Raw genomic sequence first — 42,048 nt, forward strand, 5'->3', positions numbered from 1 at the left:
AACTTCTTCGCTTCTTCCCAAAAAACATCCATTTCTGCCAAAGTCATATCGGCTAATGGTTTTCCTAATTCGGTGGCTTTGCTTTCTAAATATTGGAAACGTTTGATGAATTTCTTATTCGTGCGTTCTAAAGCGTCTTCTGGGTTTACTTTTAAGAATCGGGCATAATTTATCATGGAGAACAAAACATCGCCAAATTCGGCTTCTATTTTGTCTTGATTGCCGGTTTGTACCTCAACTTGGAGTTCGTTTAGTTCTTCTTGTACTTTGTCCCAAACTTGGTGCGGTTCTTCCCAATCAAATCCAACGCCTTTTACCTTATCTTGAATGCGACTTGCTTTTACTAATGCTGGTAAACTTTTAGGCACCCCTTCTAATACTGATTTTTTACCTTCTTTCAATTTTAGTTTTTCCCAATTTTGCTTTACTTCTTCTTCGTCAGCCACCACCACATCGCCATAAATATGTGGATGACGATCGATTAATTTATCACAAATGGAATTCGCTACATCAGCGATATCAAAATCATTGGTTTCGCTACCAATTTTGGCATAAAAAACAATATGTAATAACAAATCGCCCAACTCTTTTTTGATTTCCTGCAAATCGTTATCTAAAATGGCGTCGCCTAATTCATAGGTTTCTTCAATCGTCAAATGACGTAGACTTTCAAGCGTTTGCTTTTTATCCCACGGACATTTTTCGCGCAAATCGTCCATGATATCTAAAAGTCGGTTGAAAGCTTGTAATTGTTGCTGGCGTGTGTTCATGATTTTGTTTTTTGTTTCAAGTTTCAGGTTTCAAGTTTGAAATTGTTCTTGAATTTGATTTTGCACTTGTTTATGTAAAAATAAAAAATCCCACGTGGAAAACGCAGGATTTTAAAGTATAATTTTCCCAATACTTATTCAGCAGCTGGAGTTTCTTCTTCTTGTTTGATTTCTTTAGATAACGCTTCTACTGAAACGAAACCTTTAGGTTGTAACAAATTGTACCAGTTTAAGATTTTTTTGATGTCAGAAGTATATACTCTGTCTTCGTCAAATTCTGGTAAAATTTCTCTGAAGTAGGCTTTTAATTTCGCATCGTCTTCTTTGTGAGACATTGCCATACCGTCGTTTTCTTTAGTAGCGATTGCTTTGAAAACTTCTGATAAACGCACTTCTTCTGAATAGGTATAAACAGCAATTTCAGACAACAAACTTACGTTTGCTCTCATTCCTACCGTTATCTTTTTTCCATCTAATAAAGATTCAGCAACAAATCCTGTACGAGTTTGAATTTTTAATTCGAATAACCCTGGTTTCCCAGAAATAGCTAATATTTTTTGAATGCTCATTTTTCTTACTTATTAAGGTTGGCAAATATATTATTTTAAAGTAAAAAGTGAAACGTAAAAAGTAAAAAGTTTAGTTAAAAAAGCTATTTACTTTTCACTAATAACAAATTACTATTAACGTCCTTTTTTATTTACAAATTTCATTTTATAATCGGGTCTTGCTTTACCATCCATAATGTTTTGCAATTTCTTCCCAATTAACTTCTTTTTCAAAATTGATAAATGATCTGTAAAAAGAATTCCTTCGATGTGATCATACTCATGTTGGATAACACGCGCGATTAAACCATCATATACTTCGGTCTTCTTATTGAAATCTTCATCAAAATATTCAATCGTAATTGTATCATGGCGAAAAACATCTTCACGTACATCTGGAATACTCAAACAACCTTCATTGAATCCCCAAATATCACCTTCTTCTTTGATGATTCTTGCGTTGATGAATGTCTTTTTGAAATCTTTCATTAAAGCCGCTTCTTCTTTAGAAACGTCATCACTATCGCTAAAAGGTTCGGTATCTACAATAAACAAACGAATAGGTAACCCAACTTGTGGAGCCGCCAAACCAACGCCATGTGCATGATACATCGTTTCATACATATTAGCAATCGTTTCTTTTAGATTCGGATATTCAGGAGTAATGTCCTCTCCTACTTTACGTAAAACTGGTTCTCCGTATCCGTATATTGGTAAAATCATAATTTATTTTTTTGTTTCAAGTTTTAAGTTTCAGGTTTAAACTTCCATCTTCCATCACCCAGCAATAAAATGCAAAAGTACTATTTTTTATAATGTAAATAATCTTGAAGCATAATTGTTGCGGCAATTTCGTCTACCAAAGCTTTATTTTGACGTTGTTTCTTTTTCAAACCGCTATCAATCATGGTTTGGAACGCCATTTTGGAAGTAAATCGTTCGTCAACTCTATCCAGTGGTATTTCTGGAAAAGCTGTTTGAAATTTGGCCACAAAAGCATTAATGATTTCAGCACTTTGCGAAGGCGTTCCATCCATTTGTTTAGGTTCACCAACAATGACACGTTCTACTTTTTCTTTCGAAAAATAATCTTTTAAAAAAGCTATTGCAGTTTCAGATGGAATAGTGGTTAGCCCAAAAGCTATCATCTGCATTTCATCAGTAACAGCAATACCTGTTCGTTTGATTCCGTAATCTATGGCTAAAATTCGCATTGTTGATTATTTTGAACAAATATACGCTCAATTACTTAATTATTTCAAATTCGGCTAAAGTTGCCATTTTGGCTCTGTTTAATTTTAGGGTTTTTCCATCGAAATTATAGTTATCTACCATTTCTAATACTTTGGCAAATTCTTGTTCGGTTAGCATATCTTCACATGCCATCATAGTTGAAATTACTTTTGAAAATTTCACTCTACTAACATCTACTTTTAATTCATAGCTTCCCGCCATATTATTACAACCTGCAAAAGCTGAAAACCTTCCTTCAGGATTAAAATTAATGCCGAATTCCTTTTTATTGTCTTTATTCTTTTCGATGATTTTTCCGTTTAACTTCACCAAACGCCATTTTGAATTTTTCAAATCTACCAATGCAACTTCTTTAATTTTAACTTCTTTCTTAGGATTTGAAACTGAAACTTCCGAAATTTCAACTTTTGACAATTGATATTTTGATGCCAAATCACCTTCAATACGCTTTCCATCAGCATCTAAATGAAATAATACATTCTCACCTACAAAATATTGATTAGGTACTGCTGAATTCAAAAGTGTAATCGTATTTCCAGCTTCATTCCATGTGTAAGTTCCAGTTTCTTTGAAAACTTCTTTCGATTTTCCTTTATAAACTGTTTCCTTTACATACGAATCTTCTGATAATAAAATTGTAGTTTCAATAGCTTCACAATTGGCACAAGGTAAACTTCCTTTGTATGTCCCAATGTAATCCAAACTTATTTTTGCATTGTGATGATCAATTTGAACTGTTGTTGAATCCATTGAAATTGTTTCTTCTTGTTTTTCCGAATCATTTTTACATGATGTTAATGTTAATGCAATTATCGCTAAACTTAAAAGACTTTTTTTCATGATAATACTATATTTTGTGATAATATAAATTTACGACTTATTTCTTATATCAAAAAGAATTCCAAAATTCATAAAATGTTATCTTTGCAACACAAATTTTGAAAATCATGACCAATTTACAAGCAACAATAGAACAAGCTTGGGAAAACCGCGCTTTGTTACAAGAAGAAACTACACAAAAAGCAATTAGAGAAGTTATCGAATTATTAGATAGCGGAAAACTTCGTGTGGCTGAACCAACAGCTACTGGATGGCAAGTAAACGAATGGGTTAAAAAAGCTGTTGTAATGTATTTCCCAATTCAAAAAATGGAAACTTGGGAAGCTGGCATTTTTGAATATCACGACAAAATGGAATTGAAACGCAATTATGCTGAAAAAGGAATTCGTGTAGTTCCAAATGCAGTGGCAAGATATGGTGCTTATATTTCGAGTGGTGTAATTTTAATGCCAAGTTATGTAAACATTGGTGCTTATGTTGATGAAGGTACAATGGTTGACACTTGGGCGACTGTTGGAAGTTGTGCGCAAATTGGTAAGCATGTTCATCTTTCTGGAGGCGTTGGAATTGGTGGTGTTTTAGAACCTTTACAAGCCGCTCCAGTAATTATTGAAGATGGTGCTTTCATTGGTTCAAGATGTATTGTGGTAGAAGGTGTTCACGTAGGAAAAGAAGCGGTTTTAGGTGCGAATGTGTGTTTGACAGGTTCGACTAAAATTATTGATGTTACAGGCGATGAACCAGTAGAATACAAAGGTGTTGTTCCAGCGCGTTCGGTTGTAATTCCAGGAAGCTATACTAAGAAATTCCCAGCAGGAGATTATCAAGTACCTTGTGCGATTATCATTGGACAAAGAAAACCTTCAACCGATTTGAAGACTTCGTTGAATGATGCGTTGAGAGAATATAATGTAGCGGTATAAGTCAAAGTACGAAGTTAGAAGTATAAAGTACAAAATTAAGTTCCAATTCATAACAAAATCGTTGTGGATTGGAATTTTTATTTTCTCACAAAAGTAAATTAAAGATAAATAAATTGTAAATTTTATATGAATAGTTAAATTTGCTGAAAATTACCTTTTTATGTCAACCTATTTTAGCAGTGTAAAACTATTTTTCAAACGCTTTTTTATTGTTCTTTTTGGTTATCAAATTTGTCGTTTGTTATTTTATTTTTTCAATCGAAATGCTTTTGAAAACATTACTGCTAAAGGTTTTTTGGGCGGAATCCATTTTGATTTATCAGCAATTGCTTACATCAATTTAGTTTTTGCTCTTTTTCACTTTGTTCCAGGTAATTTTAAATACAAACCCAACTATCAAAAGTTCCTGAAAATTGGTTTTTTCATTATAAATTTCGTTTTCATCTTAACCAATTTCGTTGATTTCGAATACTACAAATTCACTGGTAGAAGAAGTACTTTTGGCATGATTACCGCAAGCGGAATGGAAAATGAAATTGGCGGATTAATCTTTTCTTTTTTAATTGAGTTTTGGTATTTACCAATTCTTGCATTGGTTTTAGGAATACTATTTTGGAAAGTAATTCCGAATTTAAAACCTGCAAGCGAACAAAGTTCCAACTGGTCGCAAATCGCAAAACAATCTGGAATATTTATACTTTTAATGGGATTTGTTTTTTTACTTGGTCGTGGTGGAATTCAAAAGAAACCATTAAAAATTGTTGATGCAGTAAACTACGGTTCAATTAATCAATCGGCTTTAGTATTAAACACACCTTTTTGTATCATCAAAACCATTGGTAAAAAAGAAACATTAGAATCGCCAAAATATTTTTCAGAAGCGGAATTAAATCAAATTTTCAATCCAATTACAGAAATTACTTCAACTGAAAATCCGAACAAAAAAAACGTTGTGATTATTATTTTAGAAAGTTTCGGAAGAGAAAATATTCAGCGCGGACAAACGCCATTTTTAGATGGATTAATCGAAAAATCGTTATTCTTTGAAAATGGTTTTGCTAATGGAAAACTTTCTATTGACGCTGTTCCTTCTACACTTTCAAGTATTCCGAGTTTGATGAATCATTCGCTAATTACGTCAAGCTATTCAATTAATGAAGTGTATGGTTTGCCAAAAATCTTAAAAGATAACGGCTATCAAACTGCATTTTTTCACGGAGCTTTCAACGGAAGCCAAAATTTTGACCAATATTGTAAAGTAGCTGGTTTTGATAATTATTTTGGGAAGAATGAATATGTAGGTCCAGAAGCCTTTGACGGAAGATGGGGTATTTTTGATGAAGAATTTATGCAATATTTTTCAGGGAAGATGAACGAATTCAAACAACCATTTTTCAGTACGATTTTTACAATTTCGTCACATAATCCATACATTATTCCAGAGAAATACAAAGGAAAATTTCCAAAAGGAACTACTAAAATTCATGAAAGTATTGCTTATTCTGATTATGCTTTGAAACGCTTTTTTGAAACGGCTTCACAACAAGAATGGTACAAAAATACTTTGTTTGTAATCACGGCAGATCATACTTCATCGGAACCAACAGAAAAAAAATATAAAACGAATGTTGGTAAATTTAGAGTACCTATTTTATTTTTCGATCCTTCAAATCCTTCTATCATTGGAAAAAATCAGAAGAATTTACAACAAATCGATATTATGCCTTCGATAATTGATTATTTGAATATCGATAGTAAAATGATTACCTATGGTAAATCGTATCAATCTGAAAAAGATTTTGTGGTGTATTATTTAGACAACATTTACCATTATATTTCGGGCGATTATTACTTGGCTTTCGACGGAAAAAAATCCTTAGGTTTGTACAATTTCAAAAAAGATGAATTGCTAAAATCCAATTTAATCAAGACCGAAAAAGCAAAAACAACCGAAATGGAAACGTTTATAAAAGCCTATATTCAATCGTTTAACGAGCGAATGATTGGAAATAAATTAACCCTTCAATAATTTTTCTTGTCGTTGTAATTTAAGCAATTTTGCATATTTCATGTGTGAGAAAAACCCTTGGATTAAAGCAATTGTGATACCGTCAATTCCATTAAAAATTCCTTTTTTGAAGAAATAACATCTTATAAAAGCGGTTAAACCATTAATTACAGGTTTCATTGCTCCTACTCTTTTTCCTTGATCAAAAAGTTGTTGGGCATGCCAAGTAGAATATTGGTTTTTCTTTGCTATAATTTGCTCAAAAGATTCCCAACCATAGTGTAAAATATGAACGGCAACTTTTTTCTCGTTAGTAGTTTCAATTTTTTGATGCACTTTAGCTTCTGAAGGTTTTGCTGTTTGCTTATTGAAAAAACGGACTTTATGATCGGGATACCAACCTGAAAAATCGATTAATTCATCGGCTAAAAAGTTCTTCACTCGGAACGAAAAAGCATCGTAGTTTCCTTCTAAATATTTCTCTTTTAGTATGAATTCTTTGGCATCAACATCCAAAAATTCATCTGCATCTAAATTTAAAATCCAATCGTTTTTGCAAAATGGTAATCCATGGGTGCGCTGAGGCCCATCGCCTAGAAATTTTTGAGAAATTACTTTTGCTCCTTTTTCTTCGGCAATTTTCACTGTATTATCAGAACTTAAAGAATCTACAATGATAACTTCATCGCACACTTCAAATAAAGCATCGATGCATTTCCCAATATTTTTTTCTTCATTAAAAGTAATGACTAAGCCGCTAATTGCCATAAAAATTGAATTTTCACAAAAGTAATCAAATTATTTTGTTGGCAAAGTTTCAAAATCAGTGTATTTTAGCCAAATAATTTATCCAAAATGAAAATTTTAGTCATACAACAAAAGCGAATTGGAGACGTACTAACCTCAACTATTTTATCCAATAATTTGAAGCAAAAATATCCAAATGCACAAGTAGATTACATGTGTTATGCCAATTGTGTTGATGTACTAAAAAACAATCCAAACATTGACAACATTATTGTGTTGGAAGAAAAAGTACGAAAAAATTATCTTTCTCTTTTTCAATTTATTTTCAAAATTAGAAGTTCCAAATATGATGTAGTGATTGATGCTTACAGTAAATTGGAAACCAATTTAATCACCTTGTTTTCTGGTGCTAAATATAAAATTTCATATAAGAAAGGCTATTCTAATATATTCTACAATTACAATATTGAACGACTAAAAAACGGAACAAAATCAGATATAGGATTGGCAATTATTAATCGTTTACGTTTACTAAAACCGCTTATTAAGGAAGAGATTACCGATTATAAACCTAAGATTTTTTTAACGGATTCGGAAATTAATCAAGCAAAGGAAATGCTATCAAAATTTCCTTTAAAAACCGAAAAACCAACTTTTATGATTGGGATTTTAGGTAGCGAATGGTACAAAACCTATCCATTTGAAAAAATGGCGGAATTGTTAGATTTTACTGTTCAAACCACTGATGCGAATTTGCTTTTCAATTATATTCCGAAACAAAAAGAAGACGCTCAAAAAATCTTTGATTTGTGTCAACCAGAAACACAACAACGCATTTATTTTGATTTGTATGCTAATGATTTGCGCTCGTTTTTAGGTTTATTGTCGCAATGTGATGCTTTAATTGGTAACGAAGGCGGAAGTGTAAACATGGCAAAAGCGTTATTTGTTCCAACATTTTCATTGTTTTCACCAAGTGTAGATAAAGAAACGTGGCAAATTTTTGAGGATGAGAAAAACATCTCCATTCATTTAAAAGATTTGAAACCCGAAATTTATGCTGAATTTGACGAAAAATACATTAAAGAACATACTTTCAAATATTTTGAAGAATATCCTATTGCATTAATTAAGGAGAAATTAAAGGATTTCTTTGAGGTTATTCGCTAAGATATTTTGACAATCCATTTTCAATAAAAGTCACATTGTGTTTTTTGTTGAAATTGCGAATAGCATTGTTTTTCTCCCAAGTTTCCGGAGTAGCGTAACCTCTTTTATGATCTAAATGCAAACAAACGGCACTGTAACGGATTTGCTTGGATAAAATACCGAAGTTGAACAAACGTTCGCCAACTTCTCTATCCAAACCACCGTATTGCATTTCTTCATTAAAACCATTTATGGCAATTAAATCTTTCTTAAAACAAGAAGTATTATGTCCGTTGAAGGTACGTTTTGTTGGTGTTAACCAGTTCATAAAAGTAGCAAAAAGTGAAATTTTGGTCAACTTTGATAATTTAAAAGTCTTAGAAACCCCATTTTTTATCAACCAAGAAATAGAAAAACAATCTTGCATTAGGATGTTTTCTAATGTAATTCTAATAGAAGTTTCCATAGGTAATTTAAAATAACCTCCAGAAAGAAAATAGCCTTCTTCTTGATATTTCAAATGTTGGGCAACAAAATCTTTTCGTGGAATACAATCTCCATCAGTAAAAAGTAAGTAATCGGAATTTGTTTTTAAAATGGCTTTATTTAAGATTTTACATTTCTGAAAACCATTATCTTCTTGCCATACATGAACAATTGGAAACTTAAATTTATCTCTAAAAGAGTCAATTACTGCTTTTGTTTTTTCGGCAGAACCATCATCGGCAATGACAACCTCAAAGTCTGGCTCGGTTTGGACACTGTATCCAACAAGCACTTTTTGAAGCCATTCTTCTGAATTGTAAGTGGTGATAATTACCGATAATTGCATGTAATGAATTAAAAGTGAAAAATACTACTTTTTCCAGAACTTTAATTTCTTTTTGATTCTTTTTTTTCGGTGAAAGCGATATTGGAAATCAGCCGTTAATTTCCACATGGTTTCAAAAATAGCAGTTTCATTTCCGTTTGAAAGTTTTGCATATTCATTACTCATCACTTCAATCATGTCTTTTTTATGCGTGATTTTCGATAAATTCTTCATTCTAGTTTGAAAATCAATAGCTTCATGAAATTTCATTCGGTTCAAATCCACTAGAAAAAACGAATAACCACCGTCGATATTTTTTCGAATCAAGGTGTTTCCTGGTGAATGATCTAAGAATTCAATACCTTTTTCATGCATTTCGAAGGTAAATTGGGTGAACTTTCGAATGATGAAATCTCTATTTTCAAAAGCTTCATTCTGAACAATTTCTCTAAACTCGAAAACATTTTCTAAATGTTCACATACGTAATAACTTTCTTTTAATCCTATAAAATCATGCTTTTCAAAAAAAGCAACTGGTTGTGGCGTTCCAATTTGCATTTCCATCAATTTCGAAGCAAACTCAAACGAACGACGCGCTTTTGATTTTCTGAAATAGCGATAGGCTATTTTATTAATGAGATTTGGTTTTTTAAAAGATTTAATGCTTAAAGTTATATCTTCTAAATCAAAAAGTTTAATAGTATTTCTTTGACCTTTAACAAATACTCTTCCTTGTGAATTAAAATGAGTAATTGCATCAAAAACTAATTTTTTATGAGATTGAAATTTGCTATTAATTATAAATTTATTCATCAATTAGTTGGTAAAAAAATATTCTTTATATTTTGGATTAGTAGCGTTTTCTTGTAGATATTTAGGTAAGGTTTCTAAATTATCCAACATTTTAAATTGCATATCACGTCCAAACAAATCAACACCTGAAGTTATAAATTTTTCTATTTGATCTTGACTTTTAAAATTGTCATTATTGTATTCAGTATGAGAGAAAGCTTCTAATTTTTCAATTATTTTTTTGACACCTCCTAGGTAAGTAAAATGCCATCCAGCATTTGGAATAATTTTGAAAACTTCACCTCTACGCTTTGTTCTCATAATTATTTTCCTAATTCGGTTTGGTTTTTGTTTCAATAATTTAAAGGGTAAAACAGCTGTACAATGCCAAATGCCATCTTTTGCTTCTTCCATTGTCATCGAACTACCTCCATCATAAATAAGTTGATTGTTCAAAAAATACATGTACATATCCATTTTCAAACCATAAATTTGATCAATTCCTTTTTCAATCAAATTTTTTAAAACTTTTGGATTTGGTATTTCGTCAACATCTGATATAAGTACAATATCATCTGGTTTACAGTCTAGCAATCCTTTAACAACAGAGTTTCTTTGAAAAAACTCTAACTTCCAAGGAGTAAACGGATTAATTATTGGAATAAAAAGAGGATATTTATCTAACTTAATATGAATAATTTTTGGTAAAAATTCAGAAAATCGATTTTTGTTTTCTTCAAAATAATATGGTTTGTGATTGTTTTGAAACGTTTTATTGGCTTCAACTATAACAAATTTATCTACAACATCATTTAATTCATTTAATCTTATTTCTAACAAATCAAGTTCATTAAAAAAAATGAAACAATCATATACCATAATCTTTTTTTTTACAAATATAAATATTTATATTAATTTGCGCTATATTTAAAAATCATGAATAAAAGACCGTCTTCAAGTTTAGTTACTCCAACATATAACTGGCCACAAGCTCTAGAACTATTACTTTTGAGTGTAAAAAGGCAAACAATCTTACCAGATGAAGTTATTGTTGCTGATGATGGCTCAAAACCCGAAACCACTGAACTAATAAAGCAATTTCAAAAAGACTTTCCAGTTCCTTTAATTCATGTTTGGCATGAAGATAATGGAAATCAAAAACCAAAAATAATGAACAAGGCCATTGCAAAGGCTAAGTATGATTATATTATTGAAATTGATGGTGACATTATTATGCATCCTAATTTTGTTGAAGATCATCTAAAATATGCAGCTAAAGGTATTTATCTTTTTGGTTCAAGAGTAAATATTCAGAAGAACATTTTAGACACTATTTTTAGTAAAAAAATTACTTTTTTTCATTTCTTTTCAAAAGGCATTAAAAAACGTGGAAGAACACTACGAATCCCATTTTTTATGAATTTTGCGAAGCTCCATGAAAAACGTTCTTCAAAATTAAGAGGTTGTAATATGTCTTTTTGGAAAGAAGATTTTATAAAAATAAATGGATTTAATGAAGCTTTAGTGGGTTGGGGAATAGATGATTCTGAGATGATTCAAAGACTACATAACATTGGAATTCAAGGTAAGAGACTAAAAAATGTTGCCATAGCTTATCATATTTATCATAAAGAGCAAGATAAAAGCCATATTGAGATAAATCATATCATTGAAAAAGAGACTACGGAAAAGAAAATTACTTTTATAGAAAAAGGTATCAATCAATATTTATAATGAATACAATAGCTGTTATATTAATTAACTACAACTCTGCAAAATATACAATTGATTGTATCAAAAGCATATGGGATAAAACCTCTTCTGATCTTGATTATGAAATAATTGTAGTTGATAATAAATCAGAAATGGATGATTTAAAGTTAATAGATTCTTTTATTAATGAAGAAAAAAAGAGCAATCTTAAACTAATTAAAAGTCAAATAAACACTGGTTTTGGAGGTGGAAACATGATAGGGGCTCAAGTCGCAAACGCAAAATATTTAGCATTTATAAATAATGATTCTATCTTTATAAATGATTGCTTGTCTCTTTTGTATAATGCAATGGAAGCCAATGAAAATTATGGTGTTTGTGGTCCAAAAGCTTACAAAGAAGATGGCTCAATTTTACCAACATTAGATCATTACGCATCACTTTCAAAAGAATTCTTAGGAAGGTCTTTACTTGAAAAAATAAATCCTGAAAAATATCCAAATCGAAAAAAAAATTACATTAACCATCAAAAAGGTCAGTTTGTTTCTGGAAGCTTTATGATGCTTAGAGCAATAGATTTTTGGAATGTAGGAGGTTTTGATACCAATATATTTTTATATCATGAAGAAACGGATTTATGTAAAAGAATCAATAGCTTAAATAAATATTCATATTTAATCCCTGAAGCAGAATTTATACATTATCATGGAGCTAGCACTCCAAAATCAATAGCCATAAAAACCGAATTAAAACTTTCTCAACTTTATGTAATTAGAAAGCATTATGGATATTTTAAATTCAAGTTTTTATTAACATTTTTCCAATTAAAATATTTCTTTTCCTCTATTTTTAAACCAAAATATTGGTCATTATTTTTCGTTCTTATTAAAGGAGCACATTTATCAGATTCATTAAAGCAAAAACAAACAACAAAATAAAAACCAAATAATGAAAAAATATGATTACTTAATAGTAGGTTCTGGACTTTTTGGTTCTGTTTTTGCACATGAAGCTACAAAAAGAGGGAAAAAATGTCTAGTAATTGATAAAAGAAACCATATCGGTGGGAATGTTTTTTGTGAAAACATAGAAGGAATAAATGTTCATAAATATGGAGCACATATTTTTCATACAAATGATAAAAATATTTGGGATTATGTAAATCAATTTGCAGAATTTAATAATTACATTAACTCTCCATTATCATTCTCTAAAGGAAAATTATACAATCTTCCTTTTAATATGAATACATTTTATCAGCTATGGAATTTATCAAAACCTGAGGATGTAAAAAGAAAAATAGAGCAACAAATTAGAGAACATGGATTTGAAAATCCTAAAAACCTTGAAGAGCAAGCACTATCTCTTGTAGGTAAAGATATTTATGAAACCCTAATAAAAGAATACACCGAAAAACAATGGGGAAGAAAGGCTTCTGAATTACCAGCATTCATTATAAAAAGATTACCTGTACGATTTACTTTTGACAACAATTATTTTAATGACAAATACCAAGGCATTCCAATTGGCGGCTATAATAAAATAATTAACGGTTTATTAAAAAACATAGAAACTCAAGTGGAAACAGATTTTTTTGAAAACAGAAACTATTTCGAATCTATAGCTGATAAAATTATTTTCACTGGAAAAATAGATGCTTTTTTTGATTATCGTTTTGGAAAACTAGAATATCGTTCTCTTAAATTTGAAACGGAAACAATAAATTCGGATAACTTTCAAGGAAATGCTGTAGTTAATTACAATGATTCTGATGTACCTTATACTCGAATTATTGAACACAAACACTTTGAATTTGGTAAACAAGAGAAAACAGTCATTACTAAAGAATATCCAGAAAATTGGACTGAAGAAAAAGAGCCTTATTACCCTGTAAATGACGATAAAAATAACACGATATATCAAGAATATAAAAAGCTATCAGAAAAAATTCCAAATGTCATTTTTGGGGGTAGATTAGCAGAATATAAATATTACGATATGCATCAAATAATCGCTTCTGCATTAACTTCTGTAAAAAAAGAATTCCATGAAAGGTAAAATATTTATAGTTACACACAAAGCATTACCACTTATTAATAATGAACTTTATACTCCAATTCAAGTGGGTTATGGTGACACAATTTCAAATGTATTAAGAGATAATACAGGTGAGCAAATCTCCATAAAAAACGAAAATTTTTGTGAACTAACTGCTTCATATTGGATTAATAAAAACGTAAAAGATTGTCAATATGTTGGCATTTGCCATTACAGAAGATTTTTTAATTTTTATCCATCCTTATTCAATTTTTTCCCTTCAAGGCAAAAAAAGATAAGCTCTGAAGATTTCAAAAAAACGAAAACTTTTAGAGCTTCAGCAGAAAAAACAGATGAAAAAATTGCATCAATACTTAGAAATTATGATTGTATTATGCTAAGAGGTTACGATGTTAAAGAAGGGCTTTCGGCCTCATATTATAACCCACAAGGACACAGAAAATCGGATTGGAACACAACACTTGATATCATTAAAGAACTTTATCCTGAATACACAAATAGTATTAAAAAGTATCTAGATGAAGCCGGAAAGTTTCATATGGGTAATATGATGATTACCACAAAAGAAAAATGGGATAACTATCACGAATGGTTGTTTTCAATATTATTCGAATTAGAAAAAAGAATTGAAATTCCTACAGATGCCGTTCAAAAAAGAGTTTTTGGTTATATTTCTGAAAGAATAATTAACCTATATGTATATCACAATAATTTTAAAATTAAAGAATTTGGAGGGTATAAAATAACCGATATCTAAAAATTTATCACTCTATATATTCCAATACTAAAATGGACATCAACACAGAAGTACACAACGCTTTCGAAGTAATTAAAAATGGTGGCATTATCTTGTATCCAACTGATACCGTTTGGGGAATTGGTTGCGATGCTACTAATGAAGAAGCCGTAAAAAAAATTTATGCTTTGAAACAACGCGAAGAAACCAAAAGCATGATTGTTTTAATGAATGGCGAACGCATGATGTACAACGTATTCAAAGAAATTCCTGATGTAGCTTGGCAAATTTTGGATTTATCTGAAAAACCAACGACTTTAATTTTAGATAATCCTAGAAATGTTGCTAAAAATATTGTTGCAGATGATAATACATTAGGTGTAAGAATTGTAACTGAACCCTTCTGCTTTAAACTAATGGAACGTATGAAAAAACCCTTAGTTTCTACATCTGCCAATATTTCTGGAGAACCCACTCCAAAAACTTTCAAAGAAATTAGTCCCGAAATTATAAAAGGTGTCGACTATGTAGTAAATTTGCACCACGATAAAGTTTGCAAAAATCCTTCTACGATTATTAAATTAGGTTTAGATAGCCAAGTAAAAGTGATTCGCAAGTAAAATGTGCCAATATTTCGATTTGTCAATTAGCCAATGATGTTGTTTGATAATTAATTGGCACATTGACGAATTGTCAAATTGACGAATTAGGAAAATGAATTACAAACAACATTTAGAACATAACATATTCAAAATCATTTCACAAGCAGCCCAAGAACTTAACTTGGAATGCTATGTGATTGGTGGTTTTGTTCGCGATATTTTACTCAATAGAGACCACAAAAAAGACATCGATATCGTTGCTGTAGGTAGCGGAATTGAACTAGCTTTGAAAGTTTCCGAATTGATTCCATTTCATCCAAAAGTCCAAGTTTTTAAAAATTATGGAACCGCGATGTTGCGCTACGATGACATTGATGTGGAGTTTGTTGGAGCTAGAAAAGAATCGTATACACACGATAGTCGAAATCCTTTGGTTGAAAATGGTACGTTAAAAGACGATCAAGAGCGAAGAGATTTCACTATAAATGCTTTGGCTTTTTCCCTAAATTCTGAAAATTTTGGTGATTTAGTTGACCCTTTTAATGGTGTGGAAGATTTAAAAAACAAAATCATCAAAACACCTTTAAATCCCGATATTACCTATTCAGATGATCCGTTGCGAATGATGCGTGCGATTCGTTTTGCTTCGCAATTGAATTTCGAAATAGAATCAGAATCTTTAGAAGCAATTTCGAAAAATAAAGATAGAATCAATATTATTTCAGGCGAACGAATTGTTGATGAATTGCACAAAATTTTAGCTTCAGATAAACCTTCTATAGGATTTTTACATTTATATCAAACCGGCTTATTAGATATTATTTTACCAGAATTAACAGCTTTAAATAATGTCGAAGAAGTTGAAGGTCATACGCATAAAAACAATTTTTATCACACTTTAGAAGTGGTGGATAATATTTGTCCCAATACCGATGACGTTTGGTTGCGATGGGCTGCATTATTACACGATATTGGTAAAGCACCAACTAAAAGATTCAACAAAAAACAAGGTTGGACGTTTCACGGACATGAATTTTTGGGTGGAAAAATGGTCAAAAAAATATTTGAACGTTTACACATGCCATTGAATCACAAGATGAAATTCGTGCAAAAAATGGTAACCATGAGTTCGCGACCTATTGTTATTGCTGAAGATATTGTTACAGATAGTGCCGTTCGTCGTTTGGTTTTTGATGCAGGTGAAGATATCGATAGTTTGATGACCTTGTGTAAAGCGGATATTACGACTAAAAATCCAAAGAAATTCCAGAAATACCATAAGAATTTTGACATTGTAAAAGAAAAAATTGTGGAAGTGGAAGAAAAAGACCGAGTTCGTGTTTTCCAACCTCCTATTTCAGGTGAAGAAATTATGGAATTATTTGGTTTAAAACCTTGTAGAGAAATTGGAGTTTTAAAAGAAGCTGTCAAAGAAGCAATTTTAGAAGGCGAAATTCCGAATGAATACGAAGCCGCAAAAGATTTCGTCTTGAACAAAGCTTCAAAAATGGGATTGAAAAAAGTATAAAAATTATAATCTGTTAAAGCACTTTTCAAATGCGCATTATGTAAATTTGAAGTGCTTTTTGAATATCACAAAAAAATGAAAACAAACAAATCAGTTATTTACTGGCTACTTTCAGGATGTGTTTTGCTTTTTATCATGGTAACCGTGGGCGGAATTACCCGTTTAACCAACTCTGGTTTATCCATGACCGATTGGCATTTGATTAATGACACTTTTCCACCAATGAGCGAAGAAAAATGGGTGGAAGCCTTTGAAGAATACAAGAAATTTCCAGAATATCAAAAAGTAAATCAATACAAAGATTTTCAATTAGACGATTACAAATTCATTTTCTTTTGGGAATGGTTTCACCGTTTTATTGGCCGTATTATTGGTGTCGTTTTCATTATTCCATTCGTTTATTTTCTAATCAAAAAACAATTAGATAACGAGACCATTAAAAAGTGTTTCATCCTTTTAGGAATGGGTGCTTTTCAAGGATTTTTAGGTTGGTTCATGGTAGCCAGCGGTTTAAAAGATATGCCCGATGTGAGTCACTTTAGATTAGCGATTCACTTAACTTTTGCTTTTATTACGTTTGCTTATACCCTTTGGGTTGCCTTAGATTTAATTTATCCAGAACGAAAATTACCCGTTTTAGAATTACGAAAAATTGCTCGTATAGCTTTAGTAGTTTTAATCATCCAAATTATTTATGGCGGATTTGTGGCAGGTTTAAATGCTGGATTAATTCACAATCATTGGCCTTTAATGAGTGATGGACAATTCTTCCATGAAAGTATTCAATTAGAACAATCAAATTTATTGTTATCATTTACAGAAGGAAAAAGTGGTGTACAATTCATTCACCGAACTTTTGCTTATGTTGTGGTTGGAATGATTGTTTTCTTATTTATAAAAAGTAGAAAAATTACATTAGACAAAACACAAGATAATGGTATAAAAACACTTTTAGTTTTTGTGTTTATTCAATTTATTTTAGGAGTTTTCACCTTATTATTCTACGTTCCGCTATGGTTAGGATTAGCACATCAAATTATGGCATTCTTTTTATTAACAGCGATGACGTTTACGTTACATAGATTTAGTAAGTAATGAAACGAACGATTCTTCTATTTTTTATTCTTTTCTGTTTAAATACATTGAAAGCTCAACATAGAGAAATTATTATTTTCTTTAATGATTCTACTTCTTTGGAAGGTTTTGGAGAAGTACGAAAAAACAAAATCTATTTCAAATTAGAACAAAATGATAAACTTTCCGAATGGGATTATTTATCTGTAAGAGCAATTCATTTTGTAGGTTATGGTTTTATTGAGAAATATGAATATGTAAAATAAGACAAATACAATAAACCTAAAATAATGGAACTTTTAGAGGAAGGAAATGTTAACTTATATGCTTTTTCTGAAATTGTAACTAAAATTTATCTTCCAGATATAAATTTTCCTAATAACCCAAACGCATTTCCTGCACCTGTTTACAAAACTGGATTCCAAGTAGAATATTTTATTAAAAGACCAAACGAAGATGTTGCAACTGATATAGTTTTTAGTTTTAAAAGAAGAGCTATCCGATATTTTTCAGATTGTCCAGAATTAATAGAAAAAATAAACAATAAGACTTTCACATCGGCAAATATTCCAGAAATAGTAACTTTTTACAATGATTATTGTAATGATGAGCTTTTAAGAGATTAAAAAAGGCGAAACAAATGTTTCGCCTTTTTTATTACTTTTTAACCTTAATAGTACAACCAATTGCTTTAGTTGTATTTGGAGTTGGTTCTTCACCTTTTTCCAAAGCTGCAATAGCGTTTTCTAAATATTTTTCTTTCACCTGAGAAGCATCTTCAACATTATCATCGATTGCACCAATGTATTTCACTACTAAATTTTTGTCTAATAAAAATACGTGTGGTGTTTTTGTTGCTCCATATTGCGGATAAATTTTCTGACCTTCATCAAACAAATAAGGGAACGTAAACTTCTTCTCTTTGGCTCTTTTTTGCATCAATTCAAAACTATCTTCTGGTTGCGCTGCAGGATCATTTGGGTTAATTGCTAACAGAACATAACCTTTTGATTTGTATTTCTTAGCTAAATCGATAATTCGATCTTCATATTTTACAGCAAACGGACAATGATTACAGGTAAACACTACGATAAATCCTTTAGCATCTTTGTAATCTGCCATACTATACATTTTATTGTCAACCGATTTTAATTTGAAATCAGTAGCCTTATCTCCTACTTTATATCCTGTAGGATTCGTAAAGCTCATTAAGACGCCCATTAATAAGGCAAAAAATCCAATTCTCTTCATAGTATTAATTTAATTTGGTTAGTGATTCATTTACAAACTGATTTAATTCTTCAAACGAAGCAAATTCTTGTTCTACAAAAATGCCTTTATTTCCATTGATTATCCAAGTAGCAGGAATAGAACCTGACCAATTTCCATCGACTTTTGAAATCCAATTGTTGAATTTTTTATCCGCCATGTAAGTTGTTACAAAAGTGTAATTCTTCTTTTTCAAAAACGGTTTCAATTTACTTTCGACTTGTTTTTCGAAATCTAAACTTACCGTTACGACTTTTACATTTGGATTTTCTTGATGTAATTTTTGAAAATACGGCAATTCCTTTACACAAGGAGCACACCAAGTGGCCCAAAAATTAATCACCAAAGGTTTCTCGGAATTATTTTGAATGTAACTATTCAATTCGTCAAAGTTTTGAAACGTAATTAAGTTTTGAGCTTTTGCAGAAAAACTCAAAAAGAAAAGGAAAAGCGCTATTAAACGGAAATATCTCATCTACTTTTTTATCAAAAATAGTGAGATATTCATTTTGTTTGTTGTTAATTAACAATTCTTTATCAACCGATCCACTCTTTAAAATCGCCAACACGTTCTCTTGCTACAATAACCTCATCTTCTTTGTACGTTGGGAGAATAATTTTTAATCTTGAATTGGAATATACTTGAATTTCCTTTACTGCTTTCAATGGAATAATAAATTTTCGGCTTATGCGATAAAAGTCTTTTGGATTGATTTCGGTTTCCACAACTTCTAAAGTAGAATCAATTAGATAATCTCTATTGTCTAAAGTATGAATATAAGTTCCTTTGTTTTCGCTGTAAAAACATTCGACTTCATCAATAGAAATAACTTTTAACTGTTGCCCAATTTTCACTGAAAAACGCTTTTTGTATTCCTTTTCCACTGGGTTGACTAACATACGCTTAATCGCTTCAAAATCTAAACTTGAAATTGTACCGAAGTTTCGGGATTGAAATTGAGTTTTGAATTTTGTAATCGCAATTGAAAGTTCTTCCTCATCTATTGGTTTCAATAAATAATCAATACTATTTAACTTGAAAGCTCGTAATGCGTATTCATCATAAGCGGTTGTGAAAATCACGGCACTTTTGATGTCAATTTGTTCAAATATCTCAAACGACAAACCATCAGACAATTGAATGTCTAAAAAAATCAAATCAGGATGTGGATTATTTTGAAACCATGAAATAGCTTCTTCCACTGAATGCAACATCGTATTTACTTGCAAACCTAATTTCTCCACCTTGCGTTGTAACAATCGTGCGGCTGGTTTTTCGTCTTCGATAATTATTATATTCATTGTTTTTTTTCAGGTTTTAAATTTCTGGTTCTTTTGTTGTCTGTTAACTGTTATTGAAAACTGCGACTAATCATTCCCATTTATTCGCTTTTTCTTTCTCCATAAATTCTTTAATCTTACGTTCTTCCCAGTTTTGTCCCATGAGGAAATCAGGTAAAAATACTGACAATCCGTGTGCTAACAATCCTAATCCCCAAAAGAAAGCGGTGAAGAAATTATGTGCTTGAAAATAACTTTCGCCTTCTTTTAAATTTTGAATATTAATAATCACAATCATTATATTGATAACCACATAAACGACTGCGTGCGTATAAAACCCTTTTATTTTCTTTACTCTTTTAACCGCTTGATAATATCTTGCTTCTTCGGCATTGGATGGAACAAAATTTTTAAACGCTTCTTTATCCATACCACTATGAATTCTATCTTGTAAACTCATGATTGCTTATTTTTAAAATTTAATTATTCCCATTTGTTGTTTTTCTCTTGACCTTTTTTCAAAATTTCCTGGATTTTACGCTCTTCCCAAGAACTTCCGTAACCAAAAACTCGGAAAGCGTGAAAAACTAATCCCATTCCCCAACCTAACATCGGAAACCAAAACCATTGAAATCCGGAAAAAGTTCTAAAATTGATAAACACTAAAACCGGAATTACGATGCAATAAGAAATTAAACTTCCGTAAAACTCTTTTATTTCTTTGACTCTTCTTGAAGCTCTGTCATAAGCCGTTTGTTCGTTATAATTATATGTTGTTTCCATAACACTTATTTGTTTGGTTAAAATCGGTAGTAATACCTTGAATTCTTTTTCGTTTTCTTCTACCAATACTTTTCTATTGGTTAATATGCCGTAGCGATTGACAATATTTTGTAATCCTACACCTTTTCGGTCAGATAACACTTCTTTCTTTTGAAGATTGTTAGACACAACTAACTGATTATTTTCAATACTAATTTTGATGTGTAGTGGTTTTGCTTCGCTAACTACGTTATGCTTAATACAATTTTCCAACAATAATTGTAATGATAGTGGAACCACTTTTGCTTCTTCGTTATCGAAACCTTCTGGCATTTCAAATGTAATGCTATTTTCAAATCGCATTTTTAGTAAATTCATGTAGGTTTTGGCAAATTGTAATTCTTCTGCCACGGAAACCAATTCTTTATCTTTTTGCTCCAAAACATAACGATAAATCTTGGATAGCGAAGTTGTAAATTTTTGAGCACTTTCTGGATTTTCTTCAATTAAAGAACTTAACACATTCAAACTATTAAAAAGAAAATGTGGATCGATTTGATTTTTTAAACTTTCAAACTGTGCCGAAGCCGTTCCTGCAATAATTTTTTGCTCTTTTAGTTTATTTTCCTGATAGGCTTTGTAAAAATAAAAAGCATGAATTGCTAATGTTATAACAAATGTTATGACAATTGAAATTATGTAATTAGAAGGTTTTTCATTTGCTAAAAACGCTTGAATAGTTTGTCCTTCGATAAGTACGTCTTCAACAATTCTGAGTAAAAAGATTACTAATACTGAAACAATAAAAGAAAGAACAAAACCTGTAATTATTCTATTTCTTGAAAATCTATCTGCTTGATAAACATCATCTAACTTTACAAAAACAACTGCATTCGCATAATAAAGTGCATAACCGTAAAGCATGGTATAGAAAAACTGCCAAGCTAGTCCTTGATTTAATGCAACAGAACCTCCCGAAAGTACTCTTATAATGAGTAAGACTATAAACACTATTAACATTATAAAAGTAGCTCTCGGAAATTGTTTTATTAGTTTATCAATCATAATTGATTTTATTTACATTTTTTTAATTCATCATTTGCTCTATCTAATCCCCAACTTGGATGAAAAGCCGATTCAGGTTTAAAAGTAGCAAAAAGTTCGATAGATTTTTCAATTTGAACACACATAGGTTGTGTATCTTGACCAAAATATTGTGCCATACCTTTTTCAAATGAGGCTTTTTGAAACACCACTCTCGGATTTTCGGGAGCAATTTTGTATGCTTTATTTAAAATATAAAGTACATCTCCTGACAATCTTTGCCCATTTGTCATAGGATCATAAACAATCCAAGCAGTGTGAATCATAGCTTGTAGCACTAAAACTTCTGGATGATCTTTAGCTAATTCGTTACAAACATCTTGCGCTTTTTGAGCTGTTTTTAATAAAGATTCCATTTTCGTTTTGTCTTTTTCACCAAATGCTTGCGTTGTAGTAATGAAAGCAACGTAGTAATTTGGTAACCAATTTGTTTTTTCAACTAAAGCTATTCGCTCTAATTGAGCAACCGCATCTTTGGAATTTCCATCTTTCCAAGTTTGTAGGGCTTTACCCATTCCTTGTTCAAATTGTGTTTGTGCTGTTACAATTGAAGCGACAAACATTGCGATGATAGTGATTAATTTTGTACTCATAATTTTTATAGTTTTAATTGGTTTTTCAAAGAGCTTCACCAAGATTTTTTAATTTTTATTGCGTTGATTAGAAATTCTCAGAGACGCTTTGCTTTTTTTGATTAATGCTCTTTTTTTGACTTTAACTTTGATCTTGTTTTTGTTCTTGCGCTTGAACTATCTTATTTTGATGATTCAAATTTCCGTTAGTTTTTCTTCTTTTAAAATTGATAGTTACCGAACTGTTGATTTTTAATGATGAATTGTAGTGTAGTGAATAATTTTTTATTTCTAGCGTCAGCAAACACCCATTATTCAACCTACAAATTATTTAAATTGTTTGTTTTCTTATTGTCACTAATTGTCCAAAAGAATCCCACAAATATGAAACGACTAGCAGGTTGTGTTATAGCTTGACGTTGAAATTGTCCAGAAACATCTGGTGAATTAGCATATTGGTATCCAAACACATTTTCGGTTCCTAACAAATTAGTAACAGATAAAAAAAGTATCTTTTGTTGAGAAACTAAATAAGCCCAACTCAAACTTAAATTATTGAATGATTTTGTTCTTTCAGACATAAACTCTGCAACATTTGGGTTGTCATAAGGTCTACCTGAATTAAAAGAATAAGTGGCACTAATTTGAGATCTCCATTTACTTAAAAAATACTTAGTTACTATGGAAAAATTATGATTTGCCACAAATGAAGGCGTTACTTGTGATTCATAATTTCTAAAATTGCGTTTAGAATCAATAAACGAATAAGAAATCCAATATTCTAATTTTTTAATAGTGTTACTATCTCTCCAAAACAAATCCAATCCTTTGGCATAACCAAATCCATTGTTATTATAATTACTATCAAAATTAGCTTGTGTTCCATCGTATTTTACTAAATTTTTATAATCTTTAAAATAAGCTTCCGCACGAAACATTCTTCCGTCTTTATTATACATGTAATTTAAAATATAATGTGAAGTGGTTTCGTAATCTAAATTGGAATTAAATTTCAAATAATCTTGACGTGCTGTCTGATTGAAATTCCCATAAGCTAATGAAAACTGGCTATTTTCAGCTACTTTATAAGCAAAAGAAATTCTTGGCTCAACTGTAAATTCATCAACAATAGAAGCATTTGAAGAACGTAATCCAAGATTAAAAGCTATTTTTCTTGATAATAAGATTTCAGCTTCAGAGAAGAATGCAATAGTATTATTTTGATATCCATAACCAAAAACATTAAAATTCTCATCAAAATTTGTATGGAATAAATCGGCACCAATACTCAATTTAAATCGGTTTGAAAATGAATTTCTTAATTTAAATTTAGTATGTAATGTTCGTTCATTGTTTGCAACTTTATCAGCTGAAATTCCAATTTTATTTTGCGCATAACCATAACTAAATCCGGTTTGAAGCTGTAAATTATCATTCAAAAATCCTCTATATGAAGTGTTGAAATAGAAGTTGTTATTTTGCAAATCAAAACGAATTTTATCCTCAAAATTGATGTCTTTCTGATTCAAATCAAATGTAGAATAATCAAAAGCACCATAAACTTTTAAAATTCCACTTTTAAATTTATAACGAAAAATACTTTCACCTGAAAGCGACTGAAATGGTTTATTCCAATCTAAGTTTTGAGGAACAATTTTTTGATAAGGTGCTAAATTGATGTAACTCGTATTAAATGTAAAAGAACTTTTTTCCCATTTATTAGTTTTACCTAATCCGACACCCACTGTCATAATCGAAATATCTGTTTGATTTTGAGTAGGTTCATCAATAGTATTTAGTAATAAAACACTCGATAGAGCATCGCCAAATTCAGCACTATAACCACCTGTTGAAAATGTAATGCCACTAAACAAAAAAGGTGAAAATCTTCCTCTTGTTGGTACATTATTAGCACTTGCTCCATATGGTTGTCCTGCACGAATCCCGTCAACATAGGTTTGAGTTTCGTCCGCTTCTCCCCCACGAACAAACAATCTACCGCTTTCTCCCACAGTTTGGGTTCCAGGCAAAGTTTCTAATGCTGCAATAATATTTCCCGCCGAACCAGCTGTGGTTACAATATCCATTGCCTTTAGCGCTGTTGCTTTACTATTATCGCCAGCTTTAAAAGTTCCTGCGGTTACTTCCACAACATTTAATGTGTTCAAACTCTCTTTAATTGTAAAAACTTTTGATTGAAATTTATCAACAACAAAATCATAAATTAAAGTTTCATAAGATAAAAAACTTATTTGTAATTTCTGATTTCCCGAAACTGTTGTCGTAAAACTAAAATTCCCCATTTCATCTGTAGTAGTTCCATCATATGTGCCAATAATAAAAACATTAGCGCCTAAAACTGGAAGTCCTTGTTCATCAACAATTTGCCCTTTGATTTCAGTTTGTGCAAAAGAAATTAGAGAAGTTAGTCCGATTAAAAATGTTAGAATTGTTTTCATTTTATTTTATTTTGATGAAACAAAATTGTAACAGAAAACATTCCTATAAAATTGAAACTAACTGAACTGTCATTTTTTGAGGATGAATTGTACCTTATCTATTTTTAATTACTTTTACCAAAATTAGTTACATGGCATACCAATATATTTTAGACGGAATTTATAATGAAGTCATCCAAATTGAAAACACTGGAAAAGTAGCAGATTACATTCCGGAATTGGCTAAAATTGATGCTAATAAATTCGGAATTGCTTTGGTTGACAAACATCAAAACGTATTTACAAAAGGCGATGCTTTGGAGAAATTTTCAATTCAAAGTATTTCAAAAGTAATTACGACTTCACTTATCTTTTCTAAAATTGGAAACGAGTTATGGGAACGCGTTGGTTATGAACCATCAGGAAATTCGTTTAATTCACTAGTGCAATTGGAAAATGAAAATGGCATTCCAAGAAATCCATTCATCAATGCTGGCGCTTTAGTTATTGCCGATTTAATGTTAGACCATTTTGAAAATCCAAAAGCATTTCTTCTTGATTTCGTGAGAGAACTGACCGAAAATCCAAACATCAATTACAACGAAAATGTTGCACAATCCGAAAAAGCTTTTGGATATAGAAATGCTGCATTGGTCAACTTTATCAAATCCTTTGGCAACATCAAAAACGAACCTGAAGCGGTTTTAGATTTTTATTATCATCAATGCTCCATTGAAATGACCTGCGTTGATTTAGCGAAGTGTTTTCAAGTATTTGCAAATAATGGTATAATTCCAAAAAGCGATAAAAAATTCCTATCCACCAGCAAATGCAAACGCATGAACGCCTTAATGCAAATGTGTGGATTTTACGACCAAGCGGGCGAATTTACGTTTAAAGTTGGGCTTCCTGGAAAAAGTGGTGTTGGTGGTGGCGTGGTTGCGGTTTTCCCAAATCATTATACCGTAGCCGTTTGGAGTCCGAGATTAAACAAAAAAGGAAATTCGTTTTATGGCTTAGAAACGTTAGAGCGATTGACGACTGAAACTTCATTATCCATATTTTAAACTAAAAAAAATGAACAAAGTAATTTTACTCCTTTTAATCTTACCAATTACATTAATTGGGCAAAATTTTAAAAACCAATTTCAATCTAAATTCAATAATGAAGATTATAATGCGAAAGAAGTCAAAGAAATTCTTGAAAAATGGGAAAAAAGCAATAAAAATGATGTGGAGTATTTCATAGCCGCCTTTAATTTTTATTTCAGAGAATCACAACAAGAATTACTTCAATTGTCAAAAGAAGAGCCTACAAAAAATCAAGACGCATTGGTTTTAACTGATTCTTTAGGAAACAAATCAGGATACCTACATTCTTATGTCTCCAAAAATGATTCTTTATTTGCCATTTCACAAAATATTATCGATAAAGCTATTGCACTATATCCGAATCGACTAGATTTACGTTTTGGTAAGATTCACACCTTAGGTGAATTTGAAAAATTTGATTTATTCAGTAACCAAATACTAAATACAATTGATCACTCAAATAAAATCAAGCACAAATGGTTGTGGTCAAATGATAAGACTTTAGATGACCCTGAAAATTTCTTTATTGATGCTATTCAAGGGTATCAAAACAAACTTTTCCAAGCCGAATCTGATGAAAATTTAAAAAAAGTAGCCAAAAAAATGTATGATACTTTCCCTAACGATTTATATGTAATTTCAAGTTACGGCGTAACATTTTTAATTGAAAATAAAAATAAAGAAGCATTAGAACTTTATTTAAAAGCAGAAAAAATAAATCCAGATGATAGCATTGTACTGAGTAATATCGGATTGATTTACGAACGTCTTTCTGATAAAAAAAATGCTGTAAAATATTATCAAAAAATTGAAAAGGTTGGTGATGAACAATCTAAGGAAATGGCTAGAAAAAAAATCAACGACCTAAAATAAAATATTATCAACAAATCGCAAAAGCAAAAAAGTTTCTCGTAAATAATAATTACTTTTGCTGTTCTTAAAATTTCAAAGATTATGATTTACAAATTCCGAGTTATTCTCGATGCTGAAGAAGATATTTTTAGAGATATTGCCATTGAAAGCGACAACACCTTAGAAGATTTACACAATGCTATCGTAAACGCTTTTGGCTTTGATGGAACAGAAACAGGTTCGTTCTTTACTTGTGAAGACGACTGGACTTGGAACGAAGAAGATGAAATCCCAATGTTTGACACTGGCGAAGTTCCGGGGGAAATGAAAACAATGGCCGATTTTAAAATTGAAGATTTAATGCACAAAGACAATACTAAAATGGTCTATGTGTATGATTTCTTTAGCATGTGGACATTCTTCGTGGAATTAGCAGCAATTGAAGAAGAAAAAGAAGCAGGCGAAACATATCCCGCTTTATTATTTTCTCATGGCGAATTACCAGCTGAAGCAGGTCAAAGCGGATTAAGAGGCGATTTATCAGATGATGATATTTACGGTGACTTTGAAGATGATTTCGATGATGATGATTTCGACATGTTTGATGGCGACGACAGCTTCGAAGACATGGGATTTGAAGAGAACTGGAATTAATTAGCCAATGTGCTAATGTGGCAATGTGCCAATAATCTAATGTGCCAATATGCCAATACAACAATGAGCCTATTACACTAGATTAATTTCTAATTCTCTAATCACTAAATTGACACATTGACTAATTCACTAATTGACACATTAAAAAAATGATCAACTTATTTAACGCACATATCGAAAACCTATCGATTCATAGAGTAGGAAACAAAAGTAGAAACGAAGCTATTTTCTTATCTGAAAATCCATACGGATTGAATGATGAAATCATGCCTTTGTTAAAGGAATTTTTCTTCAAACCTTTTAGAGAAAAAGAGGAAAACTACTTTCAGTTTGCTCATGAAGTAGATTTAGAATATAACGAAATGTACAATTTTGCTACCGAAGTTTTCAATAACCCAAGCGAAATTCATAACGTTTCAAAAAAAATCACGAAACACCTTTTCGAGCAATCAAATCATCCGCATATTAAAAACGGAGAAGTGTATGTAGCTTATTTTACGCATGTTTCTATTGATAATAATGTAGTAGATGCCATCGGAGTTTTCAAAAGTGAAGTACAAACCGATTTCTTACAATTTGAAGAAAACGGAAACAACTTAGAAATGATTTTACAACAAGGAATCAACTTGAATAAGTTGGACAAAGGTTGTATCATTTTCAACTACAAAAAAGAAGAAGGTTACAAAATTTTAACCGTAGATAGCAACCGTTACGATGCGCGTTATTGGTTAGAACATTTCTTATCAGTTGATGCGTTTCAAGATGAAAACTTCATGACAAAGAAATACTTAAAATTCTGTCAAGAGTTTGCTAAAGAAGTAGTTTTACCAGCCGAAGACAAGCAACAAGAAGTATTGTTCATGAACCGTGCTATCAATCACTTTGCAAAAAATGATGAGTTTGAAGAAACGGCTTTCCTAAACGAAGTAATGCAAAATCCAGAATTCATTCCAGAATTCAAAAATTATAAAGTAGACAAAGGTGCAAAATACAGCATTGAAGATGTTTCAAGTTTTCCTATTGCAAATGCTGCTGTTACTGATGTGCGTCGTACCTTAAAAAACACGATTCAATTGGACACCAACATCCAAATCAAATTGGATTTCATCAATCCAGAAAGTGCGGAGAAATTCGTTGAAAAAGGTTGGGACGAAGAAAAACAAATGTATTATTACTTAGTTTACTTTAACAAAGAGCAGAAATCGTAAGGTATTTTTATTTAAAAGCTAAGTATAAATTATAAACCAAACTTCAAAATCTAAAAAATGGATAACGAATTAAGAAAAAATGTTCGTTTACGATGGTTCGAAAGTCTTTTTGAGTTATCTCATTATGAGTTTCAGAAAAAAGTTTGGATTGATGCTGGAATTGAAAATCACGTAAGTGATTATTCAGAAGCAATTTGCAAATATTTTGATGATTTAGATTTATGCAATGGATTATTAAAATTCCGAGACGAAGGGTTTATTACAGAAATTGAAGCTGAAATTTTTATCGATTTTCACAATAAATTAGAAGAATTTGTTGATGATCCAGAAAAAAACAATTTCAGTGATATTATGATTTTACAAGATTCAAAATGGATAAACTTGACAAATTTAGCAAAAGATAAATGGCTTAAACTAAAAGAAAATTTGATTCAAGAAGAAGAGATTAATTACATTTCTAAATTAGAAAATAAATTCAAACAATTCCTCTAAAAACTACATAAGTTATTTTAGATAACACTATTCAATAAAAAGCCTCAATTACAGCAATGTACTTGAGGTTTTTTTTGAAAGAACTTTAACAAAATATTTTGTTTAACTTTTTTGATTTTAAATTAAACATTATCTATCTTTGATAAAATTTAAAAAGTCATGGCAAAGAAGAAAGAGATTACTAATCAAGATATTTTAGGTTTCTACATTGATTATTTTTTAGAAAATAACAAAGCGCCACATTCAGTATATAAATTTGCGAAGCAGTACAACTTTGAAGAAGCTGTATTTTATGCGAATTTTTCATCTTTTGAACAAATTGAAAAAACATTCTTCACTTCATTATTTCAGCAAACAATGAGTTTGTTAGAAAAAAGCGAAGATTTCGAATCGTATGATGCTAGAACTAAATTATTAAGTTTTTATTTCACCTATTTTGAAATGCTAACAGCAAACAGAAGTTTTTCGGTAGCGCTTTTGAAAGAAGACAAAAACAAATTGAAAAGTTTGTCAAAATTGAGCGAATTAAGAAAAAGTTTCAAACAATTTTACGACAACTTAGACATTGAAAAAATCGATTTAAAACAAGAAAAGTTAATCGAAATTCAAGATAAAACCATGAGCGAAATGGCTTGGTTACAATTCTTATTCACTTTAAAATTTTGGATAGAAGACACTTCGCTATCTTTTGAAAAAACCGATATTTTCATTGAAAAATCAGTCAATACCAGTTTTGATTTGATGGATACTACTCCATTCAAAAGCCTAATCGATTTTGGAAAATTTATGTGGCACGAAAGAGGCTCATTTAAAATGTAAGCGAAAACCATATGAAATCGCAACAAATTAATATTTGCGAAAGCAAATTCCAAAAAAAAGCGATTCCATTTTTTACCGCTGAAAAATAAAATAAAAAAAATGAAAACAATCGATAGTATCCCAACATCAAAAATCCAACGCGCTTCCAAGCTAATTCAAACCGGAGCCAAAGTCGGTGTGAATTATCTCAAATATTACGGAGATAAAATCACCAAATCCGAAGAAGAAGCAAAAGAATCACTCAACAAAAACAACGCTGCCGACATTTACGACAGTTTAAAGCAACTGAAAGGAAGTGCTTTGAAAGTCGCACAAATGTTGAGTATGGATAAAAATATATTACCAAGAGCTTACGTGGAAAAATTCTCATTGGCGCAGTTTTCTGTTCCGCCCTTGTCTGCTCCTTTGGTGAACAAAACCTTTAAAAATTATTTTGGTAAACAACCAAATGAAATATACGATACCTTCAATGCCACTTCTATAAATGCGGCTAGCATTGGTCAAGTACACCAAGCTACCAAGGATGGGAAAAAACTTGCTGTGAAAATTCAATATCCAGGAGTGGCAGAAAGTATTAGTTCGGATTTGGCTTTAGTTAAACCAATTGCCATCAAAATGTTCAACATTAAAGGAAAAGATTCGGATAAATATTTTAAGGAAGTTGAAGATAAATTGATTGAAGAAACCAATTATATCAACGAAGTAAAACAAAGCATGGAAATGGCCGAAGCTTGCCAAAACATTCCAAATTTAATTTTCCCAAAGTACTATCCAGAATGGTCTTCGGAGAAAATCATTACGATGGATTGGATGACGGGCGAACATTTATCAGAATTCACCGCTCACAATACCGATGTTGAGAAATCGAATATTTTAGGTCAAACGCTTTGGGATTTCTATATGTTTCAAATGCACAATTTGAGAAAAGTCCATGCTGATCCACATCCAGGAAACTTCTTAATTACTAAAGACACGAAATTAGTAGCTTTAGATTTTGGTTGTATCAAAGAAGTTCCAAATGATTTTTATGTACCGTATTTCGAATTAGCGAAAAAAGAAAACTTGAACAATCCAGAATTCTTCCAATCGAAATTATACGAATTAGAAATTTTAAGAAAAGAAGACACAAAAGAAGAAATTGAATTCTTCACCGAAATGTTTCATGAATTATTAAGTTTGTTTGCACGACCTTTCCATGTTGAAGAATTTGATTTTTCAGACGAAGAATTTTTCGGTCAAATTGCCGATTTAGGAGAACGCTATTCCAAAAACACCGAATTACGCAACATGAACGGAAATCGCGGTTCAAAGCATTTCATTTACATCAACAGAACTTTCTTTGGCTTGTACAATTTAATGCATGATTTAAAAGCTACAAATGTGAAAATCAACAACTTTATTCAATATTAATTTTGCCCCAAAAAAATACCTTTAAATCCCTAGTCGAGCCATAAGATTAGGGATTTTTTATTGACATTCACTCCAATACGTAACAAAAGTAAAATTCGTTCGTCTTATCTTTAAATCAAAAAACGAACAAACTTGGAAACCATTTTAAAAATATCGAATCTCAATAAGATTTTCAATAAACACTTGCATGCCGTTAAAAATGTTTCTTTCGAAATCAAGAAAGGAAATGTTTACGGAATTTTGGGTCCAAACGGCTCAGGAAAATCAACTACTTTAGGAATTGTATTAAACGTTGTCAATAAAACTTCGGGTGATTTTGAATGGTTTGGAGGAAAAGTCGCTACGCATGACGCTTTGAAAAAAGTAGGCGCCATCATCGAAAGACCCAACTTTTATCCATACATGACAGCCAAAGAAAATTTGGAATTAGTATGTAAAATCAAAGGAACATCATTTTCAAAAGTGGATGAAAAATTAGAATTAGTTGGACTTTTAGAACGTAAAAACGACAAATTCAGAACCTATTCGTTAGGAATGAAACAACGTTTAGCCATAGCTTCTGCCCTATTAAACGACCCAGAAATATTAATCTTAGACGAACCTACAAACGGTTTAGACCCTCAAGGAATTCGTCAAATTAGAGATATTATCAAAGTAATTGCATCACAAGGAACGACCATTTTATTGGCTTCGCATTTGTTAGACGAAGTGGAAAAAGTTTGTAGTCATGTGGTAGTTTTAAGAAAAGGCGAAATGTTGTATCAAGGAACCGTTCACAACATGATAGAGAACAATAGCTTCTTCGAACTTAAATCAAACGACATTGTGCGATTAAAAACCGTTTTAGACCAACAAACTTTTGTAGAAAACACGGTTGAAGAAGACGGAAAACTATTAGTGCATTTAAAACAAGACATTGCCGCTCAAGATTTGAATTCGTATTTGTTTGAGCAAAACATTGTTTTAGAACACCTAGTAAAAAGAAAAAACAGCCTAGAAGAACAATTCCTTGAATTAACAAAAAACTAACCATCCGATGAAAAGATTACTTTCTATAGAATTTCAAAAAATTTGGAAAAACAAAGCCAGTCGTATTTTAGTATTAACCTACTTTATATTGCTAAGTTTTATTGCTTTAATTGCTTCAATTAAATTCAGCATTGGTACTTTCGAAATCAGAATTGCCGATCAAGGAATTTTCAATTTCCCCTATATTTGGCATTTCAACACTTATGTTGCGGCTTTTTTTAAAATATTTTTAGCCATTGTTATTGTTTCCATGATGGCAAATGAATACACTTACGGTACGCTAAAACAAAACCTAATTGACGGATTAAGCAAAAAAGAATTTATACTTTCAAAATTTTTAGTTGTTGCCAGTTTTGCCGTAGCTTCAACAATCTTCGTGTTTATAATGTCATTAATTTTAGGTTACTCCTTCTCTTCTTACAATGAACTATCAATCGTTTTTACAGATTTAGAATATTTATTAGCTTTTTTTATCAAACTTTTTGCGTTTTTCTCTTTCTGTTTGTTCTTAGGAATTCTTGTGAAACGAAGTGCTTTTGCTTTAGGATTTTTGTTTGTTTGGTTTGTAGGTGAAAACATTTTTTATTGGTTAGTTAAATTTGTAATCTTAGGAGGTGATGACAAACACAAAAACTTCGGAGATACTATTATTCAGTACTTCCCAATAGAAGCAATGAGTAATTTAATCAAAGAACCCATTACACGATTAAGTGCTATTAAAACTATTGAAAATGCTGTTGGAGGAGCTCAAACAGTTAAAGATTACAGCATTCATTTTTCACAAGTAAGTATTGTTTTAATTTGGACTTTTATATTTATTTTAACATCCTATTACATCCTTAAAAAGCGCGATTTGTAGTATCTTTGCCGATGCTATGAGTAGATTTAAATACACTATTTTCGCTTTATTATTTGGGCTTGGAATTCAATTTGGAAATGCTCAAAATATTTCGGTAAGTGAAAATTTCACCCCACAAGAATTAGTTGAAGATATTTTAATTAATAGCCCCTGTGCTCGTGTATTTAATGTTAGTGTATCAGGAGGTAATTTTGCATCTGGTGAAAAAAGCTATGGCTATTTTGATGCTACAGGGACTACATTCCCTTTTCAAAACGGGATCATTCTTTCTACAGGAAAAATCAACAATGCACCAGGACCTAACAGTTATTTATCTGATGATGGAGGTGGTATGGGCTGGAATGGCGATTCCGATTTGAATCAGGCATTAGGACTTAGTAATACTTATAACGCTACCGTTTTAGAATTTGATTTTATCCCACTAGACAACAATATTAGTTTTGATTATATTTTTTCGTCAGAGCAATATTTATCAAATCCAATGTCAAATCAATGTAGTTACACCGACGGATTTGCTTTTCTACTGAGAAGAAATGGAGATACGAATTACCAAAACTTAGCAGTAGTTCCAAATACAAATATTCCTGTAAAAGTAAATACTGTTAGAGGTTCAGGAACTATTTGTCCACCAGCTAATGAGGCTTACTTTGATGCTTTCAACGGAACAAATCATCCTACAAATTTTAATGGACAAACAAAAGTTTTAACGGCTACATCAAACGTTATTCCCGGAGAAACCTATCATATTAAACTGGTAATTGCAGATGAAGGAAATTACCGTTATGATTCTGCTATTTTTCTTGGTGGAGGAAGTTTTAATTTTGGAATCAATATTGGTAATGATCGATTAATTGCTAACGGAAATCATTTATGCAACGGAGAATCATTACTTGTCAATGCCACACAAACAGGTGCAATTGGATATAAATGGTATAAAAATGATGTTGAGATTACAGGAGCTACAAATGCTACTTACAATGTTACTTCAGCAGGAGATTATAAAGTTGAAATTGATTTTGGACTTTCATGCAAACCCGAAGGAACTATCAAAATTGAATATGCAGAAGCATTGATAATCAATCAAAATTCATTTACAGAATGTGATGCTGATAACAATCAAGATGGGAAAACAGTTTTTAACTTAGATGCTATTAAAAATCAATTGTTTACAAATTTACCATCCAACTATAATGTTTCTTTTTTTGAAACGCAAACGAGCACCACTGCTTTACCTTCAAATTACACTAATACAACAGCATATAGTCAACCCATTTATGCTAGAATCACAAATGTTCAAAGATGTTATACTGACTTTCCAGTTTATTTAACAGTAACTACTTTCAATGAAATCTTAGTAGATGAAACAGTTGGTCTTTGTGAAAGTTCCAATTTAATTTTAGATGCTGGAAGCGGTTTTTCTTCTTACGAATGGAATACAAATCCACCACAATTTACCCAACAAATTATGGTAAATTCCGGCGGAACTTACACTGTAACTTTAACAAATGCTTCTAATTGTTCTAAAACAAAAACCTTTACCGTTGAACCTTCAGGAATTGCAACCATTGACAATATTATCATTAATGATTTTCAAGAAAACAATTCGGCTGTAATTCAAATTTCAGCTTTAAGTTTAGGTGATTACGAATATTCATTAGACGGAATCAACTATCAAAACTCAAATACATTTACTAATTTACCAGAAGGAGAATACATTGTTTATGTACAAGACAAAAAAGGTTGTGGAATTATTTTCGAAACCTTTTACATCTTAGATTATCCGAAATATTTTACTCCAAATGGCGATGGATACAACGATACTTGGTTCATTAAAAATCTTAGTAAACGTAATCTTGAAAATAGCATCATTACCATTTTTGACCGTTACGGAAAATTGTTAAAGCAATTCAAAGCGAATGCAGATACTTGGAATGGAACTTTCAATGGTGAAATTCTTCCCTCTTCTGATTATTGGTTTACAATCGAATTAACTAACGGAAAAACTATTAAAGGGCATTTTGCACTAAAACGTTAGGCATAATAATTGCAGAATAGCTTACAAAATAATATATTCGCACTATGATGCAAATACACGAAATTGAAGCTATAAAATCGCTTTTAGCTACGCCAAAAAAAATCACAATTATCCCGCATAGAAATCCAGATGGAGATGCTATGGGATCAACATTGGCTTTATATCACACGTTAATACAATTACAACACGATGTTGTGGTAATGGCACCAAATGAATTTCCAGACTTTTTAGCATGGCTACCCGAAAGTGAAAAAATTTTAATTTTTGAAAGAAGTTTTGATACTTGTAAAACTATTTTAGAAAAATCGGAATTGATTTTTACTTTAGATTTTAATGCCCTTCACAGAACGGGCGACCAAATGGAAAATGTATTAAAAACATTAACAGTCCCAAGTGTAATGATAGACCATCATCAAGCACCAGATGATTATGCTACTTATACTTTTTCAGATACTGCTTATGGTTCTACTTGCGAGATGGTATATGATTTTATCTATCAATTAGGATACGAAAACTTAATCAATACAACCGTTGCTACTTGTTTATATACTGGAATTGTTACTGATTCAGGAAGCTTTCGTTTTCCAAAAACAACTAGCAAAACTCATAAATGTGTGGCCGATTTAATTGATCGAGGCATTAATAATAGTGAAATTCACAATTTACTTTTTGATAATTCTTCTTACAACCGTTTATTGTTGTTAGGAAAAGCACTACAAAACTTAAAAATGCTTCCTGAATACAAAACAACATACATTACGTTAACGCAAGATGAATTAAATGAATTTGGACATCAAAAAGGGGATACAGAAGGGATTGTAAATTATGGTTTAAGTATCAAAGGAATTGATTTTACAGCCATTTTTATTGAAAACAAAGAAGAAGGAATTATCAAAATTTCCTTCCGTTCTCAAGGTGATTTTGATGTAAATCAATTTGCAAGAAATCATTTCAATGGCGGTGGACACATTAATGCTGCTGGAGGAAAATCTTTTTCAAATTTAGACGAAACGATACAACAATTTATTGCTATTTTAGCAAAAGAAAAAAAATAATCATGAAAATCAAAAGCCTATTCCTATTTGGAGTTATATTGTTTTTTGGAAGTTGCTCGCAACAGCAACAAGCAAGAGAACCTATAACCCATTCATCTGGAACTTTCATAAAAGAATCTATCGAACGTAATAAAGTTTTAATTGCAGATGAAGAAGATTTAATCGCTGAAATCATTAAAAACGATTCCCTTAAAACTTATATTGCTTCTAATAAAGGATATTGGTATAAATATGAAACCAAAGTAGATGAAACTACTCCAACACCTAAAAGAGGTGATATTGCTTTTTTTGATTACGAAATAAAAAATTTAAAAAACAGAATTATCTACACAATGGCGGAAACAAAACCACAAACCTATTATGTAGACAAAGAAAATATCATGATGGGATTACGTGACGGAATCAAGCTTATGAAAAAAGGAGAAACCGTTACGTTTTTATTTCCTTCTCATATGGCTTATGGTTATCATGGCGATGATAAAAAAATTGGAACAAATGAACCTTTAATTTGCACCGTAAGTTTAAACGATATTAAAGTAGATACACAAGCTAAAAATTAAACAAAAATGAAGATTACCTCAATTTTACTTCTAAGTATTGCAACATTTTTTGCTTCATGCTCAAAATCATATGATAACCTAAAAGAAGGTTTGTATGCTGACATTGAAACTGCAAAAGGAAACATGATTGTAAAGTTAGAATTTGAAAAAGCACCAAATACTGTAGCTAACTTTGTAACTTTAGCAGAAGGGAAAAACCCTTTTGTTAGCGAAGAATTCAAAGGAAAACCATTTTATGATGGATTAAAATTTCACCGCGTAATTGCTGATTTCATGATTCAAGGTGGTGACCCAAATGGAGATGGTTCTGGTGGACCAGGTTATAAATTTAAAGATGAGTTTCATCCTGATTTAAAACATTCAAAAGCCGGAATTTTATCTATGGCTAATGCCGGACCTAGTACTAATGGAAGTCAATTCTTTATAACTCATAAAGAAACTCCTTGGCTAGATAATATGCATACGGTTTTTGGAGAAGTTGTAGAAGGATTAGAAGTAATTAATACTATTGAAACTGATGATATTATTGAAAAAATTACCATTATTAGAATTGGTGATGCAGCAAAAAAATTCGATGCCTTAAAAATATTCAAAGACTATTATTCTACTGTGGCAAAAGAAATAAAAGAAGCAGAAGAAAAAACACAAAAAATCATCGAGAATAAAGTAAAAGAGATTACAACCCTAAAAGCTACTGGAACAAAAACTAAATCGGGTTTAATTTATCAATATATTAAAAAAGGAAATGGTAAAAAACCAACCTCTGGAACTCAAGTTATTATTCATTATGCAGGTTATTTAGAAAATGGCCAACTTTTTGATACAAGTTATGAAGAAGTAGCTAAACTATACGGAAAATTTGATCAAAACAGAGCTAATCAAAACGGATATGCTGGATATCCTGCAACAATTGGAAGCTTACCTTTTATCCCAGGATTCAATGAAGGTATTGAAATGATGAACTACGGAGATAAAGTAATGTTATACATTCCATCAAATTTAGCTTACGGACAGCAAGGTGCTGGAAATGCAATTCCGCCTAATGCTAATATTGTTTTTGAAGTAGAATTATTAGAAATTAAATAAAATTATAGATGAAGAATATTTTTAAAATTGTAGCCATCACATTATTCGCTTCTACATTTATGTTTGCTCAAGCGAAAAAACAAGAAGGCATATTTGCCGAATTCAACACTTCAAAAGGCAAAATCGTTACTATATTGGAATACAAAAAAACTCCAGTAACTGTAGCTAATTTTATTTCGCTTGCTGAAGGGAAAAATCCAAAAGCAGATCAAAAATTTAAAGGTAAACCATATTATAACGGTTTAAAATTTCACCGAGTAATAGCTGATTTTATGATTCAAGGTGGATGTCCTGATGGAACTGGCGCTAGTGGTCCTGGTTATAAATTTGATGATGAAATTGTAGCCGATTTAAAGCATTCTGGAAAAGGAATTTTATCAATGGCTAATGCAGGACCAGCTACAAATGGAAGTCAATTTTTTATTACTCATAAAGCAACTCCATGGTTAGATGGAAAACATACTGTTTTTGGGCATGTAGTTAGCGGACAAGAAGTAGTGGATAAAATTGCACAAGACGATGTGATTACCACTGTAAAAATTATTAGAGTGGGTAAAGAAGCTAATAATTTTAATGCTGAAAAAATCTTTTCTGATTACTTTGCTAAAAAAGAAGTGGCCGACAAATTAGCTGCTGAAAAACAAAGAGAAGCAAAAGAAAAAGCTTTAAAAGAATTTGCAAATGGAACTACAACTCCAAGTGGGCTAAAATATATCGTTTTACAAGAAGGTACTGGAAATAAACCTCTTGCTACAAGTAACGTAAAAGTACATTACACTGGAATGTTTTTAGATGGAAAAATATTTGATAGTAGTGTTCAAAGAGGTGAAACAATTGATTTTGGCTTGAATCAAGTTATTAAAGGTTGGACAGAAGGAGTTCAATTAATGTCCGAAGGTTCAAAATATAAATTCTACATCCCTTCAAACTTAGCTTATGGTGAAAGAGGTGCTGGCGGAGTAATTCCACCAAATGCCGATTTAATTTTTGAAGTTGAATTGATAAAAATAAATCAACAATAAAATAAAAAGCCGCTAATTTTTAAGTTAGCGGCTTTTTTATTTTATTAAAATTTCCAATCAAAATCATCTTCTTTTTCTTTGAAAACAGCTCCAAGTTCTATCTTGACAATTTCGTTATAATCTACGTGAAAAAACAACCAATTTTCCTCGTTGAAATAACTCACTATTCCTTCAATGGTATCACTTTCAAAAGATTTAACTTTATTTTTTTCTAACATAGAATAAACCTCACTCCAATTTTTACCAATTAAAGCAGTATTAAACAACTTAACAATTGGATTAGATGTTGTCATATAACCTAACCTAAAATCTTCTTCTTTATAGAATGTTAAACGAAGTTTTCTTGAGTTATACATTAAAACAACATTTTCGTCTTCGTCTTTATAACTTGAATCGGGTTTACCCAAAATTTTAATTACATCTTGCTCTTTCATTCCAAAAAGCAAATTGTCGATTCCGTATTTTAATTTTATTTCCATTCTTTATAATGCTAAAAAATCCCGACTTTCATCGGGATTTAAAATTTATGCGATTTTAAAACGTTTTCTATCGTTTTCATTCAAATAAATTTTACGCAAACGTAACGATTTTGGTGTTACCTCAACATACTCATCTTTTTGAATGTATTCTAATGCTTCTTCTAATGAGAATTTAATAGCAGGAACAATTCTTGTTTTGTCATCCGCACCAGCAGAACGGAAATTCGTTAACTGCTTCGTTTTCGTGATATTGATTACCATATCATCTCCACGAGAATTCTCTCCAACCACTTGACCTTCGTATACATCTTCATTTGGATCAACAAAGAATCTACCTCTATCTTGTAATTTATTAATTGAATAAGGAATGGCTTTACCATTTTCCATAGAAATTAACGAACCATTGATACGACCCGCAATTTCACCTTTGTATGGTTGATACTCAATAAAACGGTGCGACATAATAGCTTCACCAGCCGTAGCGGTTAATAATTGATTTCTCAATCCAATAATTCCACGAGAAGGAATATTAAATTTGATAATCATACGATCACCTTTTGGCTCCATTGATAACATTTCACCTTTACGAACTGTAACAAACTCAACAGCTCTTCCTGAAAGATTTTCAGGCAAATCGATAGTTAATTCTTCAATTGGTTCACATTTAACACCATCAATTTCTTTAATAATAACTTGTGGTTGACCAATTTGTAACTCGTATCCTTCTCTTCTCATGGTTTCAATTAAAACCGATAAGTGGAGAACTCCACGACCAAAAACCATAAATTTATCAGCCGAATTTGTTTCTTGAACACGAAGTGCTAAATTTTTCTCTAATTCTTTTTCCAAACGTTCTTTTACGTGACGTGAAGTTACAAATTTACCTTCTTTACCGAAGAAAGGTGAATCGTTAATCGTAAACAACATACTCATTGTTGGCTCGTCAATAGCAATAGTTTCTAATGCTTCTGGATTTTCAAAATCAGCAACAGTGTCCCCAATTTCAAAACCTTCTAAACCAACTAAAGCACAAATATCTCCCGCTACAACTTCCTCTACTTTTTTACGTCCAAGACCTTCGAAAGTATGTAATTCTTTAATTTTTGATTTGATGATTTTTCCATCACGTTTTACTAAGGAAACATTCATTCCTTCACGTAAAACTCCTCTTTGTAAACGTCCGATTGCAATACGACCCGTAAATGAAGAGAAATCTAGAGATGTAATCAACATTTGAGGCGTTCCTTCAGAGACTTTAGGAGCTGGAATATTTTCTAAAACCATATCTAATAATGGCTCAATATTTTCAGTTTGATTTTTCCAATCGTCAGACATCCAGTTATTTTTAGCCGAACCATAAACGGTTGGGAAATCTAACTGCCATTCTTCAGCACCCAATTCAAACATTAAGTCAAAAACTTTTTCATGAACCTCTTCTGGAGTACAGTTTTCTTTATCTACTTTATTAATAACCACACATGGTTTTAATCCTAAGTCAATTGCTTTTTGTAATACGAAACGCGTTTGAGGCATTGGTCCTTCAAAAGCATCTACTAAAAGACAAACACCATCTGCCATATTAAGTACACGCTCTACTTCACCACCAAAATCGGCGTGACCTGGAGTGTCAATAATATTGATTTTTGTTCCTTTATAAGTTACAGAAACATTCTTAGAAGTAATAGTAATTCCTCTTTCACGCTCTAAGTCATTATTATCTAAGATCAAATCTCCAGTATTTTCGTTTTCACGAAATAACTGACAGTGGTACATAATTTTATCAACCAAAGTAGTTTTACCGTGGTCAACGTGTGCAATAATTGCGATGTTTCTAATAGAAGTCATTTACTTGTTTTTTTGAAGGTGCAAAGGTAATGTTTATTTTTAGAAAAATACTATAGTAATCAATACTTTAGTAGAAATAACATAATAATAACGTATAAAAAAAGCCCTCGAATTGAGAGCTTTAGTATATTTTACTAACATTAGATTACAAAGAAGCTACGTGCTTAGTTAATTTTGATTTTAAGTTAGAAGCTTTATTATCATGAATGATATTTTTCTTAGCTAATTTATCAATCATAGAAATAACAGTTGATAATTTTGCAGTAGCTTCAGCTTTGTCAGTAGCTAAACGAATAGCTTTAATAGCGTTACGAGTAGTTTTGTGTTGGTATCTATTTAATACTCTTTTTTTCTCGTTACTTCTAATTCTCTTTAAAGCAGATTTATGATTTGCCATTTTGTTCTTTTTTTAATTGTAATAATTGTTATAAACTATTAGTTAAAAAAGAAAAACCTCCCACATTCGCCAAGGCAAACACTTTGGTTTTAACTAATAAAATAAAGAATGAGACACTACCCTTTATTTTATAAAACTATTTCACAACTAATTTTGTAGCCCGTAGGGGAATCGA

The 42,048-nt window shown here is 31.2% G+C and carries 45 protein-coding genes (1 of these 45 cut by a window edge); 26 read left to right on the top strand and 19 right to left on the bottom strand.

The genetic code is table 11. The features are described 5' to 3' along the window. The 5 genes from mazG to V7P59_RS02090 all read right to left on the bottom strand — a co-directional run. Window positions 1–770 carry the 5' portion of a nucleoside triphosphate pyrophosphohydrolase gene (gene mazG / locus V7P59_RS02070; protein ID WP_333808198.1) on the bottom strand. Its footprint begins 4 nt before the window's first position, so the window shows 770 of its 774 coding nt (coding positions 1–770); the start codon lies at window positions 768–770; its stop codon lies off the left edge, out of view. 134 nt (window positions 771–904) lie between these two features. Next, window positions 905–1,339, bottom strand: a complete 435-nt coding sequence (locus V7P59_RS02075; RefSeq protein WP_333808200.1) for a DUF5606 family protein — start codon at window positions 1,337–1,339, stop codon at window positions 905–907. A gap of 114 nt (window positions 1,340–1,453) precedes the next feature. Then, window positions 1,454–2,041 (bottom strand): peptide deformylase, encoded by a 588-nt coding sequence (gene def, locus V7P59_RS02080; protein WP_333808202.1) that lies wholly within the window; start codon window positions 2,039–2,041, stop codon window positions 1,454–1,456. Between the two features lie 80 nt (window positions 2,042–2,121). After that, complete coding sequence (gene ruvX / locus V7P59_RS02085) at window positions 2,122–2,532, bottom strand: Holliday junction resolvase RuvX (protein WP_333808204.1); 411 nt, start codon at window positions 2,530–2,532, stop codon at window positions 2,122–2,124. Window positions 2,533–2,563: 31 nt separating this feature from the next. Then, window positions 2,564–3,412 (bottom strand): META domain-containing protein, encoded by an 849-nt coding sequence (locus V7P59_RS02090; protein ID WP_333808206.1) that lies wholly within the window; start codon window positions 3,410–3,412, stop codon window positions 2,564–2,566. A 107-nt stretch (window positions 3,413–3,519) separates the two neighbouring features. Here V7P59_RS02090 and V7P59_RS02095 point away from each other — a divergent pair, with 107 nt between their 5' ends. Both V7P59_RS02095 and V7P59_RS02100 read left to right on the top strand, forming a co-directional pair. Beyond that, window positions 3,520–4,335 carry a 2,3,4,5-tetrahydropyridine-2,6-dicarboxylate N-succinyltransferase gene (locus tag V7P59_RS02095; protein ID WP_333808208.1) on the top strand — a complete coding sequence of 272 codons (816 nt, stop codon included), beginning with the start codon at window positions 3,520–3,522 and terminating at the stop codon, window positions 4,333–4,335. 160 nt (window positions 4,336–4,495) lie between these two features. Next, window positions 4,496–6,364 (top strand): LTA synthase family protein, encoded by a 1,869-nt coding sequence (locus tag V7P59_RS02100; RefSeq protein ID WP_333808209.1) that lies wholly within the window; start codon window positions 4,496–4,498, stop codon window positions 6,362–6,364. Here the strand turns inward: V7P59_RS02100 and V7P59_RS02105 are convergent. Then, window positions 6,350–7,111 (bottom strand): glycosyltransferase family 2 protein, encoded by a 762-nt coding sequence (locus V7P59_RS02105; RefSeq protein ID WP_333808211.1) that lies wholly within the window; start codon window positions 7,109–7,111, stop codon window positions 6,350–6,352. The two genes, V7P59_RS02100 and V7P59_RS02105, sit on opposite strands and share 15 nt — an antisense overlap. A gap of 87 nt (window positions 7,112–7,198) precedes the next feature. Here V7P59_RS02105 and V7P59_RS02110 point away from each other — a divergent pair, with 87 nt between their 5' ends. Continuing rightward, a complete protein-coding gene (locus tag V7P59_RS02110; RefSeq protein WP_333808213.1) occupies window positions 7,199–8,260 on the top strand; it encodes a glycosyltransferase family 9 protein in 1,062 nt (353 codons plus the stop codon). Here the strand turns inward: V7P59_RS02110 and V7P59_RS02115 are convergent. From V7P59_RS02115 to V7P59_RS02125, 3 genes are read right to left on the bottom strand one after another with little or no spacing between them, the layout of a single operon-like run. Continuing rightward, entirely contained in the window at window positions 8,250–9,071 is an 822-nt protein-coding gene (locus V7P59_RS02115) for a glycosyltransferase family 2 protein (protein WP_333808215.1), read from the bottom strand. The two genes, V7P59_RS02110 and V7P59_RS02115, sit on opposite strands and share 11 nt — an antisense overlap. A gap of 24 nt (window positions 9,072–9,095) precedes the next feature. Next, window positions 9,096–9,863, bottom strand: a complete 768-nt coding sequence (locus V7P59_RS02120; protein WP_333808217.1) for a lipopolysaccharide kinase InaA family protein — start codon at window positions 9,861–9,863, stop codon at window positions 9,096–9,098. A 3-nt stretch (window positions 9,864–9,866) separates the two neighbouring features. Next, window positions 9,867–10,721 (bottom strand): hypothetical protein, encoded by an 855-nt coding sequence (locus tag V7P59_RS02125; protein WP_333808219.1) that lies wholly within the window; start codon window positions 10,719–10,721, stop codon window positions 9,867–9,869. Window positions 10,722–10,778: 57 nt separating this feature from the next. On the opposite strand from V7P59_RS02125, the gene V7P59_RS02130 reads away from it, so the two are divergent. From V7P59_RS02130 to V7P59_RS02170, 9 genes are all read left to right on the top strand, one after another. Further along, window positions 10,779–11,576 (top strand): glycosyltransferase family 2 protein, encoded by a 798-nt coding sequence (locus V7P59_RS02130; protein ID WP_333808221.1) that lies wholly within the window; start codon window positions 10,779–10,781, stop codon window positions 11,574–11,576. Next, entirely contained in the window at window positions 11,576–12,493 is a 918-nt protein-coding gene (locus tag V7P59_RS02135) for a glycosyltransferase family 2 protein (protein WP_333808222.1), read from the top strand. Before V7P59_RS02130 ends, V7P59_RS02135 begins: the two co-directional genes overlap by 1 nt. A gap of 10 nt (window positions 12,494–12,503) precedes the next feature. Beyond that, entirely contained in the window at window positions 12,504–13,613 is a 1,110-nt protein-coding gene (glf, locus tag V7P59_RS02140; protein WP_333808223.1) for a UDP-galactopyranose mutase, read from the top strand. Beyond that, complete coding sequence (locus tag V7P59_RS02145) at window positions 13,603–14,370, top strand: DUF4422 domain-containing protein (RefSeq protein ID WP_333808225.1); 768 nt, start codon at window positions 13,603–13,605, stop codon at window positions 14,368–14,370. Before glf ends, V7P59_RS02145 begins: the two co-directional genes overlap by 11 nt. 32 nt (window positions 14,371–14,402) lie before the next feature. Beyond that, complete coding sequence (locus V7P59_RS02150) at window positions 14,403–14,969, top strand: L-threonylcarbamoyladenylate synthase (protein WP_333808227.1); 567 nt, start codon at window positions 14,403–14,405, stop codon at window positions 14,967–14,969. 94 nt (window positions 14,970–15,063) lie between these two features. Then, complete coding sequence (locus V7P59_RS02155) at window positions 15,064–16,479, top strand: CCA tRNA nucleotidyltransferase (protein ID WP_333808229.1); 1,416 nt, start codon at window positions 15,064–15,066, stop codon at window positions 16,477–16,479. A gap of 75 nt (window positions 16,480–16,554) precedes the next feature. Further along, window positions 16,555–17,574: a COX15/CtaA family protein gene (locus V7P59_RS02160; protein WP_333808231.1), complete on the top strand. Its 1,020-nt coding sequence runs from the start codon at window positions 16,555–16,557 to the stop codon at window positions 17,572–17,574. 47 nt (window positions 17,575–17,621) lie between these two features. Continuing rightward, the gene (locus V7P59_RS02165; protein WP_333808233.1) at window positions 17,622–17,819 is read left to right on the top strand and encodes a hypothetical protein; all 198 of its coding nucleotides are present in this window, start codon (window positions 17,622–17,624) and stop codon (window positions 17,817–17,819) included. Between the two features lie 24 nt (window positions 17,820–17,843). Then, window positions 17,844–18,179 (top strand): hypothetical protein, encoded by a 336-nt coding sequence (locus V7P59_RS02170; RefSeq protein ID WP_333808235.1) that lies wholly within the window; start codon window positions 17,844–17,846, stop codon window positions 18,177–18,179. Between the two features lie 31 nt (window positions 18,180–18,210). On the opposite strand, the gene V7P59_RS02175 is transcribed toward V7P59_RS02170, so the two are convergent. The 7 genes from V7P59_RS02175 to V7P59_RS02205 all read right to left on the bottom strand — a co-directional run bounded on the left by V7P59_RS02175 (window position 18,211) and on the right by V7P59_RS02205 (window position 25,000). Next, complete coding sequence (locus V7P59_RS02175; protein WP_333808236.1) at window positions 18,211–18,804, bottom strand: thioredoxin family protein; 594 nt, start codon at window positions 18,802–18,804, stop codon at window positions 18,211–18,213. Window positions 18,805–18,808: 4 nt separating this feature from the next. Next, on the bottom strand, window positions 18,809–19,297 hold the full coding sequence (locus tag V7P59_RS02180) for a TlpA family protein disulfide reductase (protein ID WP_333808238.1): 489 nt from the start codon (window positions 19,295–19,297) through the stop codon (window positions 18,809–18,811). A 62-nt stretch (window positions 19,298–19,359) separates the two neighbouring features. Next, window positions 19,360–20,124 (bottom strand): LytR/AlgR family response regulator transcription factor, encoded by a 765-nt coding sequence (locus V7P59_RS02185; protein WP_333808241.1) that lies wholly within the window; start codon window positions 20,122–20,124, stop codon window positions 19,360–19,362. Window positions 20,125–20,194: 70 nt separating this feature from the next. Beyond that, window positions 20,195–20,563, bottom strand: a complete 369-nt coding sequence (locus V7P59_RS02190) for a 2TM domain-containing protein (protein ID WP_333808243.1) — start codon at window positions 20,561–20,563, stop codon at window positions 20,195–20,197. 23 nt (window positions 20,564–20,586) lie between these two features. Next, on the bottom strand, window positions 20,587–21,930 hold the full coding sequence (locus tag V7P59_RS02195; RefSeq protein ID WP_333808245.1) for a 2TM domain-containing protein: 1,344 nt from the start codon (window positions 21,928–21,930) through the stop codon (window positions 20,587–20,589). A gap of 8 nt (window positions 21,931–21,938) precedes the next feature. Next, entirely contained in the window at window positions 21,939–22,562 is a 624-nt protein-coding gene (locus tag V7P59_RS02200) for a hypothetical protein (RefSeq protein WP_333808247.1), read from the bottom strand. Between the two features lie 299 nt (window positions 22,563–22,861). Further along, on the bottom strand, window positions 22,862–25,000 hold the full coding sequence (locus tag V7P59_RS02205) for a TonB-dependent receptor (protein WP_333808249.1): 2,139 nt from the start codon (window positions 24,998–25,000) through the stop codon (window positions 22,862–22,864). Window positions 25,001–25,131: 131 nt separating this feature from the next. Here V7P59_RS02205 and V7P59_RS02210 point away from each other — a divergent pair, with 131 nt between their 5' ends. The 14 genes from V7P59_RS02210 to V7P59_RS02275 all read left to right on the top strand — a co-directional run bounded on the left by V7P59_RS02210 (window position 25,132) and on the right by V7P59_RS02275 (window position 39,152). Beyond that, window positions 25,132–26,046, top strand: a complete 915-nt coding sequence (locus tag V7P59_RS02210) for a glutaminase (protein ID WP_333808251.1) — start codon at window positions 25,132–25,134, stop codon at window positions 26,044–26,046. Between the two features lie 10 nt (window positions 26,047–26,056). Further along, the gene (locus tag V7P59_RS02215; protein ID WP_333808253.1) at window positions 26,057–26,944 is read left to right on the top strand and encodes a tetratricopeptide repeat protein; all 888 of its coding nucleotides are present in this window, start codon (window positions 26,057–26,059) and stop codon (window positions 26,942–26,944) included. Between the two features lie 81 nt (window positions 26,945–27,025). Next, window positions 27,026–27,577 (top strand): IS1096 element passenger TnpR family protein, encoded by a 552-nt coding sequence (locus tag V7P59_RS02220; protein WP_333808254.1) that lies wholly within the window; start codon window positions 27,026–27,028, stop codon window positions 27,575–27,577. 149 nt (window positions 27,578–27,726) lie between these two features. Further along, window positions 27,727–28,785, top strand: coding sequence for a nucleoid-associated protein (locus tag V7P59_RS02225; protein ID WP_291110598.1), 1,059 nt, complete (start codon window positions 27,727–27,729; stop codon window positions 28,783–28,785). Window positions 28,786–28,842: 57 nt separating this feature from the next. Further along, window positions 28,843–29,277, top strand: a complete 435-nt coding sequence (locus V7P59_RS02230) for a hypothetical protein (RefSeq protein ID WP_333808257.1) — start codon at window positions 28,843–28,845, stop codon at window positions 29,275–29,277. Between the two features lie 159 nt (window positions 29,278–29,436). After that, a complete protein-coding gene (locus tag V7P59_RS02235; protein WP_333808259.1) occupies window positions 29,437–30,096 on the top strand; it encodes a TetR family transcriptional regulator C-terminal domain-containing protein in 660 nt (219 codons plus the stop codon). A 99-nt stretch (window positions 30,097–30,195) separates the two neighbouring features. Then, the gene (locus V7P59_RS02240) at window positions 30,196–31,506 is read left to right on the top strand and encodes an ABC1 kinase family protein (RefSeq protein ID WP_333808261.1); all 1,311 of its coding nucleotides are present in this window, start codon (window positions 30,196–30,198) and stop codon (window positions 31,504–31,506) included. Window positions 31,507–31,638: 132 nt separating this feature from the next. Then, window positions 31,639–32,535 carry an ABC transporter ATP-binding protein gene (locus tag V7P59_RS02245; protein ID WP_333808262.1) on the top strand — a complete coding sequence of 299 codons (897 nt, stop codon included), beginning with the start codon at window positions 31,639–31,641 and terminating at the stop codon, window positions 32,533–32,535. Window positions 32,536–32,542: 7 nt separating this feature from the next. After that, on the top strand, window positions 32,543–33,394 hold the full coding sequence (locus V7P59_RS02250; RefSeq protein ID WP_333808264.1) for an ABC transporter permease: 852 nt from the start codon (window positions 32,543–32,545) through the stop codon (window positions 33,392–33,394). Window positions 33,395–33,410: 16 nt separating this feature from the next. Beyond that, window positions 33,411–35,429, top strand: a complete 2,019-nt coding sequence (locus V7P59_RS02255) for a choice-of-anchor L domain-containing protein (RefSeq protein ID WP_333808266.1) — start codon at window positions 33,411–33,413, stop codon at window positions 35,427–35,429. Window positions 35,430–35,473: 44 nt separating this feature from the next. Further along, complete coding sequence (locus tag V7P59_RS02260) at window positions 35,474–36,484, top strand: DHH family phosphoesterase (protein ID WP_333808268.1); 1,011 nt, start codon at window positions 35,474–35,476, stop codon at window positions 36,482–36,484. A gap of 2 nt (window positions 36,485–36,486) precedes the next feature. Then, a complete protein-coding gene (gene gldI, locus V7P59_RS02265) occupies window positions 36,487–37,044 on the top strand; it encodes a gliding motility-associated peptidyl-prolyl isomerase GldI (protein ID WP_333808270.1) in 558 nt (185 codons plus the stop codon). A gap of 6 nt (window positions 37,045–37,050) precedes the next feature. Next, window positions 37,051–38,130 carry a peptidylprolyl isomerase gene (locus V7P59_RS02270; protein WP_333808272.1) on the top strand — a complete coding sequence of 360 codons (1,080 nt, stop codon included), beginning with the start codon at window positions 37,051–37,053 and terminating at the stop codon, window positions 38,128–38,130. An 8-nt stretch (window positions 38,131–38,138) separates the two neighbouring features. Further along, window positions 38,139–39,152, top strand: a complete 1,014-nt coding sequence (locus tag V7P59_RS02275; protein ID WP_442902409.1) for a peptidylprolyl isomerase — start codon at window positions 38,139–38,141, stop codon at window positions 39,150–39,152. A gap of 44 nt (window positions 39,153–39,196) precedes the next feature. Here the strand turns inward: V7P59_RS02275 and V7P59_RS02280 are convergent, their stop codons facing one another. The 3 genes from V7P59_RS02280 to rpsT all read right to left on the bottom strand — a co-directional run bounded on the left by V7P59_RS02280 (window position 39,197) and on the right by rpsT (window position 41,873). Then, window positions 39,197–39,631, bottom strand: a complete 435-nt coding sequence (locus V7P59_RS02280; protein ID WP_333808274.1) for a hypothetical protein — start codon at window positions 39,629–39,631, stop codon at window positions 39,197–39,199. A 45-nt stretch (window positions 39,632–39,676) separates the two neighbouring features. After that, window positions 39,677–41,476: a translational GTPase TypA gene (typA, locus tag V7P59_RS02285; protein ID WP_333808276.1), complete on the bottom strand. Its 1,800-nt coding sequence runs from the start codon at window positions 41,474–41,476 to the stop codon at window positions 39,677–39,679. Window positions 41,477–41,621: 145 nt separating this feature from the next. Continuing rightward, window positions 41,622–41,873 (bottom strand): 30S ribosomal protein S20, encoded by a 252-nt coding sequence (gene rpsT / locus V7P59_RS02290; RefSeq protein WP_333808278.1) that lies wholly within the window; start codon window positions 41,871–41,873, stop codon window positions 41,622–41,624. Window positions 41,874–42,048: the final 175 nt, after the last annotated feature.

The sequence above is a fragment of the Flavobacterium sp. genome, assembly GCF_036782315.1.
Taxonomy (GTDB): domain Bacteria; phylum Bacteroidota; class Bacteroidia; order Flavobacteriales; family Flavobacteriaceae; genus Flavobacterium.

What these genes read in the sequence shown, in the direction of transcription:
- V7P59_RS02075 (WP_333808200.1), bottom strand. Translation starts at nt 1,339, where the DNA reads ATGAGCATTCAAAAAATATTAGCTATTTCTGGGAAACCAGGGTTATTC.
- def (WP_333808202.1), bottom strand. Translation starts at nt 2,041, where the DNA reads ATGATTTTACCAATATACGGATACGGAGAACCAGTTTTACGTAAAGTA.
- ruvX (WP_333808204.1), bottom strand. Translation starts at nt 2,532, where the DNA reads ATGCGAATTTTAGCCATAGATTACGGAATCAAACGAACAGGTATTGCT.
- V7P59_RS02090 (WP_333808206.1), bottom strand. Translation starts at nt 3,412, where the DNA reads ATGAAAAAAAGTCTTTTAAGTTTAGCGATAATTGCATTAACATTAACA.
- V7P59_RS02095 (WP_333808208.1), top strand. Translation starts at nt 3,520, where the DNA reads ATGACCAATTTACAAGCAACAATAGAACAAGCTTGGGAAAACCGCGCT.
- V7P59_RS02100 (WP_333808209.1), top strand. Translation starts at nt 4,496, where the DNA reads ATGTCAACCTATTTTAGCAGTGTAAAACTATTTTTCAAACGCTTTTTT.
- V7P59_RS02105 (WP_333808211.1), bottom strand. Translation starts at nt 7,111, where the DNA reads ATGGCAATTAGCGGCTTAGTCATTACTTTTAATGAAGAAAAAAATATT.
- V7P59_RS02110 (WP_333808213.1), top strand. Translation starts at nt 7,199, where the DNA reads ATGAAAATTTTAGTCATACAACAAAAGCGAATTGGAGACGTACTAACC.
- V7P59_RS02115 (WP_333808215.1), bottom strand. Translation starts at nt 9,071, where the DNA reads ATGCAATTATCGGTAATTATCACCACTTACAATTCAGAAGAATGGCTT.
- V7P59_RS02120 (WP_333808217.1), bottom strand. Translation starts at nt 9,863, where the DNA reads ATGAATAAATTTATAATTAATAGCAAATTTCAATCTCATAAAAAATTA.
- V7P59_RS02125 (WP_333808219.1), bottom strand. Translation starts at nt 10,721, where the DNA reads ATGGTATATGATTGTTTCATTTTTTTTAATGAACTTGATTTGTTAGAA.
- V7P59_RS02130 (WP_333808221.1), top strand. Translation starts at nt 10,779, where the DNA reads ATGAATAAAAGACCGTCTTCAAGTTTAGTTACTCCAACATATAACTGG.
- V7P59_RS02135 (WP_333808222.1), top strand. Translation starts at nt 11,576, where the DNA reads ATGAATACAATAGCTGTTATATTAATTAACTACAACTCTGCAAAATAT.
- glf (WP_333808223.1), top strand. Translation starts at nt 12,504, where the DNA reads ATGAAAAAATATGATTACTTAATAGTAGGTTCTGGACTTTTTGGTTCT.
- V7P59_RS02145 (WP_333808225.1), top strand. Translation starts at nt 13,603, where the DNA reads ATGAAAGGTAAAATATTTATAGTTACACACAAAGCATTACCACTTATT.
- V7P59_RS02150 (WP_333808227.1), top strand. Translation starts at nt 14,403, where the DNA reads ATGGACATCAACACAGAAGTACACAACGCTTTCGAAGTAATTAAAAAT.
- V7P59_RS02155 (WP_333808229.1), top strand. Translation starts at nt 15,064, where the DNA reads ATGAATTACAAACAACATTTAGAACATAACATATTCAAAATCATTTCA.
- V7P59_RS02160 (WP_333808231.1), top strand. Translation starts at nt 16,555, where the DNA reads ATGAAAACAAACAAATCAGTTATTTACTGGCTACTTTCAGGATGTGTT.
- V7P59_RS02170 (WP_333808235.1), top strand. Translation starts at nt 17,844, where the DNA reads ATGGAACTTTTAGAGGAAGGAAATGTTAACTTATATGCTTTTTCTGAA.
- V7P59_RS02175 (WP_333808236.1), bottom strand. Translation starts at nt 18,804, where the DNA reads ATGAAGAGAATTGGATTTTTTGCCTTATTAATGGGCGTCTTAATGAGC.
- V7P59_RS02180 (WP_333808238.1), bottom strand. Translation starts at nt 19,297, where the DNA reads ATGAGATATTTCCGTTTAATAGCGCTTTTCCTTTTCTTTTTGAGTTTT.
- V7P59_RS02185 (WP_333808241.1), bottom strand. Translation starts at nt 20,124, where the DNA reads ATGAATATAATAATTATCGAAGACGAAAAACCAGCCGCACGATTGTTA.
- V7P59_RS02190 (WP_333808243.1), bottom strand. Translation starts at nt 20,563, where the DNA reads ATGAGTTTACAAGATAGAATTCATAGTGGTATGGATAAAGAAGCGTTT.
- V7P59_RS02195 (WP_333808245.1), bottom strand. Translation starts at nt 21,930, where the DNA reads ATGATTGATAAACTAATAAAACAATTTCCGAGAGCTACTTTTATAATG.
- V7P59_RS02200 (WP_333808247.1), bottom strand. Translation starts at nt 22,562, where the DNA reads ATGAGTACAAAATTAATCACTATCATCGCAATGTTTGTCGCTTCAATT.
- V7P59_RS02205 (WP_333808249.1), bottom strand. Translation starts at nt 25,000, where the DNA reads ATGAAAACAATTCTAACATTTTTAATCGGACTAACTTCTCTAATTTCT.
- V7P59_RS02210 (WP_333808251.1), top strand. Translation starts at nt 25,132, where the DNA reads ATGGCATACCAATATATTTTAGACGGAATTTATAATGAAGTCATCCAA.
- V7P59_RS02215 (WP_333808253.1), top strand. Translation starts at nt 26,057, where the DNA reads ATGAACAAAGTAATTTTACTCCTTTTAATCTTACCAATTACATTAATT.
- V7P59_RS02220 (WP_333808254.1), top strand. Translation starts at nt 27,026, where the DNA reads ATGATTTACAAATTCCGAGTTATTCTCGATGCTGAAGAAGATATTTTT.
- V7P59_RS02225 (WP_291110598.1), top strand. Translation starts at nt 27,727, where the DNA reads ATGATCAACTTATTTAACGCACATATCGAAAACCTATCGATTCATAGA.
- V7P59_RS02230 (WP_333808257.1), top strand. Translation starts at nt 28,843, where the DNA reads ATGGATAACGAATTAAGAAAAAATGTTCGTTTACGATGGTTCGAAAGT.
- V7P59_RS02235 (WP_333808259.1), top strand. Translation starts at nt 29,437, where the DNA reads ATGGCAAAGAAGAAAGAGATTACTAATCAAGATATTTTAGGTTTCTAC.
- V7P59_RS02240 (WP_333808261.1), top strand. Translation starts at nt 30,196, where the DNA reads ATGAAAACAATCGATAGTATCCCAACATCAAAAATCCAACGCGCTTCC.
- V7P59_RS02250 (WP_333808264.1), top strand. Translation starts at nt 32,543, where the DNA reads ATGAAAAGATTACTTTCTATAGAATTTCAAAAAATTTGGAAAAACAAA.
- V7P59_RS02255 (WP_333808266.1), top strand. Translation starts at nt 33,411, where the DNA reads ATGAGTAGATTTAAATACACTATTTTCGCTTTATTATTTGGGCTTGGA.
- V7P59_RS02260 (WP_333808268.1), top strand. Translation starts at nt 35,474, where the DNA reads ATGATGCAAATACACGAAATTGAAGCTATAAAATCGCTTTTAGCTACG.
- gldI (WP_333808270.1), top strand. Translation starts at nt 36,487, where the DNA reads ATGAAAATCAAAAGCCTATTCCTATTTGGAGTTATATTGTTTTTTGGA.
- V7P59_RS02270 (WP_333808272.1), top strand. Translation starts at nt 37,051, where the DNA reads ATGAAGATTACCTCAATTTTACTTCTAAGTATTGCAACATTTTTTGCT.
- V7P59_RS02275 (WP_442902409.1), top strand. Translation starts at nt 38,139, where the DNA reads ATGAAGAATATTTTTAAAATTGTAGCCATCACATTATTCGCTTCTACA.
- V7P59_RS02280 (WP_333808274.1), bottom strand. Translation starts at nt 39,631, where the DNA reads ATGGAAATAAAATTAAAATACGGAATCGACAATTTGCTTTTTGGAATG.
- typA (WP_333808276.1), bottom strand. Translation starts at nt 41,476, where the DNA reads ATGACTTCTATTAGAAACATCGCAATTATTGCACACGTTGACCACGGT.
- rpsT (WP_333808278.1), bottom strand. Translation starts at nt 41,873, where the DNA reads ATGGCAAATCATAAATCTGCTTTAAAGAGAATTAGAAGTAACGAGAAA.